52 protein-coding genes (1 of these 52 running past the window's edge) are annotated in these 56,075 nt (G+C 62.1%); 40 read left to right on the top strand and 12 right to left on the bottom strand.

The window, feature by feature from the left end; genetic code table 11:
* The 10 genes from ACODSZ_RS20280 to ACODSZ_RS20235 form a co-directional block, all read left to right on the top strand.
* On the top strand, positions 1-88 hold the end of the coding sequence (locus ACODSZ_RS20280) for a type VI secretion system Vgr family protein (RefSeq protein ID WP_488928423.1). 2,045 nt of this gene lie to the left of the window's left edge; 88 of the gene's 2,133 nt are visible here — the last part of the coding sequence; its start codon lies beyond the left edge, outside the window; its stop codon occupies positions 86-88.
* Positions 89-101: 13 nt separating this feature from the next.
* The gene (locus ACODSZ_RS20275; RefSeq protein WP_488928422.1) at positions 102-1,523 is read left to right on the top strand and encodes a DUF2169 family type VI secretion system accessory protein; all 1,422 of its coding nucleotides are present in this window, start codon (positions 102-104) and stop codon (positions 1,521-1,523) included.
* Between the two features lie 9 nt (positions 1,524-1,532).
* Complete coding sequence (locus ACODSZ_RS20270; protein ID WP_488928421.1) at positions 1,533-1,886, top strand: DUF4150 domain-containing protein; 354 nt, start codon at positions 1,533-1,535, stop codon at positions 1,884-1,886.
* Positions 1,887-1,986: 100 nt separating this feature from the next.
* Positions 1,987-3,108 (top strand): polymorphic toxin type 15 domain-containing protein, encoded by a 1,122-nt coding sequence (locus tag ACODSZ_RS20265; protein WP_488928420.1) that lies wholly within the window; start codon positions 1,987-1,989, stop codon positions 3,106-3,108.
* Positions 3,105-3,770 carry a GAD-like domain-containing protein gene (locus tag ACODSZ_RS20260; protein WP_488928419.1) on the top strand — a complete coding sequence of 222 codons (666 nt, stop codon included), beginning with the start codon at positions 3,105-3,107 and terminating at the stop codon, positions 3,768-3,770. Before ACODSZ_RS20265 ends, ACODSZ_RS20260 begins: the two co-directional genes overlap by 4 nt.
* 132 nt (positions 3,771-3,902) lie before the next feature.
* Positions 3,903-4,364, top strand: a complete 462-nt coding sequence (locus tag ACODSZ_RS20255; protein ID WP_488928418.1) for a hypothetical protein — start codon at positions 3,903-3,905, stop codon at positions 4,362-4,364.
* A 96-nt stretch (positions 4,365-4,460) separates the two neighbouring features.
* Complete coding sequence (locus ACODSZ_RS20250) at positions 4,461-4,910, top strand: hypothetical protein (protein ID WP_488928417.1); 450 nt, start codon at positions 4,461-4,463, stop codon at positions 4,908-4,910.
* A 13-nt stretch (positions 4,911-4,923) separates the two neighbouring features.
* The gene (locus tag ACODSZ_RS20245) at positions 4,924-5,367 is read left to right on the top strand and encodes a hypothetical protein (protein ID WP_488928416.1); all 444 of its coding nucleotides are present in this window, start codon (positions 4,924-4,926) and stop codon (positions 5,365-5,367) included.
* Positions 5,368-5,412: 45 nt separating this feature from the next.
* Positions 5,413-6,078: a GAD-like domain-containing protein gene (locus tag ACODSZ_RS20240; protein WP_488928415.1), complete on the top strand. Its 666-nt coding sequence runs from the start codon at positions 5,413-5,415 to the stop codon at positions 6,076-6,078.
* A gap of 95 nt (positions 6,079-6,173) precedes the next feature.
* On the top strand, positions 6,174-6,851 hold the full coding sequence (locus tag ACODSZ_RS20235; RefSeq protein ID WP_488928414.1) for a GAD-like domain-containing protein: 678 nt from the start codon (positions 6,174-6,176) through the stop codon (positions 6,849-6,851).
* Positions 6,852-6,996: 145 nt separating this feature from the next.
* On the opposite strand, the gene ACODSZ_RS20230 is transcribed toward ACODSZ_RS20235, so the two are convergent.
* Both ACODSZ_RS20230 and ACODSZ_RS20225 read right to left on the bottom strand, forming a co-directional pair.
* Positions 6,997-7,947: a 2-hydroxyacid dehydrogenase gene (locus ACODSZ_RS20230; RefSeq protein WP_488928413.1), complete on the bottom strand. Its 951-nt coding sequence runs from the start codon at positions 7,945-7,947 to the stop codon at positions 6,997-6,999.
* A gap of 113 nt (positions 7,948-8,060) precedes the next feature.
* On the bottom strand, positions 8,061-8,495 hold the full coding sequence (locus tag ACODSZ_RS20225) for an acyl-CoA thioesterase (protein ID WP_175344704.1): 435 nt from the start codon (positions 8,493-8,495) through the stop codon (positions 8,061-8,063).
* 153 nt (positions 8,496-8,648) lie between these two features.
* Here ACODSZ_RS20225 and ACODSZ_RS20220 point away from each other — a divergent pair, with 153 nt between their 5' ends.
* The 9 genes from ACODSZ_RS20220 to coq7 all read left to right on the top strand — a co-directional run bounded on the left by ACODSZ_RS20220 (position 8,649) and on the right by coq7 (position 19,616).
* A complete protein-coding gene (locus ACODSZ_RS20220) occupies positions 8,649-10,553 on the top strand; it encodes an ABCB family ABC transporter ATP-binding protein/permease (RefSeq protein ID WP_175344703.1) in 1,905 nt (634 codons plus the stop codon).
* An 87-nt stretch (positions 10,554-10,640) separates the two neighbouring features.
* On the top strand, positions 10,641-11,681 hold the full coding sequence (locus ACODSZ_RS20215) for a LysR family transcriptional regulator (protein ID WP_488928412.1): 1,041 nt from the start codon (positions 10,641-10,643) through the stop codon (positions 11,679-11,681).
* A 328-nt stretch (positions 11,682-12,009) separates the two neighbouring features.
* A complete protein-coding gene (locus ACODSZ_RS20210) occupies positions 12,010-13,302 on the top strand; it encodes a Glu/Leu/Phe/Val family dehydrogenase (RefSeq protein WP_008331915.1) in 1,293 nt (430 codons plus the stop codon).
* A gap of 926 nt (positions 13,303-14,228) precedes the next feature.
* Entirely contained in the window at positions 14,229-15,176 is a 948-nt protein-coding gene (locus tag ACODSZ_RS20205) for an amino acid ABC transporter substrate-binding protein (protein WP_175344701.1), read from the top strand.
* 187 nt (positions 15,177-15,363) lie between these two features.
* Positions 15,364-16,113 carry an amino acid ABC transporter permease gene (locus ACODSZ_RS20200; RefSeq protein ID WP_175344700.1) on the top strand — a complete coding sequence of 250 codons (750 nt, stop codon included), beginning with the start codon at positions 15,364-15,366 and terminating at the stop codon, positions 16,111-16,113.
* A 3-nt stretch (positions 16,114-16,116) separates the two neighbouring features.
* Entirely contained in the window at positions 16,117-16,812 is a 696-nt protein-coding gene (locus tag ACODSZ_RS20195) for an amino acid ABC transporter permease (protein WP_488928411.1), read from the top strand.
* Positions 16,813-16,894: 82 nt separating this feature from the next.
* Positions 16,895-17,623: an amino acid ABC transporter ATP-binding protein gene (locus ACODSZ_RS20190; protein ID WP_008331909.1), complete on the top strand. Its 729-nt coding sequence runs from the start codon at positions 16,895-16,897 to the stop codon at positions 17,621-17,623.
* Positions 17,624-17,848: 225 nt separating this feature from the next.
* Complete coding sequence (gene pyrC / locus ACODSZ_RS20185; RefSeq protein ID WP_175344698.1) at positions 17,849-18,883, top strand: dihydroorotase; 1,035 nt, start codon at positions 17,849-17,851, stop codon at positions 18,881-18,883.
* Between the two features lie 106 nt (positions 18,884-18,989).
* Positions 18,990-19,616, top strand: coding sequence for a 2-polyprenyl-3-methyl-6-methoxy-1,4-benzoquinone monooxygenase (gene coq7 / locus ACODSZ_RS20180; RefSeq protein WP_008331904.1), 627 nt, complete (start codon positions 18,990-18,992; stop codon positions 19,614-19,616).
* 81 nt (positions 19,617-19,697) lie between these two features.
* Here the strand turns inward: coq7 and ACODSZ_RS20175 are convergent, their stop codons facing one another.
* On the bottom strand, positions 19,698-20,156 hold the full coding sequence (locus ACODSZ_RS20175) for an OsmC family protein (protein WP_488928410.1): 459 nt from the start codon (positions 20,154-20,156) through the stop codon (positions 19,698-19,700).
* 643 nt (positions 20,157-20,799) lie between these two features.
* Here ACODSZ_RS20175 and rplM point away from each other — a divergent pair.
* From rplM to erpA, 6 genes are all read left to right on the top strand, one after another.
* Positions 20,800-21,228 carry a 50S ribosomal protein L13 gene (gene rplM / locus ACODSZ_RS20170; protein ID WP_006461967.1) on the top strand — a complete coding sequence of 143 codons (429 nt, stop codon included), beginning with the start codon at positions 20,800-20,802 and terminating at the stop codon, positions 21,226-21,228.
* A 9-nt stretch (positions 21,229-21,237) separates the two neighbouring features.
* Entirely contained in the window at positions 21,238-21,630 is a 393-nt protein-coding gene (gene rpsI / locus ACODSZ_RS20165; protein ID WP_006461968.1) for a 30S ribosomal protein S9, read from the top strand.
* 293 nt (positions 21,631-21,923) lie between these two features.
* Positions 21,924-22,961 (top strand): N-acetyl-gamma-glutamyl-phosphate reductase, encoded by a 1,038-nt coding sequence (gene argC, locus ACODSZ_RS20160; RefSeq protein WP_008331901.1) that lies wholly within the window; start codon positions 21,924-21,926, stop codon positions 22,959-22,961.
* Positions 22,962-22,984: 23 nt separating this feature from the next.
* The gene (locus ACODSZ_RS20155; protein ID WP_175344697.1) at positions 22,985-23,698 is read left to right on the top strand and encodes a DUF6776 family protein; all 714 of its coding nucleotides are present in this window, start codon (positions 22,985-22,987) and stop codon (positions 23,696-23,698) included.
* A 9-nt stretch (positions 23,699-23,707) separates the two neighbouring features.
* Positions 23,708-24,103, top strand: a complete 396-nt coding sequence (locus ACODSZ_RS20150; RefSeq protein WP_175344696.1) for a bactofilin family protein — start codon at positions 23,708-23,710, stop codon at positions 24,101-24,103.
* 73 nt (positions 24,104-24,176) lie between these two features.
* On the top strand, positions 24,177-24,542 hold the full coding sequence (gene erpA, locus ACODSZ_RS20145) for an iron-sulfur cluster insertion protein ErpA (RefSeq protein ID WP_008331898.1): 366 nt from the start codon (positions 24,177-24,179) through the stop codon (positions 24,540-24,542).
* 164 nt (positions 24,543-24,706) lie between these two features.
* On the opposite strand, the gene hemL is transcribed toward erpA, so the two are convergent.
* Both hemL and thiD read right to left on the bottom strand, forming a co-directional pair.
* Complete coding sequence (gene hemL / locus ACODSZ_RS20140) at positions 24,707-25,990, bottom strand: glutamate-1-semialdehyde 2,1-aminomutase (protein WP_175344695.1); 1,284 nt, start codon at positions 25,988-25,990, stop codon at positions 24,707-24,709.
* A 36-nt stretch (positions 25,991-26,026) separates the two neighbouring features.
* The gene (thiD, locus tag ACODSZ_RS20135) at positions 26,027-26,875 is read right to left on the bottom strand and encodes a bifunctional hydroxymethylpyrimidine kinase/phosphomethylpyrimidine kinase (RefSeq protein ID WP_008331894.1); all 849 of its coding nucleotides are present in this window, start codon (positions 26,873-26,875) and stop codon (positions 26,027-26,029) included.
* 98 nt (positions 26,876-26,973) lie between these two features.
* On the opposite strand from thiD, the gene ACODSZ_RS20130 reads away from it, so the two are divergent.
* The 4 genes from ACODSZ_RS20130 (at position 26,974) to ACODSZ_RS20115 (ending at position 32,670) form a co-directional block, all read left to right on the top strand.
* Positions 26,974-27,126, top strand: a complete 153-nt coding sequence (locus ACODSZ_RS20130) for a rubredoxin (RefSeq protein ID WP_006461975.1) — start codon at positions 26,974-26,976, stop codon at positions 27,124-27,126.
* A 463-nt stretch (positions 27,127-27,589) separates the two neighbouring features.
* A complete protein-coding gene (locus ACODSZ_RS20125) occupies positions 27,590-28,174 on the top strand; it encodes a chemotaxis protein CheW (RefSeq protein WP_008331889.1) in 585 nt (194 codons plus the stop codon).
* 104 nt (positions 28,175-28,278) lie between these two features.
* The gene (locus tag ACODSZ_RS20120) at positions 28,279-30,453 is read left to right on the top strand and encodes a methyl-accepting chemotaxis protein (protein WP_488928409.1); all 2,175 of its coding nucleotides are present in this window, start codon (positions 28,279-28,281) and stop codon (positions 30,451-30,453) included.
* 15 nt (positions 30,454-30,468) lie between these two features.
* A complete protein-coding gene (locus tag ACODSZ_RS20115) occupies positions 30,469-32,670 on the top strand; it encodes a chemotaxis protein CheA (protein WP_488928408.1) in 2,202 nt (733 codons plus the stop codon).
* A gap of 79 nt (positions 32,671-32,749) precedes the next feature.
* Here ACODSZ_RS20115 and ACODSZ_RS20110 read toward each other — a convergent pair whose 3' ends face one another.
* From ACODSZ_RS20110 to ACODSZ_RS20100, 3 genes are all read right to left on the bottom strand, one after another.
* A complete protein-coding gene (locus ACODSZ_RS20110) occupies positions 32,750-33,607 on the bottom strand; it encodes a sulfurtransferase (RefSeq protein WP_175344692.1) in 858 nt (285 codons plus the stop codon).
* A 50-nt stretch (positions 33,608-33,657) separates the two neighbouring features.
* Positions 33,658-34,575 carry a DMT family transporter gene (locus tag ACODSZ_RS20105; RefSeq protein WP_488928407.1) on the bottom strand — a complete coding sequence of 306 codons (918 nt, stop codon included), beginning with the start codon at positions 34,573-34,575 and terminating at the stop codon, positions 33,658-33,660.
* A 230-nt stretch (positions 34,576-34,805) separates the two neighbouring features.
* Positions 34,806-35,927 (bottom strand): aromatic ring-hydroxylating oxygenase subunit alpha, encoded by a 1,122-nt coding sequence (locus ACODSZ_RS20100; protein WP_034350972.1) that lies wholly within the window; start codon positions 35,925-35,927, stop codon positions 34,806-34,808.
* Between the two features lie 267 nt (positions 35,928-36,194).
* Between ACODSZ_RS20100 and ACODSZ_RS20095 the strand changes: the two genes are divergently transcribed.
* From ACODSZ_RS20095 to ACODSZ_RS20075, 5 genes are all read left to right on the top strand, one after another.
* A complete protein-coding gene (locus tag ACODSZ_RS20095) occupies positions 36,195-36,479 on the top strand; it encodes an exodeoxyribonuclease VII small subunit (RefSeq protein ID WP_175344691.1) in 285 nt (94 codons plus the stop codon).
* Positions 36,479-37,426 (top strand): polyprenyl synthetase family protein, encoded by a 948-nt coding sequence (locus tag ACODSZ_RS20090; RefSeq protein WP_034350971.1) that lies wholly within the window; start codon positions 36,479-36,481, stop codon positions 37,424-37,426. The genes ACODSZ_RS20095 and ACODSZ_RS20090 overlap by 1 nt, the downstream gene beginning before the upstream one ends.
* A gap of 91 nt (positions 37,427-37,517) precedes the next feature.
* Complete coding sequence (dxs, locus tag ACODSZ_RS20085; RefSeq protein WP_175344690.1) at positions 37,518-39,383, top strand: 1-deoxy-D-xylulose-5-phosphate synthase; 1,866 nt, start codon at positions 37,518-37,520, stop codon at positions 39,381-39,383.
* A gap of 208 nt (positions 39,384-39,591) precedes the next feature.
* Positions 39,592-42,885, top strand: a complete 3,294-nt coding sequence (locus tag ACODSZ_RS20080) for a DUF2339 domain-containing protein (protein WP_488928406.1) — start codon at positions 39,592-39,594, stop codon at positions 42,883-42,885.
* Positions 42,882-44,225, top strand: coding sequence for a DUF3999 domain-containing protein (locus ACODSZ_RS20075; RefSeq protein ID WP_488928405.1), 1,344 nt, complete (start codon positions 42,882-42,884; stop codon positions 44,223-44,225). Before ACODSZ_RS20080 ends, ACODSZ_RS20075 begins: the two co-directional genes overlap by 4 nt.
* A 31-nt stretch (positions 44,226-44,256) precedes the next feature.
* Here the strand turns inward: ACODSZ_RS20075 and ACODSZ_RS20070 are convergent, their stop codons facing one another.
* Positions 44,257-44,811 (bottom strand): cob(I)yrinic acid a,c-diamide adenosyltransferase, encoded by a 555-nt coding sequence (locus tag ACODSZ_RS20070; protein ID WP_175344687.1) that lies wholly within the window; start codon positions 44,809-44,811, stop codon positions 44,257-44,259.
* 307 nt (positions 44,812-45,118) lie between these two features.
* Between ACODSZ_RS20070 and ACODSZ_RS20065 the strand changes: the two genes are divergently transcribed.
* From ACODSZ_RS20065 to ACODSZ_RS20040, 6 genes are all read left to right on the top strand, one after another.
* Positions 45,119-46,534, top strand: a complete 1,416-nt coding sequence (locus ACODSZ_RS20065) for an FAD-binding oxidoreductase (protein WP_175344686.1) — start codon at positions 45,119-45,121, stop codon at positions 46,532-46,534.
* A gap of 125 nt (positions 46,535-46,659) precedes the next feature.
* Entirely contained in the window at positions 46,660-47,550 is an 891-nt protein-coding gene (locus tag ACODSZ_RS20060) for a LysR substrate-binding domain-containing protein (RefSeq protein ID WP_175344685.1), read from the top strand.
* A gap of 249 nt (positions 47,551-47,799) precedes the next feature.
* A complete protein-coding gene (locus tag ACODSZ_RS20055) occupies positions 47,800-49,287 on the top strand; it encodes an FAD-linked oxidase C-terminal domain-containing protein (RefSeq protein WP_488928404.1) in 1,488 nt (495 codons plus the stop codon).
* Between the two features lie 2 nt (positions 49,288-49,289).
* Positions 49,290-50,363, top strand: coding sequence for a glycolate oxidase subunit GlcE (glcE, locus tag ACODSZ_RS20050; RefSeq protein WP_299530428.1), 1,074 nt, complete (start codon positions 49,290-49,292; stop codon positions 50,361-50,363).
* A 24-nt stretch (positions 50,364-50,387) separates the two neighbouring features.
* Positions 50,388-51,632: a glycolate oxidase subunit GlcF gene (glcF, locus tag ACODSZ_RS20045; RefSeq protein WP_175344683.1), complete on the top strand. Its 1,245-nt coding sequence runs from the start codon at positions 50,388-50,390 to the stop codon at positions 51,630-51,632.
* A gap of 351 nt (positions 51,633-51,983) precedes the next feature.
* Positions 51,984-53,279 carry a dicarboxylate/amino acid:cation symporter gene (locus ACODSZ_RS20040; RefSeq protein ID WP_008331851.1) on the top strand — a complete coding sequence of 432 codons (1,296 nt, stop codon included), beginning with the start codon at positions 51,984-51,986 and terminating at the stop codon, positions 53,277-53,279.
* A gap of 81 nt (positions 53,280-53,360) precedes the next feature.
* On the opposite strand, the gene ACODSZ_RS20035 is transcribed toward ACODSZ_RS20040, so the two are convergent.
* The 3 genes from ACODSZ_RS20035 to ACODSZ_RS20025 are packed head-to-tail and all read right to left on the bottom strand — an operon-like array spanning position 53,361 to position 55,998.
* Positions 53,361-53,813 carry a PPC domain-containing DNA-binding protein gene (locus ACODSZ_RS20035; protein ID WP_488928403.1) on the bottom strand — a complete coding sequence of 151 codons (453 nt, stop codon included), beginning with the start codon at positions 53,811-53,813 and terminating at the stop codon, positions 53,361-53,363.
* A gap of 2 nt (positions 53,814-53,815) precedes the next feature.
* Positions 53,816-54,385 carry a PPC domain-containing DNA-binding protein gene (locus ACODSZ_RS20030; RefSeq protein ID WP_488928402.1) on the bottom strand — a complete coding sequence of 190 codons (570 nt, stop codon included), beginning with the start codon at positions 54,383-54,385 and terminating at the stop codon, positions 53,816-53,818.
* Positions 54,382-55,998, bottom strand: a complete 1,617-nt coding sequence (locus tag ACODSZ_RS20025) for an acyl-CoA synthetase (RefSeq protein WP_299530510.1) — start codon at positions 55,996-55,998, stop codon at positions 54,382-54,384. Before ACODSZ_RS20025 ends, ACODSZ_RS20030 begins: the two co-directional genes overlap by 4 nt.
* Positions 55,999-56,075 lie beyond the last annotated feature (77 nt).

The following is a 56,075-nucleotide window of genomic DNA, read 5'->3' as shown; positions in this document are numbered from 1 at the left end:
CGGCAAGATCTCCATCAACGGTGCCGAGATCGGCATCGAGGCCAGCGGGCCGATGCAGTTGTCCGGCAAAGACGTCGATATCAACTAACCGGGCACTGATCATGGAATTTCGCAACCTCACGCCTTATCCGGCGATGGCGTTCGACGCGCTCGACCAGCATGACCAGCGCTTTCACGTCGTCGTCATGCGACTCACCTTTGAGTTGCAGCCCGACGGCCAGCTCTTGCTCGCACCCGAGCAAACGCCGCTGGTCACCTCCGACGAGTACTACGGCGAACTGAACCGTTCCAGCGTCAGGCAGGAATCGGATCTGGCGCCGTACAAGCCGCATACCGACGTCATCGTCATTGCCGACGCGCATGCGCCGCAGGGACGCGCGGCCCGCCAGTTCGAGGTCGCCATCAAGATCAACGGCGCACCGGTCGAGCCCGAGTTGCCGCCTGAACCTCATGGCTTGAATCCCTTGCAGCATGCTTCGCCCGAGCGCGTGGCGCAGTGGCGGCAAGAGTGCGTGCGCCTGACGGAGCAGGCCAGGCAAGGCCCGCTCATTTTCTCCAAGACGCTGCTTGTCACGGGTCCACGCGAATGGCGCAGGCGTTCTGCCTTGCTCCGGGCGCTGACGCTGTTCGCGCTTCCCGCATGGAAGCTGAGCACACCGCAAGCCATCACGACGCTGCCACTGCGTTACGAATATGCCTACGGGGGCGAGAACAAGATTCTTGAAACCGAGCCGGCTGCCGCACGTGTGAACAAAAAGCATCGACTGCCAGAGCGCAAGCCGCTGCCGGAATCTGCCACTGACGGCGATATGCAGCAAGCCATCGCCCATGCGGTGCATGAACACAATCCGATAGGCCTTGGCTTCGCAGAGGATTGGTATCTCCGTGCGACAAAAACAAACCGGATACCAGCGCCGCAAATTCAGGCGCTCAATCAGCCGCTGCTGCGTTTTGGCGAAGCGTACATTCCAGTGGGTTTGGGCATGGTCGGACGCGCCTGGCAGCCCCGCCTGCGCCTCGCGGGCACTTACGACCAGCAGTGGCTGGAGGGGCGGCATCCCGGGTTGCCCGCTGATTTTGATTTTGCGTATTGGAACGCTGCCCCTGCGGACCAGCAAGTCATTCCGCATCTGGATGGCGATGAAACCATCACGCTGTCCAACCTCTGTCCTGCGGGTGCCGCAACAGCACAGGACGCTGCAGGCAACACGCTGCTGTCGTTCACGCTGCCGGGGCATTTGCCGTTTGTGCTGGTCCGCTTTGAAGATGGCCGCATAGCCGAACTCGCCGCCAAGCTCGATACGGTGATCGTCGATGTAGCCCCCACTCCCAACTCCCCCGACAAGAAACCCTCCGTCGTTTGCGTCTGGCGCGCGACGGTCGCCTGCTCGCCAGACGTCCGGGTGCTTGAAGCACGGGTGCTGTCACGCGCCGAGGCCGACGCCTTGCGTGAACCTGCCCAAGACCCTGCGTCCCCGCCTTCGGCGAGCCTGCCGAACCAATCGCTGCCAACCAACGCTTGAGAGAACTCCATGCCCACAGCTGCCCGCAAGAACGGCATCTTCAAGGCCGTCAGTCTCGTACCCGACGTCTGCAAGACACCGATGGGACCGAACATGGTGCCGGTGCCGTATCCCGTCATTGCCGACTTGAGCGATAGCGTACAGGTGGCCAAATCGGTCCGGGTCAATGGCGACCCGGTTTTTCTGTTCGGTGACAGCCTTGTCACGCGCGTGACCGGCAACGAAGCCGGAACGGGCGGTGGCATGAGATCCGGTGTCAACAAGGGAAAGGTCCGCCCTGCAAAGAGCTCCGCCAGCGTGCGCGTGGAGAAGAAGTTCGTCGTGCGCCACGGCGACGAGTGCGACATGAATCTGGCGAGTTGAGCATGATGCGAAGGCTTCATTCTCTTCTCGTCCTGATGGATGCAGTGCGCCTTTGCGAAGTGGCTTGCCACCGTGCTGACCGGATGCGGGGTGCGCTGCCATGACGACCAAGGGAGTCATCCTCGAACAGGCGGACAGGTCCGTCACGCGCATCGAGCCGCGCGGTGGCGGAGCCAATGCTGCCATCAAGGCAGAGACTGCGGCCGAGAAAACGTTTTGGCAGAAGTCCAGTCCCTGGGTGCATGGGGTGCTGGGCGTTGCCAGCTTCGTTCCGGGGTTGTCTGTCATCACCGGTGCGATCGATGCGGCGATCTATACGGCCGAAGGCGACTATGTTGAAGCGGGGATTGCTGCGGCAAGCATGATACCGGGTGGCAAAGTCGTCACCACCGTGGGCAAGGTTGCCAAGCGCGCGGTTGGCATGGCAAAGGGTGCAGGAACGGCATCTCGGATTGGCAAGGGCGCGCATGAGGCGGAAGAACTTGCCAAAGCGGCCAAGACGGCCAAGGAAGCAGAGGAAGCCGCAAGAGTTGCGCGAGAAGCTAAAGTCGCCAAGGAAGCTGCACCTGGCCCCCAGCCACCTAAAAAGCCCAAGAAGGACGTCACCGTCAAGGCCCGGCAGTTTAAAGTGCCTTGTTTCCATCCGTATGATAAGAAACAATTCATGCGGATGAGCAAGGAGGAACAGAAGGCGTTTTTAAAAGAAATGGCGGAGCAGCTCAGACGTCAAGAGGAGGCTATCAACAGTCTGACTGCTAGTGAATACGCGATGGCTAGGGATGCGTTTAAGAAAATGAATCGGAATCCGGCGGCCACCGCGGCACAAGCCACGCATCGGCAAAGTACCCTTAAAGACATATCTGACGGTATTGCCGAGAGCAATCGTCAGCAAGGCATGAGCAGGGTAGAGGCAGATGTAAAGGCCGGGATTCGTGCAAAGGAACTGATGGAGAAATTAGCCGCTCTGCATGAGCCAGACATGGTCGCTGGAGGCTGGATGCGACATAAAACGACGAGTATCGGCCGCGCTGACGTGAACAAGTCAATTGGAGCGAGCTGGAACCAGGCTTACACGCCGCCTGGGAGCGGGAATTCGGGGCTGAAGCCGCTGACCCGAGTGCAGGAGATGGATCGTGAAGCCAAGCATGCAATCGATAATGGTCGCGGAAATCAAAAAATGAATGTCAAACTGGAGCCTTGCCGTGGCAAGGGAATTAGATGAGAGATGAAGACTTCGAATATTTTATTAGCAAATTTGGCGAGGCTACCAAGAGCACTTCGGTGCCAGCGAAAAGCCTTGAGAAATGGCGCAACAAGCTGCCCGATCAGTTATTGAAATACTGGGAGCAAGAAGGCTGGTGCGAATATGCGAATGGCCTCTTTTGCACTGTTGATCCTGATGACTATGAAGATATCGTTGATGAGTGGCTTACAGACACCGGATTGGATGAGATTGATGCCTTCCATGTAATTGCAAGGTCTGCATTTGGCACGCTCTATGTGTGCGGTGAGAAGACAGGGCGAAGCGTAACGATTGTATGCGGCCTCAATATGGTCTCTGCGCTACAGAATCGATTGAAAGTTAAAACTAAGGAAGACCTGGATTCTTCAATCCGTTCGTTTTTTGCGTTCAGTAATCCAGCCCAGTTTGACATGGAAGATGAGAATGGACAGCCGCTCTTCGAACGCGTCAGGTCGAAACTCGGTCCGCTTGAAGCACACGAAATATATGGATTCGAGCCCGCCATCGTACTAGGGGGAAAGATCCTCCTGGAAAATCTGGCAAAAGTGAATGCCAATGTGCACCTGACGATTCTCCGTCAATTCGCCGACCCGGAACTGCCATTCTCAGGGATCGATATTGAAAAATTACTCGACTCTTGAAACATGCCGCCACGGCGGGCGATTCAACATTCAGCCAAACGCAGGCATAGGTCACCCGGGTTTGGAATAGATCACGCTAAGACCTTGAGATGGAAAACGAAGACCACGGATTACTGAATTAGCAGGAAAACTATGGCGAGCCGCTTTGACATCAAGCCGCATATAGGTGCTGGACATCTTCGCTTTGGTATGACCCATGCAATCGTCGAAGAGTTAATCGGCGCTGCGTCCAGAAAGAAGAAAGGCTTCTTGGGGGAGACCATCGAGTACAGAAGAGAAAATGGACTACTTATTACTTACGGATTGAATACTAACGAGCTCGTTGAAGTGGGGTTCAGCCGCAACATACTCGAATTGGAGTATGAAGGCATCAAGCTATTCACTGATCCACCACGGGATGTATTCAGCAGCCTGGTCAATATCGACGGCAGTCCCTACGAAAGTGTTGGATTTATCGTGTTGCTCAATCTCGGTATGACGCTGACGGGATTTCATGATGATGACATTTGCCAGCGGGCAGTCACCGTGTTCGCACGAGGCCGCTGGGATGGCCAACTTAGTGACTTGAAGCCTTTTGATTTAGCCAATTTTTAAATCCATTACATCTCAATACGTCCAGTGATCAGAATTCCTAAACCGTTCAACGCGGTCAGATTTCATAATCGAAACGGCAACCCTGGAAAAAATTTCATGGCCCCCCTGAAGATAGAAGAAGTCATTCCCTATGTTGGAGTTGATGACGTCCGCTTCGGAATGACACCTGCTGAGGTCGCTCAGCTCTGGGGGGAATCCCACAGCCGTTCGATGAATTTCTTAAAGCAGTATGTAGAGTACAGAGGCAGTGTATCGACAACATACTCATCCGAAAACAAGCTCGTTGAGATCGGCCTCTCACGACGTTGTACTGATGCCAGAATAGAAAATATCCAGATATTCTTGCCGCCAAAAAGAAGTCGCCTTGTCGAACTATTGAATCTCGATAAAGACGCTTATGAAGATGTGGGAATAATTGTGCTCAAGAACCTCGGTATTTCGGTGACGGGATTCGAGCATTCTGACGACGACGACCTGGCAATCTCAGCTTTTTCTCGCGGCCATTGGGATGAAGATCTTGAGGCAATGGGAGCGTATCAGCTTTGAATTTTTGACCGTCATGCAAGAACATATCATTACGTCTTACATAGGCGTCGGACCACTTAAGTTTGGAATGACTAAGGGCGAGGTTCATACAGTTTTAGGCGCGCCGTTATCCGTAGAGAAAAGTCTCTTCTCCGGAGAAACAAAAGAGTTTTGGAGCGAGAACGGTCTACAGTTATCTTTTTCGGAAACAGGCGAGAGGTTGTTGGAGATTAGTCTGTCTCCCAATCTTTCAGATGTCCAACTGAATGGACTCAAATTGTTCGAGGTTCCAGGCCCATATGCTTTTAAGGTTCTGCATGATTGGGACAACGCACCTCTTTCAATTGCTGGTGCGAGTATCTTTCTCAAACTCGGATTGGCCGCCGGCGGATTCCTGTACGACGATGACAATGACAAATCGGTGACAGCGTTTGCAAATGGGCGATGGGATTGGCTGTCAAAAAATCGACGCCTTTGATTGCCTGCGATGTCATTGAAGGTTTTGCCGTGGCAAGTGAGTGAGATGAGAGACGAAGGATTCAAATATTTTATTAGTAACTTTGGCGAGGCTACAAAGAGTTCCATGGTGCCCGCCGCAAGCGTTGAGAAATGGCGCGGTAAGCTGCCAGATAAGTTATTGAAATACTGGGAGCAAGAAGGATGGTGCGAATATGCGAATGGCCTCTTCAGCATAGTTAACCCTGATGACTATGAAGACCTCGTTGATGTGTGGCTTGCCGAAACAGGATTGGATGAGATTGACTTATTTCATGTGATTGCAAGGACTGCATTTGGCGATCTCTATGTGTGTGGTGAGAAGACGGGTCGTGGCGTCACGATTGCCTGCGCTCTCAATATGGTCTCCGCTCTACAGAATGAATTAAAGGCGAAAACTAACGAAGACCTGGATTATTCAATCCGTTCACTTTTTGCGTTCAGTAAGCCAGCACGATTTGATATAAAAGACGAGGACGGACAGCCGCTCTTTGAACGCGCCAGGTCAAAACTCGGCCCACTTGAACCGCACGAAATCTATGGATTCGAGCCCGCCATCGTACTCGGCGGAAAAGTTCTCCTCGAAAATCTGGCAAAAGTGAATGCCAAGGTACACCTGACGATTCTCCGTCAATTCGCCGATCCGGAATTGCCACTCTCGGGTATCGATATCGAAAAGTTGCTCAATTCTTGAACCATGCAGCCATGAAAGGATGACTCAAAAAAAGATAGTTAAAAAACAGGCGTAGCACCTTATTTTTCTAAAAGGAAAAAAACCAAGGAAACGAGATGAGAGATGAAGACTTCGAATATTTTTCAAGCAAATTTGGCGAGGCGACCAAGCGCACTCCGGTACCGGCCAAAAGCCTGAAAAAATGGCGCAATAAGCTGCCCGATCAGCTATTGAAATACTGGGAGCAAGAAGGCTGGTGCGAATATGCCAATGGACTCTTTTGCACAGTCAACCCTGATGACTATGCAGGTCTCGTCGATGATTGGCTCGCGGACACCGAATTGGAGGGAGTTGACGTCTTCCACGTCATTGCGAGGTCTGCATTTGGCAAACTTTACGTGTGTGGTGAGAAGACAGGCAGCAGCGTTTCGATGAACTGCGTGCTCCATAGCGTCTCTGCTTTCGAAAATGAACTGAAGCCCAAATCCAAGGAAGACTTGGATTTTTCGATTCGTTCGTTATTCGCGTGCGTTGAGCCGGATCAGTTTGACCTGAAAGACGAGGATGGTCAGCCCCTCTTTGAACGTGCGCGATCCAAACTAGGTCCGCTTGAACCGCATGAAATATATGGTTTCCAGCCCGCCATCGTCCTGGGCGGGAGCTTCCTGCTCGAAAATCTGGTGAAAGTGAAGGCCAATGTGCACCTGACGCTTCTCCGCATGTTCGGCGAGCCGACATTCCCATTCTCGGGGATCAACATTGAAGAGTGGCTTGACGAGTCAGACACACAGTAGTGATAGCGCTAAGCAAGTCATCACCCAAGTACGGAATGACTCAGGGCAAGACTCCTTGGACCGAAACCGCTCACCCTGAACCCATCAGCAAAAAGCCGCTGTCCGTGAACCCCTTCCGGCGGCGGCTTTTCCCCTGTATGAAGCTTCAGTCAGGCACCGGCGTCAGCACCGGCTTGCCAGAAAAATGCGCCTGCAAATTGGTGAACGCCAGTTCCGCCATGGCCGTCCTGGTGACCAGCGTGCCGCTAGCCATGTGCGGCGTCAGCACCACGTTCTCCAGCGCGGCCAGTTCGGCCGGAATGTTCGGTTCGTTCTCGAATACGTCCAGCCCCGCACCGGCAATCTTGCCAGCCTGCAGCGCCGCGATGAGCGCCTTTTCGTCCACCACCGAACCACGCGCCACATTGATGAGGAAGCCCTTGGGTCCCAGCGCTTCCAGCACTTCGGCATTGACCAGCGCCCGCGTCCCCGCGCCACCCGGCGTGATCATCACCAGGAAATCGACCTCGCGCGCCAGCGAGACGATGTCTTCCACATAGGTGTAAGGCACATCCTTGCGCGAACGGTTGTGATACGCAATCTGCATGTCGAACGCCGCCGCACGCTGTGCGATGGCTTGCCCGATGCGGCCCAGGCCGACGATGCCCAGGCGCGCGCCGCTGACCTTGGTGGTGAAGGGGAAGGGCCCCTTCTTCCATTCGCCGCTGCGGGCAAAGCGGTCGGCCCGCACCACGTTGCGTGCCACGGCCAGCATCAGGGCAATGGCCATGTCGGCCACATCCTCGGTGAGCACGTCAGGCGTGTGGGTCACATGGATGCCACGCTCGCGGGCGGCCGGTACATCCACCCCGTCATAGCCGACCCCGAACACCGAGACAATCTCCAGCGCCGGGAAGCGCGCCATGAAATCGCGCCCGACCTTGGCTTCGCCATTGGCAGCAATGCCGCGCACCTGCGGCGCGATGGCAGCCAGCGCTTCATCGGTGAGCGGATCGAGGATGAGGTTGTGGCAGGTGAAGTTCTGCTGCAGCAAGTCCAGCAGGTGCTGCGGCAGACGGGCGACGATGAGGACGACAGGGCGGCTGGAGGAGGTCATGGGCAATATGAAGATGAGGAAGAGGAAGGCAGAGAGGGAGGCATAACGATACGTCTGTGCCGCACCCTGCGGGCTGAAAAATTTTCAAGCCCGCAGGATGGGAAGAGCGGCGCTCAGATCGCCGGGCTGGCCCCCGCTTCGCGCACCGGATCCAGCGGCGGCAACGGCCGCGGCTTGCGGTTTTCATCGGTGGCCACGTAGGTGAGGGTGGCTTCGGTCACCTTGACGATTTCGGTCTGCAGGCGATTGCGCTCGGCATACACTTCAACGTTGACCGTGATGGAGGTATTGCCGACCTTGACGATATCGGCATAGAAGGACAGCAGGTCTCCCACGAACACCGGATTCTTGAACAGGAAGGAATTGACCGCAATCGTCGCCACCCGCCCGTTGGCGCGGCGCGTAGCCGGCAGTGAACCGGCGATGTCGACCTGGGCCATGATCCAGCCACCGAAGACGTCGCCATAGACGTTGGCATCCGACGGCATGGGCATGACGCGCAATTGCGGCGCCTTGCCCGGCGGAAGTTGGGGAACGGTGGGTGACATGGAAGGCTCCTTTGCAGGTGAGCCCCGGCAGGGCGCCGGGATGGCTCTTATAATTCGGTTTTGCGCCCGCAGGCGCGGCAAGAGGCTAGTGTATCGGATGTTGCGCTTTTGCTGGTCTGTGGTGCACGACCTTCTTCCTTTGTGATCCGCCCCATGCGCCGCTATCCGAATTCCTCGTCCCCGACCCAAGCCCCCATCAAACGCCAGCGCGGCGACTGGGAAGTCGTGCGCACGCTGCTGCCCTACCTGTGGACCTACAAATGGCGCGTGATGCTGGCGCTGGCCTTCCTGGTCGGTGCCAAGCTGGCCAATGTAGGCGTGCCGCTGGTGTTGAAGAAGCTGGTCGATGCCATGACCATCACGCCCGCCCATCCGCAAGCCCTGCTGGTGTTGCCGCTCGGGCTGCTGGTGGCCTATGGCGCGCTGCGGCTGGCCACCGCACTCTTTACCGAATTGCGTGAACTGATGTTCGCCCGCGTCACCCAGCGGGCGGTGCGGACCATCGCGCTGCAGGTGTTCCGCCATCTGCATGCGCTGTCGCTGCGCTTCCACCTGAATCGCCAGACCGGCGGCATGACGCGCGACATCGAACGCGGTACGCGTGGCGTCTCTACGCTGGTGTCCTATACGCTCTTCTCGATCTTGCCCACCATCATCGAGATCGTGCTGGTGCTGGCCTATCTCATCACGCATTACGACATCTGGTTCTCATTGATCACCGCCGGTGCGCTGGTGCTCTACATCCTCTTCACCATCACGGTCACCGAGTGGCGCACGCATTTCCGCCGTACCATGAACGAGCTGGATTCGCACGCCAATACGCGCGCCATCGATTCGCTGCTCAACTACGAGACGGTGAAGTATTTCGGCAACGAGGAATTTGAGGCGCGCCGCTATGACGAAGGTCTGCAGCGCTATGAGCGCGCGGCGGTGAAATCGCAGAGTTCGCTCTCGCTGCTCAATACCGGGCAGTCCGCCATCATCGCCATTGCGGTCACGCTCATCCTGTGGCGCGCCATCGCCGGTGTCATCGATGGCAGCATGACTCTGGGGGACATGGTGCTGGTCAATGCCTTCATGATCCAGTTGTACATTCCACTCAATTTCCTCGGTGTGCTCTATCGTGAAATCAAGCAGAGTCTGGCGGACATGGAACGCCTGTTCTCGCTGCTGGAAGAAAACCGCGAAGTGGCCGACCGGCCCGGTGCGCAGCCGCTCAGGACGCAAGGTGCGGAACTGCATTTCGAGCATGTGGACTTCAGCTACGAGCGCAATCGCCAGATCCTCTTCGATGTCGATTTCAAGGTGCAGGCCGGCACCACCACCGCCGTGGTCGGCCACAGCGGTTCGGGCAAGTCGACGCTGTCGCGTTTGCTGTATCGCTTCTACGACGTCGACCAGGGCGCCATCCGTATCGACGCGCAGGATGTGCGCAATGTCACGCAAGCCTCGCTGCGCCAGGCCATCGGCATCGTCCCTCAGGACACGGTGCTGTTCAACGACACCATCGAGTACAACATCGCCTACGGCAAGCCCGGCGCCACGCGAGAGCAGATCGTGGCGGCGGCCAAGGCGGCCTATATCCACGACTTCATCGAATCACTGCCGGAAGGCTATGCGAGCATGGTCGGCGAGCGGGGACTGAAATTGTCGGGCGGTGAAAAGCAGCGCGTGGCGATTGCCCGCACCCTGCTCAAGGATCCGGCCATCCTCATCTTCGATGAAGCCACCTCGGCCCTCGACTCGCGCGCCGAGCAGGCCATCCAGCAACAGCTCGAAGAAATCGCCCGTGAGCGGACCACGCTGGTCATTGCGCATCGCCTGTCCACCATCGTCAATGCCCACCAGATCCTGGTGATGGATCACGGTCGCATCGTCGAACGTGGTACGCATGCAGGACTGTTGATGGCCAATGGTCTGTATGCGCAGATGTGGCTGCGCCAGCAGGCCGGGGCCGAGGACGAGGGTGGTTCGGCGCTGCCGCAACCCGAGGGCGCCGTGCCGGCAGGCGAGCCGGACGCCGAACCCACGGTGCTGATGCCGGCCGGACGGCGCTAAGACCTCCATACGCGCGTGCAGCTTGCGCCGGCGCGGGCGCAGCGGCACAATTCGCCCATTCGACCTGGAAAGGGAAGTGGGCGGGCAATGGAAAGCAAATGGCTTGAGGATTTCGTCTCCCTGGCGGAGACGCGCAGTTTCAGTCGCTCGGCGGAGTTGCGGCATGTGACGCAACCGGCCTTCTCGCGGCGCATCCAGTCGCTGGAAGCCTGGCTGGGCACCGACCTGATCGACCGCACCTCCTATCCCACGCGCCTGACGGCCGCCGGCGAAGTCTTCTATGAACAGGCCGTGGCCATGCTGGGCCAGATCAACAACACCCGCGCCCTGCTGCGCGGCAAGCGGCCCACGGCCCAGACCACCATCGACTTCGCCGTCCCCCATACGCTCTCGCTGACCTACATGCCCAAGTGGTTGAGCGCCCTGGAGTCGGGGTTCGGCTCCATCAATACCCGCCTGATCGCGCTCAACGTCCACGATGCCGTCATGACCATCGTCGAAGGCGGCTGCGACCTGCTGCTGTGCTATCACCATCCGCGTCAGCCGGTGCAGCTCGATGCCAGCCGCTACGACATGCTCACCATGGGCACCGAAACCCTGCGTCCGTATTCGCGCTGCGACCGCAATGGCAAGCCGGATTACGTCTTTCCGGGCAGTGCCAAGGCGCCCGTGCCGTTTCTTTCCTACACCAGCAATGCCTACCTGGGCCGCATGGTGGAACTGATGATGGCCGACACCAAGCGCCCGCTGCACCTGATGAAGCACTACGAGACCGACATGTCGGAAAGTCTCAAGATGATGGCGCTGGAGGGGCACGGGGTGGCCTTCCTGCCGGAATCCTCGGTGGTGCGCGAGGTGCGCAATCGCCAGCTCGCCCGCACTGATGGTCCGACCGGGGAGTGGGAAGTGGAGATGGAAATCCGCCTCTATCGTGAACGTCCGACCGCGCAGCGTACCGGCAAGGCGCTGGTGGCGCGGCTGTGGGAATACCTGGTGGATCTGGATGCGCAGCGGCAAGAAAAGACGGGGCGCAGCGAGCGTGGTGAGCGTCCCAGGGCGGCTCCCGCCAGCCCCGCAAGGGCTGCGGGTGCAAAGTCGGCACGCACTACTGAAAAACGCGAATCCTGATCGAAAATTAACAGGCTCGAACGGCGCAATCCCTTTGTGACAGAGGGTTTCCAAAGGTTATGCAGGCGCTGCATAATTACATGCTCACAAAGCATTAGCCTTGTTTTGGCCGGCTGGCTACGATGGCGGCGCTGAATCGGACAGGCACGAATTTCCAGCTGGCGCACCAGGGCCGGGCTGGCAGGCGCGCCTCCGTCGCCGCCTTGGTGCGCGCCCTGCCGGCGCGACTTGCAGGCCGCTGCCGACGGAGTAACATGCCCTGGCGAACTTCGGAATTTGCAGGCCTCTCGTCTTGAACAGCACGGCTATCCAAAGGAGCGATTGCATCATGTCGAACGTACCTAATCACGAAGTGCCTTCCTATCTCGTCCCGCACGGCATCGGTCCGTGGGGCGTGTATCTCGAACAGATCGACCGCGTGACGCCCTACCTGGGCTCGCTGGCGCGCTGGGTGGAAACCCTGAAGCGACCCAAGCGCATCCTGGTGGTTGATGTCCCCATCGAACGTGACGATGGCACCATCGCCCACTTCGAAGGCTACCGCGTGCAGCACAACACCTCGCGCGGCCCCGGCAAGGGCGGCGTGCGTTTCCACCAGGATGTGACGCTCTCCGAAGTGATGGCGCTGTCGGCCTGGATGACCGTCAAGAATGCCGCCGTGAACGTGCCCTATGGTGGCGCCAAGGGCGGTATCCGCGTCGATCCCAAGACTCTCTCCCGTGGTGAGCTGCAGCGCGTCACGCGCCGCTATACCAGCGAGATCGGCATCATCATCGGCCCCAACAAGGACATTCCGGCTCCCGACGTCAACACTGATTCGCAGATCATGGCCTGGATGATGGATACCTATTCCATGAACCAGGGCAGCACCTCTTCGGGCGTGGTTACCGGCAAGCCCATCTCGCTGGGCGGTAGCCTCGGCCGTCATGAAGCCACCGGTCGCGGCGTCTTCGTGGTCGGTTGCGAAGCCGCTGTCAAGCGCGGCATGGACATCAAGGATGCCAAGGTCGCGGTGCAAGGTTTCGGCAACGTCGGCGGCATCGCTGCACGCCTGTTCGCTGAAGCCGGCGCCAAGGTGGTGGCCGTGCAGGATCACGTGACCACGGTCTTCAACGCCGCTGGCCTGGACGTGCCGGCACTGCAGGCGTACGTCGCCAGCAATGGCAGCGTCAAGGGTTTCCCTGGTGCGGACGAGATCACCGATCGTGCCCAATTCTGGTCGGTCGACTGCGACATTCTGGTGCCTGCCGCACTGGAACAGCAGATCACCGAAGCCAACGCCAATCAGATCAAGGCCAAGATCATCCTGGAAGGCGCCAACGGCCCGACCACGCCGGCTGCCGACGACATCCTGCGCGACAAGGGCGTGCTGATCGTGCCCGACGTGATTGCCAACGCCGGTGGCGTGACGGTGAGCTACTTCGAATGGGTGCAGGACTTCTCCAGCTTCTTCTGGACCGAAGACGAAATCAACCTGCGCCTGACCCGCATCATGCGCGAAGCCTTTGCCGCCGTCTGGCAGCTGGCCGAAGAGAAGAAGGTGTCGCTGCGTACGGCGGCCTTCATCGTGGCCTGTACCCGCGTGCTGCAGGCGCGCGAGATGCGCGGTCTGTATCCGTGATGCAGTGATGCCTTGAAAGATCGGTCCGGCGAGCACCGGACCACCACGGCCCAAGACGGCGGCGCAGTGCGCCACAGATCGTCGGCCATGATTCCAGAACACTCTGGTTCGGAGGAGACGTGGTTGCAGTGCGCATGCGCACCGCAGGCCAACCAGCCTTGCGGCGCAATATCTTCAGTACGGGACCCGGCATCGACATGCCGGGCGCTGCCGCATGTGCGTCCGGTTCGGCGTCTGCCTCGCAGGGCGTGCCGGCCGATCTTGCACTCTGGACGAGGCGACGTGTTTTTGACACATCCCTTCACTCCTGCCGCACTCGCATTCGCCCCCAGGACGCTGCGCTCGCTCCTTCCTTGCACTTTTCTTCATATCGCCTCGCAAGCCGCCTCCACACGGGCTTGGCGCTGCCACTTCCGGATTCTCTCGAAGCCCTTGCCCGTCGCCTCGACAGAGCGTGTCGTCGGCTGCGCCCGCACGCTCGCGTGTGGCCTGCGCAGTTGGTTTCTGGCATGGATATTGCTGACCGGAACGGGGGTGCTGTCGTGGCGTCTGTGGCTGGGCCAGCGCTTCCTGCGTGGTGCGAAGCCGTCCTCAGCGCATCGGATCGTGGTGTTGCGGCCATGAGGGTTTTTGCGGATTGCCTGACCGGGCGGCATATGTCGTACAATGCGCCCGCCGCCAGTTGCGCTTGGGTAATTTGCCAGCCTGTGGATCACCGAGGGGGTGGTCGTTGCAAGACGTCGCCAGTGGTGCATCAAACAAAGCTGGCAAAGAACTGTGTTAGCACACAGAATAGGCGACACGGCAGAGAACAATAACAGGTTCGTCAATACGGCCGGCCAGCCCGATGTCGGGCTCCGCGCAAGCGGATCCGCCAGCGGGTCATTTGATACGTTACGTAAAAAATTTTTCCAGGAGGTCACACAATGAAGTTATTGAAGCTAGCAGGGGTTTTGGTTGGGGCAAGCGTACTGATGAGCTCGGTGCATGCTGAGGAATTCACCGGCCGTCTGAAGAAGATCAAGGACTCGGGTACCCTGACGCTGGGTGTGCGCGATTCGTCGATCCCCTTCTCCTATCTGGACGACAAGCAGTCCTATCAGGGCTACTCGATCGACCTGTGCCTGAAGGCCGCGACCGCGATCCAGAAGAAGCTGGGCCTGACCTCGCTGAACATCAAGATGGTGCCCGTGACGTCGGCCACCCGCATTCCGCTCATCGCCAACGGTACCACCGACATTTCCTGCGACTCCGCGACCAACAACCAGGAGCGCTGGAACCAGGTGGCCTTCTCGATGACCGAGTTCGTGACCGCCAACAAGTTCCTGTCCAAGAAGTCGGCCAACCTGAAGACGCTGGATGACCTCAAGGGCAAGACCATCGTGTCGACCTCCGGCACCTCCAACCTGAAGCAGATTACTGCGCTGAACGCCGAACGCAACCTGGGCATGAACATCCTGGCTGCCAAGGACCACGCCGAAGCCTTCCTGATGGTGGAAACCGGCCGTGCCGCTGCCTTCGTGATGGACGACATCCTGCTGTCCTCGCTGGCTGCCAACTCCAAGGCGCCGGGCGACTACCAGGTGTCCTCGGAAGCCCTGTCGGTCGAGCCGTACGGCCTGATCCTGCCCAAGGGTGACAAGGAGTTCAAGAAGGTCGTGGACGATGCGCTGACCGTGGTCTACAAGGGTGACGACATCAAGAAGATCTACGCCAAGTGGTTCCAGTCGCCGATCCCGCCCAAGGGTGTCAACCTGAACGTGCCGATGAGCCCGCAGCTGCAGGCCGTCATGGCCAAGCCTACCGACTCCTACGATCCGGCTGCTTATGCTGCCGTGCCGGAAGCGCAGAAGAACATGGGCAAGAAGAAGTAATCAGCACATTGCTTCGTGCAATTGGATGAAACGGGGGCCTGTCCCCCGTTTTGTTTAGCCGGAGCCGCCCCGCTTGCCCGGCAGCAAGGCTGGGGTGGCGCCGGTGCTGACCCAACAAGAAGCGGCGCGGCATTTGCCTGGTGACCGCGCCCGAGAACACAGACTTCGAACACAGACGAGGCCATTTATGCATTACAACTGGAATTGGGGAATCTTCTGGGAGATGTCTCCCGATGGCATCCCCTACATCGATACGCTGCTGGCGGGCCTGAAATGGACCCTGGCCACGGCCGCCTGCGCCTGGATCATGGCACTGGTCCTGGGCACCATCTTCGGTACCCTGCGTACCACCACCAAGCCCTGGGTCGTGCGCATTGCCAACGGCTACGTGGAACTGTTCCGCAACATCCCGCTGCTGGTACAGATGTTCCTGTGGTATTTCGTGATACCGGAACTGCTGCCCAAGGCCCTCGGTGACTGGATCAAGAGCCTGCCGGATGCGTCCTTCGTGACCGCGACCCTGGCCCTGGGCTTCTTCACTTCCTCCCGTGTGGCCGTGCAGGTGACCACCGGCATCCAGGCGCTGCCGCGCGGCCAGCGCATGGCCGGCGCCGCACTGGGCCTGACGCCCACGCAGACCTACCGCTATGTGCTGTTGCCGATGGCTTTCCGCATCATCATTCCGGCGCTGACCAACGAATTTGCCGCCATCATCAAGAACAGCTCGGTGGCGCTGACCATCGGTCTGGTGGAACTGACCGCGGCGACCTACTCGATGCGCGAATTCACCTTCCAGACCTTCGAGGCCCTCACTGGCGCCACCATCATCTACGTGATCATTTCGGTCATCGCGCTGTTCCTGGCGCGTCTGCTGGAAAAAGTCACCGCCGTTCCCGGCTATATCACCGGCGGCAGCACCAGCGCAGGAGGGCATTGATCCATGTTCAGCAATTTCGATTTCGACGTCATCCAGCGTTCCTGGGTCTACCTGTTCACGACCGGCCTGAAGTTCACGCTCATCCTGACCTTCTCGGCCATGCTGGGCGGGATCATCCTGGGCACGCTGCTGGCCATGATGCGCCTGTCGTCCAACAAGCCGCTGTCGTTCATCGCGACCACCTACGTTAACCTGATCCGCTCCATTCCGCTGGTGCTGGTGATCTTCTGGTTCTACTTCCTGGTGCCTTTCATCGGCGCCTGGATCATCGGTGCCTCCGAGCCTATCCAGGTCGGCGCCTTCGAATCGGCCCTGATCACCTTCATCCTGTTCGAGGCGGCGTATTACTGCGAGATCATGCGTTCGGGCATCCAGTCCATCCCGCGTGGTCAGGTGTTCGCCGGCTATGCCATCGGCATGAACTACTGGCAGATGATGGGCAACGTGGTGCTGCCGCAGGCCTTCCGCAACATGACCCCGATTCTGCTCACGCAAACCATCGTGCTGTTCCAGGACGTGTCGCTGGTCTACGTGCTGGGTTCGGTGCCCGACTTCGTCACCAGCGCCTCCAAGATCGCGCAGCGTGATGGCCGTCTGGTGGAAATGTACCTGTTCGTGGCCGTGGTCTACTTCATCCTCAGCTTCGGCCTGTCGGCCTTGGTGAAGCGCTTCCAGAAGAAGATCGCCATCATCCGCTAATGCCTTTGACGGCCGCCGCCCGTGCGCTGTTGCGCCAGGTGGCGGCCAGTGAATCCAGAATTCAGAAATCCAGGAGAATCCAATGATTGAACTCAACAACGTCAGCAAGTGGTACGGCAGCTTCCAGGTCCTGACCGACTGCTCGACCTCCGTCAAGAAGGGCGATGTGGTGGTGGTGTGCGGCCCGTCCGGTTCGGGCAAGTCCACGCTGATCAAGACCGTCAACGGCCTGGAGCCGTTCCAGAAGGGCACCATCACGGTCGATGGTGTCTCGGTGGGCGACCCCAAGACCAACCTGTCCAAGCTGCGCGCGCGCATCGGCATGGTGTTTCAGAATTTCGAGCTGTTCCCGCACCTCTCCATCCGCGAGAACCTGACCATCGGCCAGATCAAGGTGCTGGGTCGCTCCAAGGAAGAGGCTACCGAAAAGGGCCTGAAGTACCTGGACCGCGTGGGCCTGCTGGCACACAAGGACAAGTTCCCCGGCCAGCTCTCCGGCGGCCAGCAGCAGCGCGTGGCGATTGCCCGCGCACTGTCGATGGACCCGATCGCCATGCTCTTCGATGAACCGACCTCGGCGCTGGACCCGGAAATGATCAATGAAGTGCTCGACGTCATGGTCGGCCTGGCCCAGGAAGGCATGACCATGATGGTCGTGACCCACGAAATGGGCTTTGCCCGCAAGGTCGCCAACCGCGTGGTCTTCATGGACAAGGGCCTGGTGGTCGAAGATTGCGCCAAGGACGAGTTCTTCGCTTCGCCGCGCTCGGAACGCGCACGTGATTTCCTGGCCAAGATCATCACTCACTGATCGCCGTAGCCAGTGTCAATGCAAGGGCCGCTCCGGCAACGGGGCGGCCCTTGTCGTTTGTGCCAGGTCAAAAGCGGGTCAGGGCTTGCTCCCGGGGTGCTTGACGGCTACGGTAGAATGTCGCCCTTGAAGACATCGCGGCTGGCTCTCCACAGCCCGCATCCGCCGGGATGCCTTGCCAGACACTGAGACTGCCCCCCACTCCAAGACCGAAAGAGCATCGCAATGAGCAACGTATTGACCATCACCCGCCCGGACGACTGGCACCTGCACCTGCGCGACGGCGCCACCATGCAGGACGTGCTGCCCCATACTGCACGCCAGTTCGCCCGCGCCATCGTCATGCCCAACTTGAAGCCGCCGGTAACTACCACCGCGCAGGCCGGTGCGTATCGCGATCGCATCCTGGCAGCCTTGCCCGCCGGCATGGACTTCGAGCCGCTGATGGTGCTCTACCTGACCGACAATACCCCGCCCGAGGAAATCCGCCGTGCCAAGGAAAGCGGCTTCGTCAAGGCCGTGAAGCTCTATCCGGCCGGCGCCACCACCAATTCGGATGCCGGCGTGACCGATCTCTCCAAGTGCTACAAGACCCTGGAAGTGCTGCAGGAAGTGGGCATGCCCTTCCTGGTCCACGGTGAGGTGACCGACCCCGAGATCGACCTGTTCGACCGCGAAGCCGTCTTCATCGACCGTATCATGAAGCCGCTGCGTCAGGCCATGCCGGAGCTGAAGGTGGTCTTCGAGCACATCACCACCAAGGAAGCGGCCGACTACGTACTGGCCGGTGAGGGCCCGACGGCGGCCACCATCACCGCGCACCACCTCCTGTTCAACCGCAACGAGATCTTCAAGGGCGGCATTCGTCCGCACTACTACTGCCTGCCGGTCTTGAAGCGCGAGACCCATCGCAAGGCACTGGTGGCGGCAGCGACCTCGGGCAATGACAAGTTCTTCCTCGGTACCGATTCGGCTCCGCATGCCAAGGGCGCCAAGGAGCACGCCTGTGGCTGTGCCGGCTGCTACACCGCGCTGCACGCGCTGGAGCTGTATGCCGAGGCCTTCGACAGCGCCGGTGCGCTGGACAAGTTCGAGGCCTTCGCCAGCTTCAACGGTCCGGACTTCTACAACCTGCCGCGCAATACCGGCACCGTCACCCTGAAGCGCGAGACCTGGGCCATCCCGGCCGAGCTGCCCATGGGCGAGGCCACCGTCGTGCCGCTGTCGGCGGGCGAACAGATCCACTGGAAGATGGTCTGACAGAGTCTGGTCTGCTTCGCGGACCAGCCGTGTTGCTTCGTCCCCGGCCCCGGCTTCCGACTGCAAGGGCCGGGCTGTCCATCACAACGAAAGAAAGGCGAGCTGTATGCAATTCGTCGATGAACTGATTACCGATTTCGACAAGGCGCTGCGCGTGATCAACGGCGTGGTGTTCGAGAGCCGTCCCAACCCGGGGCGCGGCCTGCCGGACGGTGTCATGAACGAGGCCGAGAAGCGCCACGCGGCCGGGCTGATGCGGGTCAACAATGTGGGTGAGGTGTGTGCCCAGGCGCTCTACGATGCCCAGGGCCGGTTTGCCCAGACCGAGGATATCAAGCAAGCCTTCCGGCGCGCAGGCATTGAGGAAGAGGATCACCTGGCCTGGACTGCCGAACGCCTGCGTGAGCTGGGTTCACATACCAGTCTGCTCAATCCGCTGTGGTATGGCGGGGCCTATGTACTGGGCAGTATTGCCGCACGCCTGGGGGATGCGCGCAACCTGGGCTTCGTCTCCGAGACCGAGCGCCAGGTCGAGCACCACCTGCTGGGCCACCTGGACAAGCTGCCGGCCCAGGACAACCGCTCGCGCGCCATCGTCGACCAGATGCGCCTGGATGAAATCGAACACGGCCAGGCCGCACGTGATCTGGGCGCGGCCGAAGTGCCGGCCCCGGTGCGCGGGATGATGAAGGCCATGGCCAAGGTCATGACCACGGTCGCTTACCGGATCTGATATCGGATCGCCACAGGCGTGGCGGACATGAAAAAAGCGGCCTCGGCCGCTTTTTTCTTTGGCTGCTTCCGTCCCCGGCGCTTACTGCTGCTGGGCGGCGGCCGAAGAGGCATCGGTCAGGTCGTCGATGATCTCGAAGGAGTGCGTCATCTCGGCGGTCTTCTCCAGCATGATCGAGGCCGAGCAATACTTGTCGTGGGACAGCTTGATGGCGCGTTCCACCACATTGCTCTTCAGATTGCGGCCACGCACGGTGAAGTGGAAATGAATCTTGGTGAAGACCTTGGGATCGGTCTCGGCGCGTTCCGACTTCAGGGTCACGTCGCAGCCGCGCACGTCCTGGCCGCTCTTGCGCAGGATCACCACCACATCATAGGCGGTGCAGCCGCCGGTGCCGGCCAGCACCACTTCCATCGGACGCGGCGCCAGGTTGCGGCCGCCGCCATCGGGCGCGCCATCCATCGTCAGCAGGTGGCCCGAACCGGTTTCCGCCGTGAAGGTCATGCCGGACAAGCCGGTCCAACGTACTGTGCATTCCATCTGTATCGCCCCAATCGGTTCCATGAAGCTGCGTATTGTAGCTTTTGATGCGCGCGCCCGCAGCCAGTGCAGGGGAGGGCATGTGAAGCTTCATGATTTTTGCGCTGCGGAAAAATTGTCGGATTATTATTCATCTATCGCATTTCCACTGCGCTTTCGGCAACTTGTAACTCAGTAGTGATGCCGCTTGCAGACAGTTACAAATTTATTCGCTGCGCGTTATTGCGTCGCACAAACCGCTTTGCTATATTGAATTCAACGGAAGTTTTTGCAGCACGTAACGATGTCTCCTCCACCCTCCTCATTGGTGTGGATTAAACCCGGAACCTCAGTGTCCGGGTTTTTTTTGTCTTTTTTCCGGCAAACTCGGTCAAAGCACGATGCAAAGTTGCTCCTGCGGCAACGAAATGCCGTCTTCCCGCGATAAAACCCGGGAAAATTGCCGGATCGCCGCCACAATCCCGCGAAACCTTTTGACGCTAAGTCCTTGAAAAGGCTATACTTGCCGGCTTTCCCATGCGCTCGGGGAGATAGAAGGATGAGTCCGCAAAGCGAAGCAGCAAGGACAGCAGGCATCGGCCGGCTGGCCCGCATGAGCGGAACCGCCATTTGAGCGTTTATATACTGATAGAGAAAGTCAAACATGAAGACCTTTTCCGCTAAAGCCCATGAGGTTCAGCGCGAGTGGTTCGTGATTGACGCGACGGACTTGGTCCTCGGACGTGTTGCCAGCGAAGTGGCACTCCGACTGCGCGGCAAGCACAAACCCGAATTCACTCCGCACGTCGATACCGGTGACTTCATCGTCGTCGTCAACGCAGGCAAGCTGCGCGTGACCGGCACCAAGGCCACTGAAAAGACCTATTTCCGCCACAGCGGTTATCCGGGCGGCATCTACGAAACCAACTTCCTGAAGATGCAGCAGCGTTTCCCCGGCCGTGCGCTGGAGAAGGCCGTCAAGGGCATGCTGCCCAAGGGTCCGCTGGGCTACGCCATGATCAAGAAGCTGAAGGTCTATGCAGATGGCAACCATCCGCACTCGGCCCAGCAACCGAAACCCCTCGCCCTCTAAGGAACAGACATGATCGGTAACTACAATTACGGAACCGGCCGTCGCAAGAGTGCAGTGGCGCGTGTTTTCATCAAGGCAGGTTCGGGCAACATCATCGTCAATGGCAAGCCCGCCGCTGAATACTTCTCCCGCGAAACCGGCCTGATGGTGATCCGTCAGCCGCTGGAACTGACCGGCAACGTCGAACGTTTCGACATCAAGGTGAACGTCCACGGTGGCGGCGAGTCCGGCCAGGCCGGCGCTGTTCGCCACGGCATCACCCGCGCTCTGATCGACTACGATGCCGGCCTGAAGTCGGCTCTGTCCAACGCAGGCTTCGTCACCCGTGACGCGCGTGAAGTCGAACGTAAGAAGGTTGGTCTGCGCAAGGCACGTCGCGCAAAGCAATTCTCGAAGCGTTAATCGTTTCCTGCATTACGGAAAGCCGTCGGCATGCTGCCGACGGCTTTTTGCTTTCTTGCCTGCCTGCTTTGCCGCAAGGGGCGGTACCGACAGCGCGTCTCGCATTGTGACGAGTATTCCGGCTATTTACGGAAATAACTTCCCAATGGGAAATCAGGGGGAAATATTCTCCTGCTAGAATTGAAAGCTTTCCGGCGTGTGATGTCGCGATGGGGTCGATGCAGTCGATGCGCGTACCTGCAGCGCTCATCCGCCACGGCGTATTTCTTCGCTTTTTTTTGCAAGGAACAGACATGATCAAGGTAGGTATCGTTGGCGGAACCGGTTACACCGGTGTCGAATTGCTGCGTATTTTTGCCACGCACCCCCAGGCCCGGGTGGAAGCCGTGACCTCGCGCAAGGAAGACGGCATGCCGGTGGCCGAGATGTATCCTTCCCTGCGCGGCCGCGTGGACGTGGCCTTCTCTTCGCCCGACAAGGCGCGCCTGACCGACTGTGACGTGGTTTTCTTCGCCACCCCGCACGGCGTGGCCATGGCCCAGGCACCGGAACTGGTGGCCGCCGGTGTGAAGGTGATCGACCTTGCTGCCGACTTCCGCATGCAGGACGTGGCCGCCTTCGAGAAGTGGTACAAGCTGCCGCACAGCTGCACAGACCTGTTGAAGGAAGCCGCCTACGGCCTGCCCGAACTGAACCGCGAAGCCATCCGCAAGGCGCGCGTGGTGGGCAACCCGGGTTGCTATCCGACCACCATGCAGCTGGGCTTTGCCCCGCTCTTGAAGGCCGGCGTGATCGATGCCTCGCACCTGATCGCCGACTGCAAGTCCGGCGTTTCCGGCGCCGGCCGCAAGGCTGAACTGAGCCTGCTGTTCTCGGAAGCCTCCGACAACTTCAAGGCTTATGGCGTCTCCGGCCATCGCCACTCGCCCGAAACCATCGAACGCCTCTCGCACCTGACCAGTGACAAGGTGGGCCTGCTGTTCACTCCGCACCTGGTGCCGATGATCCGTGGCATGCACTCCACCCTCTACGCGCGTCTGAACAAGGACATCGACAACGCCGCCCTGCAGGCCCTGTTCGAGGAGGCTTACAAGGATGAGCCCTTCGTCGATGTGCTGCCCTTCGGATCGCATCCCGAGACCCGCACCACGCGCGCCTCCAACATGCTGCGCCTGGCCGTGCATCGTCCGGACAATGGCGATACCGTGGTGGTGCTGGTGGTCCAGGACAACCTGGTCAAGGGCGCTTCCGGTCAGGCCGTGCAGTGCATGAACCTGATGTTCGGGCTGGAAGAAACCACCGGCCTGCAGCAGGTCCCGGTCCTGCCGTGAAGTACCGCTTGTGGCGTCGGCGCATGACGATTTCAGCGCCGAAGATGACCATCAAGCGGCACCTGCCCTGGCCGCTGATGATCCTTCTGTGGGCTGCCGTGGTGGGCGTGGGTGCGGCGGCGGCGGTCTGGACCTACCAGCTCGGCCGCAACAACCTGCCGGGCCTGCACGCCGATGCCGGCGATGCCAGCGAGCAGATCGAGCAGTTGAGCGAGCAGGTCAAGAAGTTGAGCGCCGAAAATGAGCGCTTGCAATCCGCCGCCAACGCGTCGCAAAATGAATTGAAGATTGCCCAGACGGCGCAGGCCACCTTGGCGACCCAGGTCAAGAACCTGGAGGCGGAAAACAACCGTCAGAAGGAAGACCTGGCTTTCTTCGACAGCCTGCTGCCCACCAACCTGGGCGCGCCCGGCATCACCATCCAGCGCTTCAAGGCCGAACAGGCGGCGCCCAACCAGGTACGCTATCGCGTGCTGGTCATGCAGGGTGGTGGGGGAACGCAACAGTTTGCAGGAAACCTACAGCTTAGTGTCAATATGGTGCAGGGCGGCAAAGGTGTTACCATCAACTTTCCGGAAGGCAATGCCACTGACCAGGCGCGCTACCGGCTCGCATTCAAGTACTATCAGCGGGTCGAAGGCCTGCTGACCATTCCCGAGGGCGCCATCGTTAAATCGGTGGCGGTCCGAGTTCTCGACCGCGGCCAGGTGCGTGCCCAGCAGTCGGTAGATCTGTGAGGTGATTCCATGTTTACACGCAAGACCAAGAGCACGATCGACAGCCTCATCGGCATGTCCACCAGCATCACGGGCGACGTCGGTTTCAAGGGCGGCCTGCGCATTGACGGCGCCATTACCGGCAACATCAATGCCGAGAGCGGTCAGCCCAGCGTGCTGGTCATCTCGGAACACGCCAAGGTGATCGGCGAGGTGCGTGCCGCGCATCTGATCGTCAATGGCGAGATCATTGGCGACGTCCACTCCACCGAACTGCTGGAGCTGCAGCCCAAGGCTCGCATTACCGGCAACGTCTTCTACAAGGCCCTGGAGATGCACGGCGGGGCCCTGGTGTCGGGCAAGCTCAGCCATGATCAGCAGGCGGAGACGCCCATGCTGAAGCTGGCCGTATCGTCGGAAGCATGAAAATCCGCAAGCGCTTATAATGGCTTTATCGATCTAATGTATTGATCCGCCTCAAGCCCAGCAGGAGCCCGAAATGAATGCCGTAGCCGAACTGCAACAAACCGACATGCCCGCCCCGATCAACTTCAGCGACAGCGCAGCCGCCAAGGTGGCCCAGCTGATCGAGGAAGAAGGCAATCCCGACCTGAAACTGCGCGTCTTCGTGCAGGGTGGTGGTTGCTCGGGTTTCCAGTACGGTTTCACCTTCGATGAAATCGTCAACGAAGACGACACCACCATGAGCAAGAACGGCGTCCAGCTGTTGATCGACTCGATGAGCTACCAGTATCTGGTGGGCGCCGAGATCGACTACAAGGACGACCTGGAAGGCGCGCAATTCGTCATCAAGAATCCGAACGCCACGACCACTTGCGGTTGCGGCTCTTCCTTCTCGGTGTAAGTGCCGCCAGACTCCCCGTACCATGCTGGTTTGCGGGGAGATGAAGAAAAAGGACGCCGCGGCGTCCTTTTTTCATGTCTTGAATCTTCATATCGGCCTGGGGCCACCGTCCGGCGGGCCTTCCCGACGTCTGTTCCTGGACGCCGCAAAAGCCCTTGTTCGCCTTACCCCAAGTCAGTGAAGGCTTTTGCCGCAGCGGCGATGGTTTCCTCGATGATGGCATCGCTGTGCTGGGCCGATACGAAGCCAGCCTCGAAGGCCGACGGTGCAAAGTACACGCCCGCATCCAGCATCTTGTGGAAGAAGCGGTTGAAGCGCTCCTTGTCGCCCTGCATCACCTCGGCATAGCTGGTCGGCACCTTGGTATCGAAGTACAGGCCGAACATGCCGCCAATCGCATCGGCGGCAAAACGCACACCAGCCGCCTTGGCCGCCGCGCTCAGGCCATCGGTCAGCTTGCGGGTCTGTGCCGCCAGGAGTTCGTAGAAGTCGGGCTGCTGGATGATCTTCAGGGTCGCCATGCCGGCCGCCACGGTGACCGGGTTGCCCGACAGCGTACCTGCCTGATAGACCCCGCCCAGCGGCGCCAGATGCTTCATCACCTCGGCACGACCGCCGAAGGCCGCCACCGGCAGGCCGCCGCCGATCACCTTGCCCAGCGCCGTCAGGTCGGGGACGATGCCATTCAATTCCTGGGCGCCGCCACGGGCCACGCGGAAACCGGACATCACTTCATCGAAGATCAGGATGGCGCCGTATTCGGTGCACAGGCGGCGCATGGTGCGCAGGAATTCGTCGGTGGCCCGCACCAGGTTCATGTTGCCGGCCACCGGCTCCACGATCACGCAGGCGATTTCGTTGCCGGCAGTCTTGAAGGCTTCTTCCAGCTGCTGGGCATTGTTGTAGTCCAGCACCAGGGTGTGCTTGGCAAAATCTTCCGGCACCCCGGCCGAGGTCGGGTTGCCGAAGGTCAGCAAGCCGCTGCCGGCCTTGACCAGCAGGGAATCGGCGTGGCCGTGATAGCAGCCTTCGAACTTGATGATCTTGTCGCGACCGGTGGCACCACGGGCCAGGCGCAGCGCGCTCATGGTGGCTTCGGTGCCGGAGGAGACCAGGCGGATCTGTTCGATGGAGGGGACCAGCTTGATGATTTCCTCGGCCATCTCGATCTCGGCCTCGGTCGGCGCGCCAAAGGACAGGCCGCGCGCGGCCGCCAGCTGCACCGCCTTGACCACTTCCGGATGGGCGTGGCCGACGATGGCCGGGCCCCAGGAGCCGATGTAGTCGATGTAGCGCTGGCCTTCGGCATCCCAGAACCAGGGGCCTTCGGCGCGTTCGATGAAGCGCGGGGTGCCGCCTACCGAGCGGAAGGCACGTACCGGGGAGTTGACGCCGCCCGGCGTACTTTGCTGGGCGCGGGCGAACAGGGTTGCATTGGTCTTGGTCATGAGCTTGCGGAGTCGAGTCCGGATTCGTGGATCAGATCAGTTGATGGAGGGCGGCGCGTCCAGATCGGCGGGATCCTCCGATTCGCGCGCCCAGAAATAGCGGTCGGGCAGCAGCTTGCCCATGCCGATGCGCTGGGCATTGGCCAGCGCGGCCAGGGTGAACTCCTGCGCCTCGGAAGCTGCCAGCGGCACTTCCAGGTCATTGGCCAGCATGGCCGCCATGGCGCCCGAGAGCGTGCTGCCGGCACCGACGAAGGAGCCGGGCAGGCGCGGCCAGGCATCCTGGCGCACCAGGCCGGATTCGTCGAAGAGCGAATTGGCTACTTCCTGCAGGTCGGTCTGGGTATTGGTCACCAGCAGGTATTCGCAGCCCATCTCGATGATGTGCATGGCGTCCAGTTCGAGCGCATCGCCCGGCACCGGTTCGCGCCAGGTCTCGGCCAGGCGGGTAAGCTCGCCGGCCGAGCAGATCAGTACGGTGGCTTGCGGGATCAGCAGTTCGCGGATGGCAATCAGGCGGTCATCCTCGTCCTCCTGATTGGCCAGGGCGCTGATGAACGGGTCCAGGATCAGCGGAACGTCGGGGTAGTCGGAGACGATCTCGGCAATCACCGAGATGTTCTCGATACTGCCCAGGGCGCCCACCTTGAAGGCGGCCACGGCCATGTCTTCGAGGATCACGCGGGCCTGGTCGGCGACCCAGTCCACGTCGACCACCTGCACGTCTTCGACGCGGGCGGTGTCGCCGATGAGCAAAGCCGTCACCACCGACAAACCGTGGCAGCCCATGGCGGCGAAAGTGGCGAGATCGGCCTGCACGCCCGTGGCGCCGACCGGATCGGCGGCGCCGAAGCTGAGGATGAGGGGAGGAGTTTGGTTTTGCACGTCGAGTAGATTAAGATAGCTGACTTAGCATTTTACTTGATTGATTTTAGGGATAGTCAGCCGTGACGAATAGCAGCCAAACCGAATTCAAAACCTGGATGTGCCTGATCTGTGGTTGGATCTACGACGAAGAAGCAGGCCTGCCCGAAGAAGGCATCGCCCCAGGCACCCGCTGGGACGACGTCCCCATCAACTGGACCTGCCCGGAATGTGGCGCCCGCAAGGAAGATTTCGAGATGGTGGCGATCTGATCGCCGCCTGAACGCAATGACCGCCGCCGACGGTTTCGGCAACGCGCACCGGCGCCAGGCTCCTGGCGCTGCGCTGGCGGCGTCTCCTTCACCCGAAGAGGCGCCGTACACCCGCTCTTTTTTCCTGCCGGGCGGGATTTGATGTGGATCAAACTCTCCCAATCTCACGGGTTCGTCTCGTTTTCCCATCATTTTTTCTGCCTGGTGGTGCAGGCCCTTTGCCCGCTGGAAAAACGGTGAACTTTTCTGGGTAAAATCTCCTCCAGTACCAGCTTTGCCTGCGTGACCGGAAACAGGACGCACAGATGTCCGCCCGTCCGCCGTGAGGCAACCTCCCCCAACGGTCTTGTCATTGAGTCCAGCCACGCCATCGCGCCGCCGGAGCGGTATGGCGTGCGTGCGCATCGCCCATGCCGGGCGTGCCGGATGACATGGCCTTTTCCAACTGTCACATGAGGCTGGTATGCCACACACCAAGGATTTCGTCATCGATGCAGCCCCCGTCTGCGACTCGCCCGGCCTGCAGGAGCGCGAGGGGCTGGAGCAGTTCCAGGCCTCGCTGATCACGCGCATGGCCGCGTCCGACAATGAAAGCATGCGCTCGCGCCGCCTGGCGGTGGCCATGGGCGAGCAGCACTATCTGATACCGCTGGCCCAGGCCGGCGAGATCGTCCCGCTGGCCGGCCTGCCCGTCACGCCCGTCCCGGCCACGCAGGCGTGGTTTCTCGGTCTGCTCAACATCCGCGGCAGTCTCATCGGCCTGGCTGACCTCATGGGACTGGCCGAGGCCGCATTGCAGGAAATCGGGCGCGGTAGTCATGCCTTGCTGCTGGCCGATGGCCTGGCGCCCCATTGCGCTTTGCTGCTCTCACGCGTCCTGGGCCTGCGAGACATCACAGAAATGACGCGAATATCGAAAAACTTCGAGACGGAAATCGCGTTACCGGGCATCAACGGACGTTATAAAGACAACAGTGGTCAGCAATGGGATGAATTGGACCTGTCGCAGTTGATCCAGGATAGCCGTTTCCTGCAGATCGGCCGCTAGCAGCGGGCCGCCGGATCAGCAGTGCGCGCAATACGAATACCTGAAATACCTGAGAAATCCGAAAGATCTTCGAGATCTGCCAAGAGGGAATAGGAACACCGGCCATGGAACCGACCTTGCCGTCTCTGTCGAAAAAGAATGCCGTGGCCGAGGCCAGGCGGCCTGCCGTGCCGCCTGGCAGCGGTCTGCGCCTGCCCTGGCTGCATCGTTATTCACTGCGCACCCAGACCCGGGTGCTGCTGGGCGTGCTGGCGCTGTCGCTGGCCGCGCTGTGCCTGTTCATGTGGCTGGGAGCGCGCCTGTATCTGCTGGCCACCCTGCAGACCAACCTGGCATCGGACCTGGTGATGCACTCCCAGCGTATCGGCAAGGCCGTGCCCAATGCCATACAGGGCAATCCACAGGCCTTTGTGCAACTGGCGCAGAGCCGTCTCGAATTCAATCGCGGGCTGCTGTTGCTCAGCAGCGGCGGGCCCTACCAGGGACAAAATATCGGCCTGCCTGATCCTGCCCTCAAGCCGGCGCTGGAGAACGTGGCACGTCTGTGGCGCCGTACCGACCTGGCGGCCGAGACCATCCTCGGCATGGAAAGGGAACTGACCGGGTTCGGCACTACCCTGAAGCGGCTCAACGAACTGCTGCCGGTCATGCTGGACCTGAGCGAGCAGATCGCCATGCTGCAATCCCAGGGCCGCCCGACCACGCGCGAGATGACCGCTGCCAGCCAGTTGGTGATGCTGACCCTGCGCCTGGGCCGCAGCTCCAATGAGTTCCTCACCTCCGATGGCGTCAATGCCGAAACCGCCTTCATGCTCGGCAAGGACATCACCGCCTTCGGCGATCTGCTCAAGAGTCTGTTGGAGGGCAACGACATGCTGCGCCTGCGGGCTGCCAGCGATCCCGACCTGCGTACCAAGCTGCAGGACCTCATGCGGGTCTTCGGCGATTACCAGCCGCAGGTCACCGGCATTCTGGGCAATCTGCAGAATTTCATCGCGGCCAAGCGTTCCGAGCAGCTGGTCTTCACTGAAAACGAGACCCTCAAGCGCCATCTGACCGACCTGCAGGAAGCCTACCGGGTGGCCCTGAAAGCGCGTTCCTGGACCTTCTGGGCGGTGCTCTGCGCGATGGCGCTGGCACTCTTGAGTGCCATCGGGATTGCCCTGGTGCAGTTGCAAAGCAGCCGCAACAACGCCGCCGCCGCCGAGCTGCGGCGCCAGGAGGCCGAGCTGCAGCGTCAGCTGGCCCAGCAGGAAGAAGAAAAGGCCATGCGCGCCAACCACCTGACCCAGGCTGCCGTGCTGCGCCTGATGACCGAGCTGCAGCGCGTGGCCGATGGCGACCTGACGGTGCATACCACGGTATCGGACGATGTCACCGGAGCCATCGCCGATTCCGTCAACTACACCGTCGAAGCCCTGCGCGGTCTGGTCGAGCAGGTCACGCAGATGGCCGCCAAGGTGGCGCACAGTTCCGAACATGTGCGCGGCACCACCACCGAGCTGGGCGCCGCCGCGCGGGCCCAGGCGCGGCGCATCCAGCGCATCGCACAGGCCATGCTGGAAATGTCCAATCACATCACCGGTATCTCGGTCTCGGCCGACGAATCCGCCGATGTCGCCCGCCACGCCGTGGTGGTGGCCGAGCGTGGCGCGCGCGCGGTGGAAGATGCGGTCAAGGCCATGGACGGCATCGGAGAGCAGATCCGCGAGACCTCCGAGCGCATCAAGCGCTTGGGAGCCTCGTCGCAGATGATCGGGGAGATCACCGAGCTCATTTCCGACATTACCGAGCGCACCAACGTGCTCGCGCTCAATGCCGCCATCCAGGCCGCCTCGGCAGGCGAGGCCGGGCGCGGCTTCTCGGTGGTGGCCGAGGAAGTGCAGCACCTGGCCGAGCGCTCCAGTGCCGCCACGCGCGAAATCGGCGCGCTGGTCAGGATGATCCAGGCCGATACCCGCGACGTGGTGGTGGCGATGGAAAAATCCACCACCGGTGTCACTGATGGTGCCGTGCTGTCGGATGCAGCCGGCAGTGCCCTGGCCGATATCCGCAGCGTCTCCAAGCGCCTGGCCGAACTGATCCAGGGCATGGCCGTATCCACCCGCGGGCAGGCGGTGTCGGCCAATGGGGTGGCCCAGCAGATCCAGGGCATCCTGCGCGAGAACGACATCATCGAGCAGAGCCGCGAGCAGGTGTCCACGCTGTATGAAGAATTGTGGGATGCCGCCCGCCAGCTGGAAAGCTCGGTCTCGCGCTTCCGCATCAAGGTGACTTGACCCCGATTGCCGCCCATGATCACCGGACACGACATGCCAGCCGCCCAGTGCCCTGCCTCGATCGTCACCTCAGCCGACGTACGCCCGGGCGGCGTTGACGAACGCTTGCGCGAGACCTTGCGTCCGCTGCTGGTGATCGTGCGCCAGCAAAGCGCCGCCTGGGCCGCCCGCCTCGGTCAGGGAGACGGTGCGCCGCGACTGCCCGCCCTGGTCTTGCGTACGCTGGCGGCGCTGCGCGATTACGCCGCCAACAGCGGCGCCAGCGTCTTTGCCGAGTCGGCCTCGGGCCTGCTGCAACAGCTGCAGCACTGCAGCGAGGCTGGCGTGCAGGCGGGCCTGCAAGATCTCATCGAAGCCGGCATCCAGACCCTGTCAGCCCAGTTGGACGGAGCCTTGACGCCGGCGACCCGCTTGCCGCCCGAAGTCATCGATCCGGTGCTGCTGCCGGTGTTCCTGGAGGAGGCGCAAGAGCTCATCGCCGGCATCGGCGAGACCTTGCTGGTGCTGCCCGAGGGCGAGCATCCCGATGCCGTCGAGAGCAGTCTGCTGGCCGAACTGGCGCGTCCCCTGCATACGCTCAAGGGCAGCGCGCGCATGGTGGGGGCACTGCACCTGAGCCGCTGCCTGCATGACATGGAAGGCGCCTTGCAACGGCTGGGCAGCCCCGGTAGTCCTGCGCCGCGCAGCGTGGCTGCCTTGCTGGCCCTGTATGACCAGGCGGTAGAACATTTCAGCATCCTGGAACAGGGCCTGGTTGCCCTGCCCGGTGCTGCCACCAGCGCGATCATGCCCGCCCCCGCGCCGGGCAGCAAGGCCGCCGAGGGACGGCTGACTGCGCCGCTGGTACGTATCCGCACCACCGTGCTGGACAGGCTGCTGAACCAGGTGGGTGAAGTGTCGATCAGCCGCGCCCAGTTGGACAATGAAATAGGCGCCCTGCAGGGCGATGCCCGCGTACTGGGTGAAGAACTGGACTCCCTGGCCCGGCAGTTGCGGCGCTGGCAGCGCGGCTGGGAGCAGGGCAGCCTGGTCCCCCGAGGTGACGCCAGCGCAGGCCTGAGCGAGCTGGCCCAGGTCATGGAAGCAGCCCTGGCGGCCGCCATGGCGCGCCAGAAGCAGTTGTTGCAGCGGGTGATGAAAACGCGGGAAGGGCTGCGGCTGCAAGGTCGCACCACGCGTGAGCTGCAACAGGAGCTCATTCATGCACGCATGGTCAAGTTCAACAGCATGGAGCCTCGCATGCAGCACCTGGCGCGCCAGGTCGCGGCCGAAACCGGCAAGCCCCTGGCGCTGGACCTGTCGGACTGCCGCCTGCAGATCGACCGCGCCATCCTGGAGCGCCTCATGGGGCCATTGGAACACCTGCTGCGCAATGCCGCCGTACACGGCATCGAGGAGGCGCCCTTGCGCCGCGCGGCCGGCAAGCCGACCAGCGGCCACCTGCGCATCCAGGCCGGGCACGAAGGCAATGAAGCCGTCATCCGCGTGCGCGACGATGGCCACGGCCTGGACCTCGCCGCTATTCGCCGCAAGGCGCTGCAACGTGGTCTGCCCGGCGTGGAGCACTGGAGCGAGGCGCGCCTGGCCGAGCTGATCTTCGAACCCGGCTTCAGCACCAGCGCTCAGGTCTCGGCCCTGGCCGGGCGCGGCATCGGCATGGATGTGGTGCGCGCCGAAGTGGCCGCGCTGGGCGGGCGCATCACCGTGCATTCGTGGCCGGGGCAGGGCGTGCTCTTCACGCTCTATCTGCCGCTGTCACTGGCGGTGCAGCAGGTCTGCCTGCTGCACCACGGGCAGCAGCAGTACGCCATCCCCTCCACCCTCATCGACAGCGTGATCCAGCTGCGCAGCCAACAGGCGCGCCAGGCGTTGGCGCAGCGCGCATTGGAGGTCAATGGCCGGCAACTGGCGCTGCATCCACTGCACAGCCTGCTGGACGAGCCGCCGCCGGTGTCGCCGCCAGGCAGTGGTGAAGCCGATTCGGCCTTTGCCTTGCTCATCAAGAACGGCGATGAACTGATGGTCATCATGGCCGATCACGTCAGCGGCAACCGCGAAGTGGTGGTCAAGCCGGTCGGGCCACAGGTGGCTACGCTGTCCGGCATGGTCGGTGCCACCGTGCTGGGAGACGGGCAGATCGTGCTCATCATCAACCCGCTGCTGCTGGCCGGCTCGCGCCGCGTCGATGACGGCGCGGCGGCTGCCAACGTACGATAGTGGTCTTGGGCGGGCCAGCGGCGCCTGCTTCGGCGTTCGCACCAGGCACACGTTCGCCAGGGACCGCTGGCTGCGCCTGTCAGTGGCCGGTGGCCACCGGGCGCTGCGGATCGGAACTCCATTCGCTCCACGAGCCAGGATACAAATGCGCCCCCGGCAAGCCCGCCACTTCCAGCGCCAGCAGGTTGTGGCAGGCTGTCACGCCCGAGCCGCACTGCATCACTGCGGCCTGCGGATCACCCAGCACCGACAGCCATTCCTCGCGCAATTGCGCGGCACTCTTGAAGTGGCCATCGGCTTGCAGGTTGTCCTTGAAGAAGCGATTCTTCGCGCCCGGGATATGGCCGCCCACGGCATCGATGGTTTCGTTCTCGCCGCGGAAGCGGTCCGGTGCGCGTGCATCGACCACCTGCAGCGTCTGACTCTTGAGATTGTCCAGCAGGGTTTGCGCATCCACCGTTTTTACCAGCGAGGAGAGATCCTGGATGTTGCCGGGCATCGCCGGTCCAGGTATCTCGCTGGTGAGGGTCTCGCCCAGTGCCTGCCAGGCCGCCATGCCGCCATCGAGCACGGCCACGTCGCTATGGCCGATCCAGCGCAGCAGCCACCACAGGCGCGCGGCATACATGCCGCCTTGGGCGTCATAGGCCACCACCTGGGTGTCGTTGTTGATGCCCAGCTCGCGCATGGCCTGCACGAACTGCTGACGGTCCGGCAGCGGATGGCGACCGTGGAAGCGCCCGGCGGCATCGGTCTTGGGACCGGAGAGCAACTCATCCAGATGGGCAAAGCGTGCCTGCGGCAGGTGGCCGGCAGCGTAGGCTTCGCGGCCGAAGGCGGGGTTGCTCAGGTCGTGACGGCAATCCACGACAACAATGTTCAGATATTGCGCGCGCGACTTCAGCTCGCTGGCGCTGATGAGGGTCTGATAGGTCATGAGGCTCTCCTTTTGTTCATAGGCCCTGCAGACGGGCAGGATTCGGTGATTCAGACTTCGGTGGCGATCGGGTCCACCTTGGGAACGTTCCTGGCCAGCGCCTGAGTCTTGCGCTGGTTGCGATAGGTGGCCAACATGCCGCTGGCCAGGATGATGGCCATGCCCAGCCAGCCGATCCAGCCCGGCGCGTCGCCCCAGATCAGCACCCCGAAGAGGCTGGAGAAGACGATGCCGGTGTATTGCAGGTTGGCGGTGACCAGCGTATTGCCGAGCCGGTAGGCGCGCGTCATGGCAATCTGCGCGGTGGTGGCCGTCAAGCCTATCATGAGCACCAGCAGTGCACCGATCCAGGAATGGCTGTGCCATAGCGGTACGCGGCCGGTCACCACGCTACCGATCAGACCGGCCAGAACGCCGGTGGCAGAAAAGTAGAACACCACGCGGTACTCCGGTTCCCCCAGCAGTCCCAGCTTGCGCACCTGCAGGTACACCAGTGCCGAGAGCACGCCGGAGGCCAGCGAGATGGCACCGCCCAGCAACTGCTCGGCATTGAGCGAAGGCCGCATCAAGAGTGCCACGCCCAGGAAGCTCAGCGCCACCGTGCCGGCCAGTCCCCATTCAAATTTCTTCTGTCCCTGCCACCAGCCGGCCACGAACAGCATCACCGCGATCCAGATCGAGGACATGTAGTTCAGCGTCTTCGCCGTCGCCACCGGCAGCAGGCTGAAGGAGTAGAACCACATCCACAACGAGATCACGCCCACGCCGCCGCGGATGAAGTGATCGCGCGGGAAGGGGGTGCGCAGCGTGCCGCCGCGCACACGGATCAGACCGAGGATGAAGAGCACGCCGATCACGCCCCGGCAGAGCACGATCTCCGACGTCGAGTAGTAACTGCTGGCGAGCTTGACGCACGCACCCATGACGGCAAAGAGGAATGAGGCAACGAGCATCCAGAGCGATTGCATGGCGGCGGTTCAGTAGAGTGAGGGGAGAAGGAGCAAGGCACAGGCAGTAAGAGCCGGGCAGGCGCCGGTGCCAAAGAAAACGGCAGCCCCGGCGTGAACCGGGGCTGCCGTTGTGCAGCAGGAGCAGAGGTCGGGCGAGGGCGGCGGACAATGACGACGCAGATTGCGTCCGTCGTGAGCTTGCCGCGTTGCCTGCATCTGCTTTCCCCCTGCGCGGCCTGTGGGCCTGGTTATGGTGTGCTGGTTCCCTGCGGCACGTCCAGCTGCTGGCGATACCACTCGTGGAAGTGCTGCATGCCGTCTTCCATGGGCGACTGGTAGGGACCGACTTCGCTGGTGCCGCGATCCATCAGTATACGACGACCGGCATCCATGCGCTGGGCGATCTCGTCATCCTCGACGCAGGTCTCCATGTAGGCGGCGCGCTCGGCTTGCACCAGTTCGCGTTCGAAGAGGGCGATCTCTTCCGGATAGTAGAACTCCACCACATTGGTGGTCTTCTGCGGACCGGTCGGCCAGAGCGTGGACACCACCAGCACGTGCGGATACCACTCCACCATGATGTTGGGGTAGAGCGTCAACCAGATGGCGCCGTACTTGGGCGGCTTGCCGTTGGAGAACTGCAGCAGCTTTTCCTGCCACTTGGCGTAGGTGGGCGAGCCGGACTTGATCAGGCCGTGGTTCACGCCCACGGTCTGGACGCTGTAGTCGCGGCCGAATTCCCACTTCAGATCGGAGCAGCTCACGAAGTTGCCCAGGCCAGGATGGAAGGGCTCGACGTGGTAATCCTCCAGATAGACCTCAATGAAGGTCTTCCAGTTGTAGTCGCACTCGTGCACTTCGGTGTGGTCGTACAGATAGCCCGAGAAATCCAGATCGCGCGTCACACCCAGGTGTTTGAGCTTGTCGGCGATGTTGACGCCGTTGTTCTCGAACAGCAGCCCGTTCCAGCTTTGCAGCGCAGTCTTGGACAGGTTCATGCACGGCGTCTCGCCGAAATGCGGCGCGCCGATCAGTTCGCCCTTCAGATCGTAGGTCCAGCGATGCAGGGGACAGACGATGTTGGCAGCATGGCCGCGACCATCGAGCATCTTGGCCTGGCGGTGACGGCACACGTTGGACAGCAGTTCAATACCCTGCGCATTGCGCACCAGCATGCGGCCTTCGTTTTCCCACGGCAGCGTGGCATAGTCACCCGCTTCGGGCACCATCAGCTCATGGCCGACGTAACGAGGTCCTTGCTGGAAGAGTTGTTTCAGTTCCCGCTGATGGAGCGGTTCGTCGAAGTAGACGTGGACTGGAAGTTGCGCGTTTGAACGCGCCAATTTGGCAAAAGTAGCAAGATCGGACATTTCCGCCCCCAAATTAATTTGCACCAACCTAAGGAAGAAAATCCGCAAAAACCTGTGTTCAAATAATATGAAGAGGAAATTTTGGACAGAACCGTGGATTATGCCATAAAACCCCCATAAGGGGCCGGGTTTTGTGGCCAAAATGCCAGTAAATTGGCCGAATTTACAAGCTCGGCTCGAAATGCACCGACATTTCCACGCCCTTCATTGACTTGGGGATCGCCGGTTTGTTCTAAAATACCCGGCTGAATTTTTGAATGGGTCGATATGCCTAGAACCTCTGCTGCTGCATCCTCTGCTGCTGCCTCTGCGGCGGCCGGGGCCCTGCCTGTCTCCTTCGAGGACGCGATGATGGAGCTGGAACAGCTCGTGGCCCGCATGGAAGCCGGCGAGCTGCCGCTGGAAGCCTCGGTGGCCGCCTACAAGCGCGGTTCCGAACTGGTCAAGTTCTGTGCCGGTCAGCTCGAGAAGGTGGACAGCCAGGTCAAGCTGCTCGAGGGCGACATGCTCAAGCCCTTCAACGCAGCGGACGCTTCCGCCGGGGACGATTGATGAATGCACAGATGCCGGCCGCCAGCGCGCAGGCCCCGCTAGCTTTTGCCGACTGGACTGGTCAGGTGCAGGGTGGCATGGAAGACGTGCTGGACCGCTTCCTGGCGCCGACCTCGGTAGTGCCGGCGCGCCTGCATGAAGCCATGCGCTACACTGCCATGGAGGGCGGCAAGCGGGTGCGCCCGCTGCTGGTCTACGCGGCCGGAGACATCTTCGCCACGCCGCGCGTGCTGCTGGACCGGGCTGCGGCTGCAGTCGAGATGATCCACGTCTATTCGCTGGTGCATGACGACATGCCCTGCATGGATGACGATGCCCTGCGCCGCGGCAAGCCTACCGTGCACGTGCAGTACGACGAAGCGACTGCGCTGCTGGTCGGTGATGCCCTGCAGGCACAGGCTTTCGAGACCCTGTCGGCGCCGCTGGAGGCCGAACTCGGCCAGCACGATCCCGGTCTTTCGGCGCGCCAGCTGCGCATGGTCAACCTGCTGGCCCAGGCGGCCGGTTCGGTGGGCATGTGCGGCGGCCAGGCGATTGACCTGGCCAGCGTCGGCATGACCCTGTCGCTGGCCGAACTGGAACAGATGCACCGCCTCAAGACCGGTGCCCTGCTGCGCGCAGCCGTGTTGCTGGGCGCGCTGGGCGGCAAGGCCCTGACGGCCGACGAGAGCGCCGCGCTGGACGAGTATGCGCGCGCCATCGGCCTGGCTTTTCAGGTGGTTGATGACATCCTTGATGCCACCGCCGACTCGGCCACGCTGGGCAAGACGGCTGGCAAGGATGCGGCCGACAACAAGCCGACCTATGTCTCGATCCTGGGCCTGGCCGAATCGCAGGCGCTGGCCGAGAAACTGCGCGGCAACGCGCATGCGGCGCTGCTGCCCTTTGGCGAGAAGGCGCGCCGCCTGCGCGAGCTGGCCGACCTGATCGTGCAGAGAAAGACTTGAGCGACCCGATCACCGACACAACCCAGGCATGAAGACGGACCGCGCGGCATATGCCAGGCGCGGGCTTCAGATCCCAACACGGTAAGAACAGATGCTCCTCACTACCATCAACGACCCGGCCGACCTGCGCCGTCTGTCCCGCCCTCAATTGAAGCCGCTGGCCGAAGAGCTGCGCGGTTTCCTGCTGGACTCGGTCTCCAAGACCGGCGGCCACTTGTCTTCGAACCTGGGCACGGTCGAGCTGACCATCGCGCTGCATTACGTCTTCAACACCCCTGAAGACCGCATCGTCTGGGACGTGGGCCATCAGACTTATCCGCACAAGATCCTCACCGGCCGTCGTGACCGCATGGATACGCTGCGCCAGCAGGAGGGCATCTCGGGCTTCCCGCGCCGTATCGAAAGCCAATACGACACCTTCGGCACGGCGCATTCCTCGACCTCCATCTCGGCCGCGCTGGGCATGGCGCTGGCGGCCAGGACGCAGGGTTCGGACCGCCATGCGATTGCCGTCATCGGCGACGGCGCCATGACCGCCGGCATGGCTTTCGAAGCGCTCAACAATGCGGGCGTGCATGAGGATATCAACCTGCTGGTGATCCTCAACGACAATGACATGTCGATCTCGCCGCCGGTGGGCGCGCTCAATCGCTACCTGGCGCGCCTGATGTCGGGCAAGTTCTACGCAAAGGCGCGCGACGTGGGCAAGTCGGTGCTGCCCGGCCCGGTGCTGGAGCTGGCCAAGCGTCTGGAAGAACACGCCAAGGGCATGGTGGTTCCGGCCACCATGTTCGAGGAATTCGGCTTCAACTACATCGGCCCCATCGATGGCCATGATCTCGATTCGCTCATCCCCACGCTGCAGAACCTGAAGCAGCTCAAGGGACCGCAGTTCCTGCACGTGGTCACCAAGAAGGGACAAGGCTACAAGCTGGCCGAGGCCGATCCGGTGCTCTATCACGGTCCCGGCAAATTCAATCCCAGCGAAGGCATCAAGCCCAGCGCGGGCGGCAAGCTGACCTATACCCAGGTCTTCGGTCAATGGCTGTGCGACATGGCCGCCGCCGATGAAAAACTGGTCGGCATCACCCCGGCCATGCGCGAGGGCTCGGGCATGGTGGGCTTTGAGAAGACCTTCCCGAAACGTTATTACGACGTCGGCATCGCCGAACAGCACGCCGTCACCTTCGCCGCCGGCATGGCCTGCGAGGGCATGAAGCCGGTGGTGGCGATCTACTCGACCTTCCTGCAACGCGCCTACGACCAGTTGATCCATGACGTGGCCCTGCAGAACCTGGACGTGACCTTCGCCCTGGACCGCGCCGGTCTGGTCGGTGCCGATGGTGCTACCCACGCCGGCAACTATGACCTGGCCTTCCTGCGCTGCATTCCCAACATGGTGGTGATGGCCGCTTCCGACGAGAACGAGTGCCGCAAGATGCTCTCTACGGCCTATCAGTATCCCGGCCCGGCCGCAGTGCGTTATCCGCGCGGTGCAGGCGTGGGTGCGGCAGTGGAGAAGACCTTGGAGACCCTGCCGCTGGGCCGTGGCGAAATTCGCCGCCAGGGCCAGGATGTCGCCATCCTGGCTTTCGGCAGCCTGCTGGCACCCGCCCTGAGCGCGGGCGACAAGCTCAATGCCACGGTGGCCAACATGCGCTTCATCAAGCCGCTGGACGTGGAGCTGGTCAAACAACTGGCCGCCTCCCACGATGCGCTGGTCACGGTGGAAGAGGGCTGCATCATGGGCGGCGCCGGTGCGGCTGTCTCCGAAGCACTGGCCGCAGCCGGCATCAACAAGCCGGTGCTGCACCTGGGCCTGCCGGACCGCTTCATCGATCACGGTGATGCCGCACAACTGCTGGCGCAATGCGGGCTGGATGCCGATGGCATTGCCCAGTCCATCGTGCAGCGTTTCGGCAAGGACCAGACCCGGCTGGTCGTCAACAACGGCTGACGCTTCTTTCCCCGCCAGCCGCATCCCTCGGCAGCCGAGGGATGCGGCGCATTTTCTCATCGGTTGAACATCCTGTAGCCGCACCGGTCAAAGACCTCGTTCATTCAAATAATTTCCTTGTGGAAATATTTTTCATGAAGGGGTGACCGGCGGCTGTGCGCGCTCGCTCCTGAAATCTTCCTGCAAGAATTCAAATGAGGAGAGGCCCATGAGATGGGTGTTGACGATAGTCGGCGGTATAGCGGGCATCGTGCTGGCCTTGGCTGGTGATTGGTCCATCGGCCCCACGATGATCCTGGTAGCGGGGCTGGGTTTCTGGCTCGGCAACGTGCTGTTTGCACCCGTCGAGGAAGAGGCGCCGCCGGCCGCCTTCACCGGGACGGCACCGACGGCCTCGCTGGCCGCACGCGTGAGACAGCTGGAAGACCGGGTGAACATGCTCAGTGAAGAGGTGGAGCGGCTACGCCGGGAATCCCCTCATTACCTGCCACAACCTGAACCGCCCATCGCGGCGGATCTCCCTGAAGACGTCCGGCCCCGTCGTGCCGACAGCAAGCCTGTCGCTCTCACTGCGTCCTCCGTGTCCGAATCGCTTGCACCAGCGCCTGACCCGGCCATCGTCCCGTCCCTTGCGCAGCCCGAGCATCCACCTGCGGTCCAGGCGAGCACGACTGCCCAGCGCAAAGCTGAGGTGCCGCCTGCCATGCCTGCCGCACCTGACCTGCTGGAGCGTGCTTTCCATGCAGCGCGGGACTGGCTGCTGGGCGGCAATACAGTGGTCCGCGTGGGGATCATCGTGCTGTTCTTCGGCGTCGCCTTCCTGCTCAAGTACGCTGCCAGCAACAGCCTGCTGCCCATCGAATTGCGTCTGGCCGGGACCGCCCTGGGCGCAGCCGTTCTGCTGGGGCTGGGCTGGCGCCTGCGTGAGCGTCGCACCGTGTACGGACTCCTGCTGCAAGGCGGCGGGGTAGGGGTGCTGTATCTCACGGTCTTTGCGGCCGTCAAACTGTATGCGCTCATTGCACCGGGCATGGCCTTGCCCCTGATGGTGGTGATCTGCGCCCTGAGCGCCTTTCTGGCGATCCGGCAGGATGCGGCTGCCCTGGCCTTCATGGGCAGCGCGGGCGGCTTTCTGGCGCCGGTGCTGGTCAGCAGCGGCGGCGGCAGCCATGTCGCACTGTTCAGCTATTACGCCTTGCTCAACGCCGGCATCTTTGCCATCGCCTGGTTCAAGGCCTGGCGCGCGCTCAACCTGCTGGGATTTTCCTTCACCTTCGTGATCGGTTCGATCTGGGGCGCGACCGCCTATGCTCCGGAGCATTTCGCCAGCACCGAAGCCTTCCTGGTGCTGTTCCTGCTCATGTATGTCGGGATATCTCTCCTGTATGCCCTGCGCCGCGAGTGCGTCGTACAGCATTATGTGGATGGGACGCTGGTGTTCGGTACGCCCATTGCCGCCACGGCGCTGCAGGCGGCAATGGTCAAGTCCATGCCTTTCGGCCTGGCCTGGAGCGCCGTGGCCTTGTCGGCTTTCTATCTGCTGGTCGCAGCGGGACTGATGCGCTGGCGGCAGCGGCTGGGCTTGCTGTTCGATGCCATGCTCGCGCTCGGTGCCATCTTTGCCACCCTGGCGCTACCCTTCGCATTCTCCGGGCAGACCACCGGTGCCGCCTGGGCGATCGAGGGAGCCGCCCTGGTCTGGATGTCGGTGCGCCAGCGCCGGCTGCTGGCACTGCTGTCCGGCTTGCTGATGCAGGGTGCGGCGGCAGTGGCCTTCCTGGCTTCCTGGGGCGAGCCGGTCGGCATCTCGGCGCTGCCCGTGGCCAATGCCGGCTTCCTGTCCATGCTGATGATCGCGCTGGCGGGGCTCTTCATCGGATGGTGGTTGCAGGTGCGCAGCGATGCGGGGCGCTGGCACGTCTGGCTGCCCGAAGCGGGACTGGCCGCTGCGCTCTGGGGCCTGTGCTGGTGGGCGGCTGCCGGAGTGCGGGAGATCCAGTCCCACGCCGCCCCGCTGGCCTACCCCGAGGCGGTGTCCTTCATCCTGCCGGCGCTGGTGCTGTGGGCCGTTCTCACGGCCTGGCTGGCACATGCTGCACGTTGCCTGCTGGCCTGGCCGCTGGCCCGATGCGTCGAGCAGGCGTTGGCACCGCTGCTGGCGCTGCTGACACTGGGCCTGTTCCTCACATCTGCGGCGCCGCTGACCGCTTGGGGATGGTTGGCCTGGCCGCTGGCCGTGGTGTCGACCTACGCCATCCTGTGGCGCCTGGAGAAGGGGCAAGAGCGCGAAGAGACGTCACGCTGGTCGCCCCATGCCCCGCAGCACCTGCTCAGTTTCTGGATGTTGTGTGCCTTGCTGGCCTTCGAGGGCTACTGGCGCCTGCGCCAATTCGTCCCCGAAGGCGCGTGGAGCTGGAGCGCCTGGGCCTATGGACTGGGACTGTGCCTGCTGGCGGTGGCTACCCTGGGTTCCCGACTGCGCTGGCCGGTGGCCGCGCATGTCTGGCCTTACCAGGCCTGGGGCGCAGCACCACTGGCGCTGCTGTTGTGGGTCTGGAGCGTCGGCAGTGCCGCCAGCGAGGGCGACGCCGCACCACTGTTCTGGCTGCCCCTGCTCAACCCCCTGGACGTAGCGCAATTACTGGCCTTTGTCGCAGTGGCCGCATGGATAGGGCGTTTGCGCCAACTGAAGGTGAGTGAACCGCCGGTGGAAATGAATTATCTGGCATTCGCCACGGTGTTCCTGTGGTTCAACGCGCTGCTACTGCGGACTTTGCATCACTATTTCGATGTTGAATATGAAGTGGGTGCCGTACTGGCGTCCTTCCGCTGGCAACAGGTCTTCATGCTGGGCTGGGCTGCCTTCGCCTGTGCCGCGCTGTGGTTCGTCCGTGGTGAGCGACTGCACAAGCTTTGCGTGCTGGCCTGCCTGCCGCTGATGCTGGTGCTGTGGCTGTGGACGATCAATGTCAACCTTACTCAAGCGGGGGGCCACTGGATGCGCCTGCCCTTGTTCAATCCGCTCGATGCGATCCTGCTGGCGATCTACGCCCTGATTGCTTTCTGGTTCTCGCGTCTGGGCAGCCTGGCTGACCTGCTTGCGCCTTATCGCACCGTGTTGCTGGCGGCGATGGGGGCGACGCTCTTCCTCTGGCTCAATGCCATGCTGCTGCGCACCCTGCATCACTGGACCGGGCTGCCCTACACGCTGGCCGACATTTCGCATTCCACGCTGGCCCAGGCGGCGCTGACGGTGTTCTGGGCCTTGTGCGCGCTCACCATGCAGGTCATTGCCACGCGCGGCGGCATGCGCATGCTGTGGTTCGCCGGTGGCGCTCTGCTGGGGGGGACGGTGATCAAGCTGTTCCTGTTCGACCTCTCGCGCATCCAGGGCCTGGAACGGATTGTGGCCTTCATCGGGGTCGGGGTGCTGCTGTTGCTGGTGGGGTATTTCTCGCCCTTGCCACCCAGGCAGGCTACGCCAGAGGAGGTCAAGCCATGAAGCGGATGATGATGGGTTTCTGCGCCAGCCTGGTGGCGTTGGTGGCGCAGGCCGGTGAGGCGCCGCCGCCGGTCGTGACGCAATGGTATGGGCTCACCGTGAGCGGTACCGGTCCGTATTACCGCATGCGCTTGCCGCCGGAGATTTATGCGGCCAGCCAGCGCCGCGACCTGGGTGATGTACGCATCCTCAACGGGGCCGGAGAGCAGGTACCGTTCTCGCTGGAGGCGGCCAGCGTTCCCGCCCCGATCCAGCGCGCGGTGCTGGCGCCGGTGAACTGGTTTGCCGTGCCCACGGCGGCCAGGACGGCTGGCCAGGGCCGGCTGGGGGTCTTGCTGGGGGCCGATGGTAGCTTGCGCGCCGAGCTTGGTGCGCCCGCCGCGCCGCGCGCCTCTGACGATACCGTCCTGGTCGATCTGGGCCGGGAGGCAGCCGTCAGCGCCTTGCGTATTCATCTGCGTGGGGCGCAATATCAGGGCCGCGTCCGGGTGGAAAGCAGCGCGGACCTGACGCAGTGGCACGCCGTGGGGGAAGCCGAGCTGCTCAACGCCTCCGCGAACGGCAAGCAGTTGCGCCAGGAGCGCGTGGCGCTGGAAGGATTGCGACAACGCTACCTGCGGCTGAGCTGGCCCGATGGCATGCCCGAAATCGCCGAGATCGCATCCGAGACCCTGCTGGCGGAGCCAGTCGCCGGGAGCGGCGCCACCCCCTTGCGCTGGCAGGCCGCAGCGCAGGTCCGAGCCGGCAGCCAGGCGGGAGAATATGTGTTCGCCAGCGGCGGCGTCTATCCGGTAGAAAGCCTGCGCATCGATTTGCCGCAGCCCAATACCATCGCCAAGGTCAGCTTGCAGAGCCGTGATGATGCCAAGGCAGCCTGGCGCGGCATCGCCACGGGAACCGTGTTCCGCTTGCAAGGAAAGTCAGGAGAGGAGCGCTCGGCACCGTTGCAATTCGAGGCCACGTCCGCGCGTGACTGGCGCATCTTGGTGGACATGCGCAACGGCGGCCTCGGCAGTGGCTTGCCTCAGGTGAGCCTGGGCTGGCGCCCGGCGCAGCTGACCTTCGTAGCACGCGGATCAGCGCCGTTCAGGATCGGCGCGGGCAATGCCGCGCTCACGGCGGTGGCGCAGCCGACCGGGGAATTGCTGATGGGCACGCATCCCGAGACGGGCATCGCCACGCTGGGTGCACGGCTGCCGATGACGCAGGAAAAGGAGCCGCGCATTGCGGCCAGTACCCGCCACATCGTGCTCTGGATGACCTTGATCCTCGCCGTCGCCACCCTGGGCGGGATCGCCTGGCGTCTGGCGCGCAGCAAACCGACCGACGCGTCGCAGTAGCCTTCGTCCTCGCCTCGCAGCGGGAGTGCGCTCAGCGCTCCCGCCCCTTCTCCCACAACACGTCCTGCCCGCCCGCTTCGCGATTGAGTACGCGCGCCAGTACGAAGCACAGGTCGGAGAGGCGATTCAGATACTGCCGTGCCGGAGCATTCACCCCCGCCTCCGATTTTTCCAGCATCACCACGCTGCGCTCGGCGCGGCGGCACACGGTGCGGCATACATGTGCCAGCGCCGCCGTGCGTGATCCGCCCGGCAGGATGAATTCCTTCAGCGGGGGCAGGGTGGCGTTGTATTTCTCCAGCAGCGCATCCAACCGCGCCAGGTGCGCATCGGCCAGCACCGTATAACCGGGAATGCAGAGCTCTCCGCCCAGGTCGAACAGGTCGTGCTGGATCGAGACCAGTTCCTCCCGCAGCGTAGCCGGCAGCGTCTCGCACAGCAGCAGGCCCAGCTGCGAATTCAATTCATCCACATCACCCAGTGCCTGGATGCGCAGGCTGTCCTTGCCCACGCGACTGCCATCGCCCAGGCCGGTGCTGCCATCGTCGCCCGTGCGGGTGGCGATCTTGGAAAGTCGGTTGCCCATCATGCTCCTTGTTGATTCGCCGGGCAGCTTAAGCGCAAGCAAGGGCCAAGGCAAGTATTTCCCACACCTTGCGAGGCGCGCCGCGCCTGCTGGAAAAATTGCGTAAACAATTCACTTGATTTGTCTGACTGCGCGGCTTGGGCGCCGACATTTGCGCAAATTCGCGCCCGCAAGAGAGTAAAATTCACCGATTGGATCAGTGGTCAGTCCACTGGAGCGGCGAGCGATGCCGCTTCACCGGCCCCTGCATCCTTCCCGCACAAGACCATAACAAGAACCGAGACACCAGACCCCTGAGAGAACCTGCATGAATCACCTAGTTGACGCCCGGAAACTGAAACGCCCCGTGCCCCAGGCCCTGCTCGACGAGCTCAAGGCCCTCTTCGGCGAGCGCTGCTCCACCACCCTGGCCATGCGCGAGCACCACGGCCGCGATGAATCCTCTTACGATCCCATGCTGCCCGATGCCGTGGTCTTCGCCCACAGCACCGAGGAAGTCGCCGCCTTCGTCAAGCTCTGCAGCCAGTACGACACTCCCATCATCCCCTACGGTGCCGGCACCTCGCTGGAGGGCCACGTGCTGGCCCTGCAGGGCGGCGTGACGGTGGACCTGTCGCAGATGAACCAGGTCCTGGCCGTCAATGCCGAAGACCTGACCGCCACCGTCCAGGCCGGTGTCACCCGCAAGCAGTTGAACCAGGAGATCAAGGATACGGGCCTGTTCTTCCCCATCGACCCCGGTGCCGATGCCTCGCTGGGCGGCATGGCTTCCACCCGCGCATCGGGCACCAATGCCGTGCGCTACGGCACGATGAAGGAAAACACCCTGACCCTGACGGTGGTGACCGCCCAGGGCGAGATCATCAAGACCGGTACCCGCGCCAAGAAGTCCTCGGCCGGCTACGACCTGACCCGCATCTATGTCGGCAGCGAAGGCACGCTGGGCATCATCACCGAAGTGACCGTGCGTCTGTATCCCCAGCCCGAGGCCATTTCGGCGGCGATCTGTTCCTTCCCCAGCGTGGCCGACGCCGTCAACACCGTCATCCAGACCATCCAGATGGGCGTGCCCCTGGCGCGCGTGGAGCTGCTCGATGAAAACGGCGTACGCGCCATCAATGCCCACGACAAGCTGAGCCTGCCGGTCAATCCGCTGCTGCTGTTTGAATTCCATGGCAGCGACAATGGTGTCAAGGAACAGGCCGAACTGGTCCAGGACATCGCCCGCGAATTTCATGCCCTCGGCTTCGAATGGGCGACCCGTCCCGAAGACCGCACGCGCCTGTGGACCGCCCGTCACAACGCCTACTTCGCGCTGCTGCAATTGCGTCCGGGGGCGCGCGCGATTTCTACCGACTGCTGCGTACCAATCTCGCGCCTGGCCGAATGCGTGCTGGCCACCAAGGCCGATTGCGAAGAGCAGGGCCTGATCCACGCCATCATCGGCCATGTCGGCGATGGCAATTTCCACGTGCAGATGATGGTGGATCCGAATGACCCCGCCGACATCGCCCGCGCCGAAGGCGTCAACGCCCGCATGGTGGCGCGTGCCCTCGACATGGATGGCACCTGCACCGGAGAACACGGCGTGGGCCTGCACAAGATGGACTTCCTGATCCAGGAGCATGGCGACGGCGCCATTGCCGTCATGCGCGCCATCAAGCATGCGCTCGATCCGAAGAACATCATGAACCCCGGCAAGATCCTGCGCTGGGAGCAGTGAGGTCGATGTGTCAGCCAGGCCAGGGAAGAAAAACCTGGTTTCATGCTCTTGGCCTTTTAGTTTTTCGGTAACGCAATGTTAGTTTTCATCAGTTTTGCTTGAACCGCTGCAGGAATCCACCATCCATGGCTACCCGCCTCCCCCCCGTCCATGCCCTGTCCGCCTTCGAGGCTGCAGCCCGCCACAACTCCTTCGCGATTGCCGCCGAGGAGTTGTGCATTACCCCCTCGGCGCTGTCGCACCGGATCCGTCTGCTGGAAGAATTCGTCGGCGAGCGCCTGTTCTATCGCGATGGACGCTCCATCGGGCTGTCCGAATTCGGTCGGCGCTATCTGGACGTGGTCCGCAGCGCCTTGCGTACGCTGACCGATTTCCCGATGCCCCATCGCAATGCCGCCGTGCAGCCCAAGATCAAGGTGATGCTGCCGCCCACCTTCGCGCGCCACCTGCTCATGCCGCGCATTGCCGACTTCACCCAGCGTCATCCGGAGATCGTGGTCGAGCTTTACCTGTCGGTGCCGCTGTATGACCTGTCGCTGTCGGAGAGTGACGTCGAGATCCGTTTCGGGGCCGGCAACTATCCCAACATCATCACCGAGAAGCTGTTCGAAGAACCGGCCTTTGCCGTGGCCAGCCCCGGCTACCTGAAGACCCTGCCGCCGATGAAGTCGCCCGCCGACTTGCAGCATGCGACCCTGCTGCGTTCGGCACTGGAACCCTGGCAGCCCTGGTTCGAGGCGGCCGGTCTGAAAGACTGGGTGGAACCCTCGGCGGGGTTGCGCGTGGATGACCTGGGCCTGTTGCTGGAAGCCGTGCGCCATGGCTACGGCATCGGCCTCACGCGCCAGCATTTCGCCGAAGAACTGCTGGCCCGGGGCGAGATCGTGGAACTGTTCGACGTGCGCCTGCGCACCCCGCCGCATGCTTATTACGTGGTCTACGAACGCGCCGTGCGCGAGCGGCCCGAGGTCGATACCTTCATCAGCTGGATGCAGAACGCCTTCCGCAACATCTGACTCGCCTTTGCATCACCCCTCTGCTCCGGCCGCCCTGAAAATAATTCACGGCGGCCGGAAATTCTTTTCAGTGGGCCGTCAGACAACAGGGGACCGTGCAGAGCGGCAAAATTCGTTACACTTGTCGGACTGAAAAAGCCCGCCCCATGCGGGTCGACAACAAACGAGACAGCGTGAGCCGCAGCACCGGATGCAAGAAGAGGGACATCCAGCGCCGCACGCCTGCCTAGCTTACCGCCGAGGTCCAGCATGAATGCTCCCGCCCAACCGTCCTTCGCGCCGGCCCGCCAGCGCGAAGTCGTCGATGCGCTACGCCGGGTCGTCCCCGCGCACTGCGTGCTGTTCGACGAGGAAGATACCCGCCCCTACGAATGCGACGGCCTGGCCGCCTATCGCCAGCTGCCCATGGTGGTGGTGCTGCCCGAGAACGAGGCGCAGGTCGTCGCCATCATGAAGACCTGCCACCAACTGCAGGTGCAGATCGTGCCGCGTGGTGCCGGCACCGGCCTCTCTGGTGGGGCCATGCCCATTGCCGATGGCGTGGTGGTCTCCACTGCCAAATTCAACCAGATCCTCAAGATGGACAAGTACTCGCGCACCGCCGTGGTCCAGCCCGGTGTGCGCAACCTGGCCATCTCCGAAGCGGCCGCCCCGCATGGCCTGTATTACGCCCCGGACCCGTCCTCGCAGATCGCCTGTTCCATCGGCGGCAACGTGGCGGAGAATTCGGGCGGCGTGCACTGCCTGAAATACGGCCTGACGGTGCATAACGTGCTGCGCGTACGCATGGTCACCATCGAGGGCGACGTGGTGGAACTGGGCAGCGGCGCCTTGGATGCCCCGGGCCTGGACCTGCTGGCCGTCTTCATCGGTTCCGAAGGCATGCTGGGTGTGGTCACCGAAGTGACCGTCAAGCTGGTGCCCAAGCCCCAGGCCGCGCGCGTGATCATGGCTTCCTTCGACGATGTGGTCAAAGGCGGCAATGCGGTGGCCAACGTGATCGCCGCCGGCATCATCCCCGCCGGTCTGGAGATGATGGACAAGACCAGCTCGCGCATGGTCGAGCCGTTCGTGAAAGCCGGCTATGACATCGATGCCGAAGCCATCCTGCTGTGCGAATCCGACGGCACCGTGGAAGAAGTGGAAGAAGAAATCGGCCGCATGACCGACGTGCTCAACGCCAGCGGCGCGACGGCGATTGCCTGTTCGCAGTCGGAAGCCGAGCGCCTGCGCTTCTGGTCCGGCCGCAAGAATGCCTTCCCGGCGGCGGGCCGCATCTCGCCCGACTACTACTGCATGGATGGCACCATCCCGCGCAAGAAGCTGGCGCAGGTGTTGCTGGGCATCGCCGAGATGGGAAAGAAATACGGTCTGCGCTGCGCCAACGTCTTCCATGCGGGCGATGGCAACCTGCATCCGCTGATCCTCTTCGATGCCAACATCGCCGACGAATTCCACCGTGCCGAACTGTTCGGCGCCGAGATCCTGGAGTTGTGCGTGGAAGTGGGCGGCACCATCACCGGCGAACATGGCGTGGGCATCGAGAAGATCAACTCCATGTGCGTACAGTTTTCTCCCGCCGAGCGCGAGGCCTTCTTCAAGTTGAAGCGTGCCTTCGACCCGGCCTTCCTGCTCAATCCGGATAAAGCCATTCCCACCCTGCATCGCTGTGCCGAGTACGGCAAGATGCACGTGCAGCGCGGCCAGCTGCGCTTCCCCGATCTGCCGAGATTCTGACCATGCAAGCACAACAAGACATGGAGGCCGTGCTGGCCTCCTTCCGCGAACGCATCCTCTCCGGTCGCCCTCTGCAGATCCGTGGTGGCGGCACCAAGGACTGGTACGGACAAGAGCCCACCGGTGACGTGCTCGACACGCGCGCCTACCGCGGCATCATCGACTACGAGCCGACCGAGCTGGTCATCACCGCCCGCTGCGGGACATCGCTGGCCGAGATCGATGCCGCCCTGGCCGAGCACAATCAGATGCTGGCCTGGGAGCCGCCGCGCTTCGGCGGTGAGGCCACCCTCGGCGGCATGGTGGCTGCGGGTCTGTCCGGTCCCTCGCGCGCCAGTGCCGGCGCCGTGCGTGATTTCGTGCTGGGCGCCGTGCTGATGGATGCGCAGGGCGAGCAACTGCACTTTGGCGGACAGGTCATGAAGAACGTCGCCGGTTACGACATCTCGCGCCTGCTGGCCGGTTCGCTGGGCACGCTGGGCCTGATCCTGCAGGTCTCGCTGAAAGTATTGCCGCGACCGATTGCCAGCAGCACCCGCGTCTTCGAGATCAACCAGGAGGGCGCGCTGCGCCTGCTGAACCAGAGCGCAGGACAACCGCTGCCGCTGGTGGCCAGCGCCTGGGTCAACAATGTGCTCACCATCCGGTTGTCGGGCGCACAGGCCGCCGTGGATTCAGCAATCAAAAAGATGGGTGGCACCGAATTAAGCAATCCGGAAGATTACTGGACCGACCTGCGCGAGCAGACGCATCCCTTCTTCGCCGACCTGCAAGCCCCGCTGTGGCGTCTGTCCGTGCCGTCGGTGGCCCCGCCTATCGACCTGCCGGGCCGCCAGCTGATCGAGTGGGGCGGGGCACAGCGCTGGCTGCGTCCGGAATCCAATGCGGATGCCGTCGCCATCCGTGCCGCCGCACTGGCCGTCGGTGGTCACGCCAGCCTGCATCGCGGCGGTGACAAGGGCATCGGTGTCTTCCATCCCTTGCAGCCCGCGGTGGAAATGATTCATCGCCGTCTCAAGCAGCAATTCGACCCGCAGGGCATCTTCAATCCCGGCCGCCTGTACGCCAGCCTGTAAGCGCCTCTTTTCCAAGCGATCATCATGCAGACCAACTTGGCTGATTTCATCCGCAACACCCAGGCCGGCGAGGAAGCCGACAGCATCCTGCGTTCCTGCGTGCATTGCGGTTTCTGTACCGCCACTTGTCCCACCTATCAATTGCTGGGTGATGAACTGGACGGGCCACGCGGCCGCATCTATCTCATCAAGCAGGTGCTCGAAGGCAAGCCCGCCACGGCCGCCACGCAATCGCACCTGGACCGTTGCCTGACCTGCCGCAACTGCGAATCGACTTGCCCGTCCGGGGTGCAGTACGGACGACTGGTCGACATCGGCCGCAAGGTGGTGGAAGATCAGGTGCAGCGTCCCTTCGGCGAGCGCGTCTTGCGCACCGCCCTGAAGGAACTGGTGCCGCGCAAGTGGATCTTCCGTCCGGCCATGAAGGCGGGGCAGATGGTGCGCCCGCTGCTGCCCAAGCTGCTGCAGAACAAGGTGCCGCTGCCGCAGGAGGCCGGAACCTGGCCCACGCGCACCCATGCGCGCCAGATGCTGCTGCTTGAAGGTTGCGTGCAGCCGTCGATGGCCCCCAACATCAACAGCGCCACTGCGCGCGTGCTCGATGCGCTCGGCGTGCAATTGTTCGCGCCGCCCAAGGCCGGCTGCTGCGGTGCCATCCGTTATCACCTCAATGATCAGGATGGCGGCCTGGACGACATGCGCCGCAATATCGACGCCTGGTGGCCCTACATCGAAGGCCGCGATGGTATCCGTGCCGATACCATCGTCATGAATGCCTCGGGCTGCGGTGCCACCGTCAAGGAATACGGCCACCTGCTGCAACACGATCCGGACTATGCCGAGAAGGCGCGCCGCATCTCCCACATGACGCGCGACATCAGCGAGATCCTGCCCGAGTTCGAACAGCAGCTGCAGCACAAGCTCAGGGATTTCAACGGCAAGCGCGTGGCCTATCATCCGCCCTGTACCCTGCAGCATGGCCAGAAGATCCGCGGCAAGGTCGAAGGCATCCTGCGCGCGGCCGGCGTGGATGTACAACTTTGTGCCGACAGCCATCTCTGCTGCGGTTCGGCGGGGACTTATTCGGTATTGCAACCGGAGCTGTCCTATCGTCTGCGCGACAACAAGATCAGCAAGCTGCAGGCCACCGATCCGGACATGATCGTCACCGGCAACATCGGTTGCGTCACGCACCTGCAATCCGGTACCGAGACCCCGGTGCGACACTGGATCGAATTGCTGGACGCCGCCCTGCAAGCACCTTCCTGACGATGCGCTGACACTCGTCCGGTCCGCGTGAAGTTTCCCGCAACACAACACCAGCCCCGCTTTGCGGGGTTTTTTTGTGCCTGTTTGTGGGCTTTTTGATCACCCCCGAGGCATTTTGACCCTATTTATTCGATGCGGCTTGACGGCAAGGGGCATAAGTCAATAAGCTTCGTCCTTTTTTCCGCACGGCGGGAAAAAACGGTCAGAGTTTCTCATCAGAAACTGACGATTTCTGACCATCCAAAAGCATGGCGCCCCTGTCACCGCACCGGCCGGCGCCGCCCGCAAGCCATACATCATCGTCCTCTCACCGGTACCTGGTGCCGGTGGCGAGCGAGGGCAGGAGAACACATGAACAAACGCATTCCACAAGCCGCCTACATTTTTGCAGCCATGCTGCTGGGCATCCTGGTCGGCTATCTGATTTTCAACCACTACGGCAAGGATGAGGCCAAGGAGTTGGCCGGCTACGTCTCGATTGCCTCGGACCTGTTCCTGCGCCTCATCAAGATGGTCATTGCACCGCTGGTGTTCTCGACCCTGGTGGTGGGCATCGCCCATATGGGGGATGCCAAGTCGGTGGGCCGCATCTTCGGCAAGTCGCTGGCCTGGTTCTTCATCGCCTCGCTGGTCTCGCTGGCGCTGGGCATGATCATGGCCAACCTGCTGCAACCGGGTGCCGGCGTGGCGCTGCCTTCGCCGGATGCTGCCGGTGCGGGCTTGGCCACCGGCAAGTTCACGGTCAAGGAATTCTTCAACCACCTGGTACCCAAGTCGATTGTGGAAGCCATGGCGCAGAACGAAATCCTGCAGGTGGTGGTGTTCTCGATGTTCTTCGGCATCGCCCTGGCGGCCCTGGGGGAGCGTGGCAAGCACCTGCTGGCCGTCATCGACGACCTCTCGCACACCATGCTCAAGATCACGGTCTACGTCATGAAGTTCGCACCCGTGGCCGTGTTTGCCGCCATGGCGGCAACGGTTGCCGTCAATGGTCTCGACATCCTGGTCAGTTTCGCGGTCTTCATGCGTGACTTCTATTTCTCGCTGGTGCTGCTGTGGTTGCTGCTCATTGCGGTGGGCTTCGTGTTCCTGAAGAAGCGCATCTTCCATCTGCTGGCCCTGATCAAGGAAGCCTTCCTGCTGGCCTTTGCCACCGCCAGCTCGGAAGCGGCCTATCCCAAGCTGCTGGATGCGCTGGATCGCTTCGGTGTCAAGCGCAAGATTTCCAGCTTTGTCATGCCGATGGGGTATTCCTTCAACCTCGATGGTTCGATGATCTACTGCACCTTCGCCACGCTCTTCATCGCCCAGGCCTATGGCATCCACATGCCCATCTCCACCCAGATCACCATGATGCTGGTGCTCATGCTGACCTCCAAGGGCATTGCCGGCGTGCCGCGCGCTTCGCTGGTGGTGATTGCCGCGACCCTGCACCAGTTCAACATTCCGGAAGCGGGCCTCTTGGTGATCCTGGGCATCGATACCTTCCTCGACATGGGCCGTTCGGCCACCAACGCAGTGGGCAACTCGATCGCTTCGGCCGTGGTCGCCAAGTGGGAAGGCGGGCTGCTGAGCGAAGAAGAAGCAGCGCGCGCCGAAGTCGAGATCGAACAGGAAGCCGAAGCCACGCTGCATACGGAAGCCTGATTCGGTAGTTAGTTCAAGAATTGAACAATGCCGCCCGGTGATGAGCCGGGCGGCATTTTTCATGGGAGCCAGGAAAGTGATTCAGGCCGGCAGCGCTTCGGATTGCTTGACCGCAATCCATTCCTGCAAGGTGATCTCGATGGTGATGAAAGAGAGATTGGCACCGCGCACGAAGCGACCGGCAAAGATGCGCCCCTCCGTATCGGCCACCACGCCTTGCAGCGGATGCGCGCTGGCAGGTCCATCGGCAAATCCGATTTCGCCGAACACATTGAGGATTTCCACCCCCGGCCCGTTGATCTCCATCTCGCGCAGACCGGTCGGCGTGGCGTATTGCAGATGGGCATCGATGAGGCTGCCGATGGCGCCCCGCACGATGGCCTTGTCCATGCCGTGCTGGCGGCACAGCGCTTCCACGCTTTCGGTGAGGTCCTGGTTGGGTTTGAGGCGGGCCATCACCAGCTTGCCGAGCTGGCCCTGTTCTACGTGGATGTTGTCGTCAAGGGAGTCGCTGTCATGGGCGGGGTGCGTCATCATCATTCCATGGGTGTCGGATGCAATAGACTGAAGTGCGTCTCTTCATCGCTGTTGACGACGAAGGCGCTGCGGGAGAACAGGCACAGGCGCAGGATGAGCGGATCGTCGCCCACCTCCACCGTGTCGAGCAGCAGATGGCCGCCATGCAGCGTGCCATCGCCATCGATGAAACCTGAGTGGCAATGCAGTAAAACTTTTCCGTCGGCGTTCTGGCCGATGGTGATGGCACCGGTCACGAAGCTGATGACGCCTTCCAATACATGCGGTGGTCCATAGTCATAAGGCCGGCTGGGGTCGCCGGTCTGTTCGATGCGGTGGTAATGCAGGCGTCGCGCGGTCCCGCCGCACAGTCGCCCGACGCCGCCGCGCTGGCCATAGCGTGCCAGCACGCGGCGCAAGGCCGGGCCGACCGGGGTGCCGGGTTGCAGGGTGATACGAAGTTCCTCGGCGGGGTCGGCCTCCAGGTCCAGCGTGCGCGGATAGCTCGGCTGGCCTGCATGAAGGAATTTGCGCACCGCCAGGAAACCGGCGCTGGCCGTGGTCTCGCCAGGTTTTCTGGAGAGTTTCATAGACGGTAGTCGCCCTGCTCTTCCAGCAGCGCCTTGATCTGTTTCTTGACGATCTTGCCGTAGCCCGACTTGGGCATGCTGTCCCAGTAGACGAAACGGCGTGGCCACTTGTACTTGCCGATGCGCGTCTCCAGATGCGCCAGCAAGGCTTCGCCATCGACCTGCTGTCCTGCCTTGCAGACGATCACCGCCAGCCCGCTTTCGCCCCACTTGGGATCGGGCACGCCCAGCACGGCCACTTCGGAGACCGCCGGATGCGTCAGCAGGGCTTCCTCGATCTCGCGCGGATAGACGTTGGAGCCGCCCGAGATGTACATGTCCGATGAACGTCCGGTGATGTAGAGGAAGCCATCCCGGTCCACATGCCCGAGGTCGCCGGTATGGAACCAGTCATGCTTGAAGGCCTTGGCATTGGCCTCGGGATTGTTGTGATAGCCCATGAAGACGGCCGGTCCGCGCACGCAGATTTCGCCGGTCTCGAAGGGGGCCAGTTCCTGACCGTCGTCATTGAGGATGGCGATCTGCATGCCGGTGCGCGGCATGCCGCAGGTCCCTACGCGCGCCTGCGGATGGGCGTCATCCTCGAAGTGCAGGTAAGGCGGCAGGAAGGTGATGTTGCCGGTCACTTCGCCCAGGCCGTAATACTGCACCAGCACCTTGCCCAGCTTCTTCAATGCGTGGACCTGGTCGGCGCGATACATGGGCGCACCGGCATAGATGACGTGTTTCAGCGAGCTGTGGTCGTAGCGGTCGACGGACTCATCCTCGACCAGGATCTTGACGATGGTGGGCACCGTGAAGAGATTGTCCACCTTGTATTTCTCCACCAGCTGCCAGGCTTCCTCGACCACCAGCCGTTCGGACGAGAGCAGGATGCTGGCCGCACCGCGCGCGGTATTGACCACGGCATGCACGCCTGCGCCGTGCGACAGCGGTGCCACTACCAGCGAGCGCGATTGATGCGTGAGGCCCGGCATCAGGTCGGCCAGGTGATTGGTGACCACGAAGGCCATCTGGCCATGCGAGAGCATCCCCGCCTTGGGATGACCCGTGGTGCCGGAGGTGTAGAAGAACCACAGCGGATCGTCGTAATCGACTTCGGCCTCGGGGAAGGACTCGCCGCTGCCATCGGCCACCAGCGCTTCGTAATCGAGTTCGCCCGGCCGTGCGTCGGCCAGGGCCACCACGTGTTCGAGTGCCGGCGAGGCGGATTTCACCGCGTCGACATACTGCGCGAAACCACGGTCATACAGCATCACGCAGGCGCCGCTGGACTGGCCCAGATAAGCGGCCTCGGGCGGCGTGATGCGGAAATTGGTCGGCACCCAGACCACGCCCATCTTGAAGGCGGCCCAGGCACTCTCGAAGATCTGCTGGTTGTTGCGTGAGTGGACCAGCATCTTGTCGCCCTTCTTGACGCCACGACGGGTGAGGGCGTGCGCCAGCGCATCGACGCGGGCATTGATCTCGCGCCAGCAGATCAGGCGGTCACTGCCATCGGCGGCGCCTTGTGCCAGGATCAGTCCCGGCTCTTCCGGAAAGCGGCGCGCCACATCCGAGAGCAGGCGGCCCAGGTTCATCACTTTGCTTAACATCGTCTCACTCGTCCCGATTTTTCTAAAGGAAATTGGCGTGCTGTCTTGTTCTCGTTTTTTTGCACATTACTTCATGCGGCGCGCCGCCAGCTCAC

The organism is Herbaspirillum sp. FG34 (assembly GCF_057809315.1).
Note: the sequence above shows the minus strand (reverse complement) of the source record. Positions and strands in the feature narration are given on the sequence as shown.

What these genes read in the sequence shown, in the direction of transcription:
- ACODSZ_RS20275 (WP_488928422.1), top strand. Translation starts at nt 102, where the DNA reads ATGGAATTTCGCAACCTCACGCCTTATCCGGCGATGGCGTTCGACGCG.
- ACODSZ_RS20270 (WP_488928421.1), top strand. Translation starts at nt 1,533, where the DNA reads ATGCCCACAGCTGCCCGCAAGAACGGCATCTTCAAGGCCGTCAGTCTC.
- ACODSZ_RS20265 (WP_488928420.1), top strand. Translation starts at nt 1,987, where the DNA reads ATGACGACCAAGGGAGTCATCCTCGAACAGGCGGACAGGTCCGTCACG.
- ACODSZ_RS20260 (WP_488928419.1), top strand. Translation starts at nt 3,105, where the DNA reads ATGAGAGATGAAGACTTCGAATATTTTATTAGCAAATTTGGCGAGGCT.
- ACODSZ_RS20255 (WP_488928418.1), top strand. Translation starts at nt 3,903, where the DNA reads ATGGCGAGCCGCTTTGACATCAAGCCGCATATAGGTGCTGGACATCTT.
- ACODSZ_RS20250 (WP_488928417.1), top strand. Translation starts at nt 4,461, where the DNA reads ATGGCCCCCCTGAAGATAGAAGAAGTCATTCCCTATGTTGGAGTTGAT.
- ACODSZ_RS20245 (WP_488928416.1), top strand. Translation starts at nt 4,924, where the DNA reads ATGCAAGAACATATCATTACGTCTTACATAGGCGTCGGACCACTTAAG.
- ACODSZ_RS20240 (WP_488928415.1), top strand. Translation starts at nt 5,413, where the DNA reads ATGAGAGACGAAGGATTCAAATATTTTATTAGTAACTTTGGCGAGGCT.
- ACODSZ_RS20235 (WP_488928414.1), top strand. Translation starts at nt 6,174, where the DNA reads ATGAGAGATGAAGACTTCGAATATTTTTCAAGCAAATTTGGCGAGGCG.
- ACODSZ_RS20230 (WP_488928413.1), bottom strand. Translation starts at nt 7,947, where the DNA reads ATGACCTCCTCCAGCCGCCCTGTCGTCCTCATCGTCGCCCGTCTGCCG.
- ACODSZ_RS20225 (WP_175344704.1), bottom strand. Translation starts at nt 8,495, where the DNA reads ATGTCACCCACCGTTCCCCAACTTCCGCCGGGCAAGGCGCCGCAATTG.
- ACODSZ_RS20220 (WP_175344703.1), top strand. Translation starts at nt 8,649, where the DNA reads ATGCGCCGCTATCCGAATTCCTCGTCCCCGACCCAAGCCCCCATCAAA.
- ACODSZ_RS20215 (WP_488928412.1), top strand. Translation starts at nt 10,641, where the DNA reads ATGGAAAGCAAATGGCTTGAGGATTTCGTCTCCCTGGCGGAGACGCGC.
- ACODSZ_RS20210 (WP_008331915.1), top strand. Translation starts at nt 12,010, where the DNA reads ATGTCGAACGTACCTAATCACGAAGTGCCTTCCTATCTCGTCCCGCAC.
- ACODSZ_RS20205 (WP_175344701.1), top strand. Translation starts at nt 14,229, where the DNA reads ATGAAGTTATTGAAGCTAGCAGGGGTTTTGGTTGGGGCAAGCGTACTG.
- ACODSZ_RS20200 (WP_175344700.1), top strand. Translation starts at nt 15,364, where the DNA reads ATGCATTACAACTGGAATTGGGGAATCTTCTGGGAGATGTCTCCCGAT.
- ACODSZ_RS20195 (WP_488928411.1), top strand. Translation starts at nt 16,117, where the DNA reads ATGTTCAGCAATTTCGATTTCGACGTCATCCAGCGTTCCTGGGTCTAC.
- ACODSZ_RS20190 (WP_008331909.1), top strand. Translation starts at nt 16,895, where the DNA reads ATGATTGAACTCAACAACGTCAGCAAGTGGTACGGCAGCTTCCAGGTC.
- pyrC (WP_175344698.1), top strand. Translation starts at nt 17,849, where the DNA reads ATGAGCAACGTATTGACCATCACCCGCCCGGACGACTGGCACCTGCAC.
- coq7 (WP_008331904.1), top strand. Translation starts at nt 18,990, where the DNA reads ATGCAATTCGTCGATGAACTGATTACCGATTTCGACAAGGCGCTGCGC.
- ACODSZ_RS20175 (WP_488928410.1), bottom strand. Translation starts at nt 20,156, where the DNA reads ATGGAATGCACAGTACGTTGGACCGGCTTGTCCGGCATGACCTTCACG.
- rplM (WP_006461967.1), top strand. Translation starts at nt 20,800, where the DNA reads ATGAAGACCTTTTCCGCTAAAGCCCATGAGGTTCAGCGCGAGTGGTTC.
- rpsI (WP_006461968.1), top strand. Translation starts at nt 21,238, where the DNA reads ATGATCGGTAACTACAATTACGGAACCGGCCGTCGCAAGAGTGCAGTG.
- argC (WP_008331901.1), top strand. Translation starts at nt 21,924, where the DNA reads ATGATCAAGGTAGGTATCGTTGGCGGAACCGGTTACACCGGTGTCGAA.
- ACODSZ_RS20155 (WP_175344697.1), top strand. Translation starts at nt 22,985, where the DNA reads ATGACGATTTCAGCGCCGAAGATGACCATCAAGCGGCACCTGCCCTGG.
- ACODSZ_RS20150 (WP_175344696.1), top strand. Translation starts at nt 23,708, where the DNA reads ATGTTTACACGCAAGACCAAGAGCACGATCGACAGCCTCATCGGCATG.
- erpA (WP_008331898.1), top strand. Translation starts at nt 24,177, where the DNA reads ATGAATGCCGTAGCCGAACTGCAACAAACCGACATGCCCGCCCCGATC.
- hemL (WP_175344695.1), bottom strand. Translation starts at nt 25,990, where the DNA reads ATGACCAAGACCAATGCAACCCTGTTCGCCCGCGCCCAGCAAAGTACG.
- ACODSZ_RS20130 (WP_006461975.1), top strand. Translation starts at nt 26,974, where the DNA reads ATGTGCCTGATCTGTGGTTGGATCTACGACGAAGAAGCAGGCCTGCCC.
- ACODSZ_RS20125 (WP_008331889.1), top strand. Translation starts at nt 27,590, where the DNA reads ATGCCACACACCAAGGATTTCGTCATCGATGCAGCCCCCGTCTGCGAC.
- ACODSZ_RS20120 (WP_488928409.1), top strand. Translation starts at nt 28,279, where the DNA reads ATGGAACCGACCTTGCCGTCTCTGTCGAAAAAGAATGCCGTGGCCGAG.
- ACODSZ_RS20115 (WP_488928408.1), top strand. Translation starts at nt 30,469, where the DNA reads ATGATCACCGGACACGACATGCCAGCCGCCCAGTGCCCTGCCTCGATC.
- ACODSZ_RS20110 (WP_175344692.1), bottom strand. Translation starts at nt 33,607, where the DNA reads ATGACCTATCAGACCCTCATCAGCGCCAGCGAGCTGAAGTCGCGCGCG.
- ACODSZ_RS20105 (WP_488928407.1), bottom strand. Translation starts at nt 34,575, where the DNA reads ATGCAATCGCTCTGGATGCTCGTTGCCTCATTCCTCTTTGCCGTCATG.
- ACODSZ_RS20100 (WP_034350972.1), bottom strand. Translation starts at nt 35,927, where the DNA reads ATGTCCGATCTTGCTACTTTTGCCAAATTGGCGCGTTCAAACGCGCAA.
- ACODSZ_RS20095 (WP_175344691.1), top strand. Translation starts at nt 36,195, where the DNA reads ATGCCTAGAACCTCTGCTGCTGCATCCTCTGCTGCTGCCTCTGCGGCG.
- ACODSZ_RS20090 (WP_034350971.1), top strand. Translation starts at nt 36,479, where the DNA reads ATGAATGCACAGATGCCGGCCGCCAGCGCGCAGGCCCCGCTAGCTTTT.
- dxs (WP_175344690.1), top strand. Translation starts at nt 37,518, where the DNA reads ATGCTCCTCACTACCATCAACGACCCGGCCGACCTGCGCCGTCTGTCC.
- ACODSZ_RS20080 (WP_488928406.1), top strand. Translation starts at nt 39,592, where the DNA reads ATGAGATGGGTGTTGACGATAGTCGGCGGTATAGCGGGCATCGTGCTG.
- ACODSZ_RS20075 (WP_488928405.1), top strand. Translation starts at nt 42,882, where the DNA reads ATGAAGCGGATGATGATGGGTTTCTGCGCCAGCCTGGTGGCGTTGGTG.
- ACODSZ_RS20070 (WP_175344687.1), bottom strand. Translation starts at nt 44,811, where the DNA reads ATGGGCAACCGACTTTCCAAGATCGCCACCCGCACGGGCGACGATGGC.
- ACODSZ_RS20065 (WP_175344686.1), top strand. Translation starts at nt 45,119, where the DNA reads ATGAATCACCTAGTTGACGCCCGGAAACTGAAACGCCCCGTGCCCCAG.
- ACODSZ_RS20060 (WP_175344685.1), top strand. Translation starts at nt 46,660, where the DNA reads ATGGCTACCCGCCTCCCCCCCGTCCATGCCCTGTCCGCCTTCGAGGCT.
- ACODSZ_RS20055 (WP_488928404.1), top strand. Translation starts at nt 47,800, where the DNA reads ATGAATGCTCCCGCCCAACCGTCCTTCGCGCCGGCCCGCCAGCGCGAA.
- glcE (WP_299530428.1), top strand. Translation starts at nt 49,290, where the DNA reads ATGCAAGCACAACAAGACATGGAGGCCGTGCTGGCCTCCTTCCGCGAA.
- glcF (WP_175344683.1), top strand. Translation starts at nt 50,388, where the DNA reads ATGCAGACCAACTTGGCTGATTTCATCCGCAACACCCAGGCCGGCGAG.
- ACODSZ_RS20040 (WP_008331851.1), top strand. Translation starts at nt 51,984, where the DNA reads ATGAACAAACGCATTCCACAAGCCGCCTACATTTTTGCAGCCATGCTG.
- ACODSZ_RS20035 (WP_488928403.1), bottom strand. Translation starts at nt 53,813, where the DNA reads ATGACGCACCCCGCCCATGACAGCGACTCCCTTGACGACAACATCCAC.
- ACODSZ_RS20030 (WP_488928402.1), bottom strand. Translation starts at nt 54,385, where the DNA reads ATGAAACTCTCCAGAAAACCTGGCGAGACCACGGCCAGCGCCGGTTTC.